This window comes from Proteus sp. HMSC14B05, from assembly GCF_001808035.1.
Classification (GTDB): domain Bacteria; phylum Pseudomonadota; class Gammaproteobacteria; order Enterobacterales; family Enterobacteriaceae; genus Proteus; species Proteus mirabilis.
On the sequence record NZ_KV791969.1, the window covers coordinates 1 to 56,596 of the forward strand.

Here is a 56,596-nt window from a genome sequence, read left to right on the forward strand (position 1 = left end):
TTTAATTTGTCTCATCTGTATATTTCTCCACAAACAACTTCAACATTCCTCGCTGACATTAAATATTCAGCACGTATATTACATTCCGATTGCGTGTATATATCTTCCGTTAAAGGCACAGCAGAACCCTGTATTAGCATGAGCAATACATATCCGATTATTTGCATGGTTATTTACTTTTGAATTAAATCAGCACGAATATATAATGTGTCAGTTGGATGAATTCTATCTGCACACCAAGTTACATCATCACTACGTAAATTAACTGGAAATTCAGGTTTGTTTATCTCCTCTGGCTCGGGGTCAACCTGTAGCCATATTAATTCTGGTGCGGTAGGGCAATTAATACTTTCTGGTAAGTTATTAATTAAGCTCTCGTGTGATGCTTGCCAGCTAATCCACATCAAATCTACATGTTGGTCTGCGTAATTTAATCCGTTATTCGCTGTTTCGAATTTATTATTTATTTCTGCGTCGTCCATGTGAAACTTAATAAACTCTTCAAATTGCTGCCTTGATATATCCATCACTCCAAATCCTCTTTAATTAATTGCTTGCCTTTATCGGTTAATTCAAGCGTTCGACCAGTATCAATTCCGTAGCCTAAATCATCCAAAAACTCGCAAGCATTCTCGCCAGCCGACATAAATAAATGGTCATTATTTGCGTATTGCTGGAAAACTAGAATTAAATGCTTAATGGCTTCGTCACGTTCTTTTTCCAAGCTATCGCGTGATGCTTCCCACACCATCCACATGACAGGGATAATACCTTTCACCCAAGGGTAATCACCTTTACTTATAAACTCTTCAAACTGCTGTCTTGATTTATCCATCACTCCACCTTTTTAAATTCAACAACCCATACCCATTCGTTACTTACCCAGTTATCTTTTCCGTATATATCTATCCATGTTTGAGCGAACCATGAACGCGGTAAATCAGGGAAACCATACTCACGAGATACAGCGTCAATGGAGGCGTGATTTGGTGGCGCACCTTCTTTCATTGCGTCTTGCTGTGATATTTCCTGAACCTGTTGCAACCAAATATCAGTAATTTCAATTTTTCCTTTGATATTACCGTCCTTGTTTGCAATGTTGATAATGTCGCCAATCTCACCGTACGGGCAATCAACATCAACAAATCCATGCCGCCATGCTGCGCATACTTTCTCTGATAGTGTGTAACCATCTTGCCATGCGCTAAGATAGCGTAACCCATCTTCGGTTACTTTTGGTTGTGGCTCAATTGGTCTGCGTGACTGTGTTTTTCTGCCATCTATGACAGCCTTTAGCATTACATCGTTAAACTTGATTCTGTCTTTCATATTCATTCTTCCGTATTGCATCCTTACACTGAGTTCTTAGGTTAACGGGTAGGGGTTAGACGTTACTCACAAACTGCCCAGCTTCATTACGCTTACGTTCGGTGTAACACTTGGGTGTCTCTCTTGATTTAGCTTTCTTATCTATCCATTCATATACTTCATGAGCCTCCCATGCCACGCAACGCACCGACAAATACATACGCTTTGGAAAATCACCTTTCTTCTCTAAAGTGCGAATAGTTGAGCGAGAAAGTCCTGTTAGCTTTAAAACAGCAGGCATACGAATAGGGTTGGTAGGTAATTTAATATTCATATTTAAACTCCTTGCGGAGCTGTATCGCTCCGCTTTAAATAGGATCATTGGTATTCAGGGCGCATATCGTTAAGAGTGATAGAGAAAGATTCGTATAACTCATCACCAAGTTTTCTTTTGCTTGATTTAAGTAGCTTGTCTACTTTTTCAAATGCTTCTGTGGCTTCAGGTGAGCCAGATTCAGGAAGTGAGTTGATAGACGCTTCTAGGGCATTACGTGCATCAATGCGGTGGTATGCCTGTACTGCTTTATTTTTTAATTCAGTAAATAGGTTGATCCCCATTTCATTTTTTAAGTTCTCAATTTCTGCACGAATATTTTTAGCTTCTTCGACAGTTTGAACATCATCAATAGCTAATCTAAAGGTTTCAGCATCGAACTTAGGTATAAACTCGCCTTGAGTCTCTTTTACCGGTTCATCATTGATTGGTTGTTGCTGGTTGGTGATTTCATTAATGCTTACGCGTTCTTTCGGTGGGGTGATGTCTTTAATTGGTCGATCTTCAAGTTCTTCTGGCGTATACACACCAAGAATAACTTCAGGGCAATAAAGACGGGCCCAATATTTTACAGCGAGATACGCGATTTGTTGCTTAGGCATTGTTTTCCAAAGTGGTGAGTTTCTCGTTTGTACATCAGCAAGGTAAACAGGCTCACCCCATGTAATTTCTTCTTCACCTCTTAAAATTGCACCAACTTCAATAAATAAACCCGATTCATCACGTTTATCTTTCATGCCTACAATCTTTTCCCAGTCGCCACCGTATTTGTAATGGAACCGACCTACAACAGCATTTGAACTGGTAATAACTGCATTTACTAATTGGGCTTCATAACCAAGCACACCATTGATGACATGTGTTTTTTGACCGACAACGAAAGGATCCATTCCCCAGCGTGCAGACTGCATTGTGATAGCAAGACAATCAGACGGTTTACCTTGCAGATGTCTTGGCACCGTTGCTGTACCTGATGCCATTAGCTCAGCAAATTTGACAATGCGGTCTAATGATTCAGGATTAAAAAGTAATGATGTGTTATTCATTACTGATTGGTTTCTTTCGAGAGTTGCTACTTCTGACATAATATTTACTCCAAGCGTGCGCCTGATTGTTCAAGCGCAGTTTTATTAAGCGACTTCGTTTTGCAGTTCTTCTAACTTTCTCTGCTCAAAGTCAGTGATACCGATAGTGAGAGTAGTAGTGATAGGCGCTGGCCAATATCCTGTATCCATAGCTTCACGGATATCACGCAGTGTCTTTTTGTACTCAGCGCGACCCAGTTCAAGTAATTCAGGAGAGGCTTCAACGATAGCGACCCAGTGGTAATGCTCGTCTTTGTTAACGAATATCCAGAAGAACTGATCCAGCATTGCCACATCACAATACATAGCTGCACTGATGTGATAATCGCGATTAATGATTTCTTTGCGGATCATGGCTTCAATGGCATCTTGTTTAAATCGACCCAGTGCTACTGATTTGAGGTCAAAACCTAATCTGTTATTTTCTGTTTGAATTTCGATATCAGGACGAACACGAATTTCAAGACCGGTATCTTCATCAATGCCGTAGTAGCTCACTTCTGATACGCGGTTAGGGTGGTTTAATAAACTGGATGCTTCTTTGTGGTTCATAACAGCGTTACGCATGTTATTTGCCATTTCATAGTCAACGGTTTGAACATGAATTTTTGAATCGTCACTAAGCCATTGGCTAATGATTTCATCTTCAAATACAGCATCAGGGTTCACTTCTTTAATAACCTGCATGAGGTCATCTTTTTTGACGGGTTTTCTAATTGGCTCAGGCTTATGTGTTTCTGCCAAATATAATTCAGGGTTGATGTGGAAGTATATCTGATCAAGTAATGCGTCTGTATTACCTGAGGTTTTCAATGGTGTTGGCAAAGTATCGTTATAGGCTTTGATACAGGCTTTCATTGCTGCACCAGTAAATTTCCCATCTTCAGGGATGGTTTTAAATTCATCGGGCAACTGCATGTATATCTGACCTAGCTCTTCGGCTTTTCCGCTGGTGGAAAGTTGCGGTGTCAGAGTGGCATTATGTTCTTCAATAATTGCTTTTAACTCATCTTGTGAGAGCTTTTTAGGCAATTTATTGTTGTATTCGTCAATCCATGACTTCATTGTTTCCGTTGTTGTAAAGGCACCTTCTGGAATAATTGGTTTAACACTGAATTCAGCATCAAACTTTTCAGGTTCCATTGTTAATGTGTGAAATGCACTACCTAAGTCGAAACAACGCTTATTTTCACGCTCAATAACTTTTGTTACATGGCGTAACTCGTAATACATCAAACTAATACGAGCATCTTTTAGCATCGAACTACTGATGCCGTTTGAACTGTGATACACCTCGTTAGGAATATCTGGATAACGACCCGGTTCAAAATAAGCAGGTTGATCATTTTCTTCCTTTGGAATATCTTCCGTCTCCTTGTGTTGACCGTTTTGGTTATCTTTGTTGGCGTGAAAAATCACCTCTTCCTGAGGTGCTTCTTTTTTTTCTACCTCAATTGAGGCGGTTTTTGGGTTTATTAATGAGTTAAAGTGATTAACTCTATGACGAACGCTACGCATATCAGGGTTATCAATAAATGACATAATAGCGTTAATGATTTGCTCTTCACTTAATTCACTGCTGATATTAGGAACCAATGAAAGTGCAAGTAGCGTGATATTAATAAAGTGGTCATATTGCTTAAACTCTTCTTTTTCAATATCACCGTTGATATGAGCTGTTAGCATATCTACTTGTTCGCTATCAGTAATATCTTGGCTAAGTAAAAGAGCTTTTGCAATCAACACATTTAAGTGCTTAGTGTCTGACATTTTGTTTACCTACTAATTTTTCTGTTTGTAATGCGAGCTTTCTTACATAAACCCACTCAATACCGGCTTTAAAATTGTCAAATGACTGTGACTCATTTAAGCCAGATAAGGTAAATACATGCTTACCGTCTTTGATATAAAAGATCATGACTAATCACCAAATTGGTTATGTCTGAGCGCATTAAAAAATCAGTCTCTTTTATCCATATTGTTAAAGAGCAAATTAACCGTATTGGTTAACTTATGCTTTTAATCATAACCATAAATTAACCATTGTCAACCGTAAAAAATAAATAAATCACCAATATGGTTATGTTTGTTTTTATCACTATGAAATTTAATGATTTATTAAGAGTAAAAAGAAGCCAGTATATGACTTCTTTTTAATGGAGAGGGTTAGTCGTGGGAAATAGGCTGGTTTTTATTAATGATAAATTCAATGAAATTTTCAATAGCAGCTTGTTCGCTGGCGGGAAGTTTTGAATAGGCTCTTCTATCATAGTTAATAGTGCCTTTATCATTTTTAGGGATCAGTAGTTCATAGGCTTGGCGGCCCATTGCTTTTGCAATAGCATCAATGCTTTCAGCGGTGGCGCTGGCTTCACAATTGATAATGCGGTTAACTGTTGATTGTGCAAGCCCTGAATCGACAGAAAGCTTAACTCTTGATTTTATTCCATCATTTAACATGAATGTTGTGATGTTATCTGAGAGTATCTTGCCAATTTCAGTCGGAATATATTCTTCTTTTTCTGACTCCGCATGACCTTCTTTTAAGTGGTCTACATCCATCCAATATTTGCTAATTCTAGTCACATATTCAATTTTGCGTGACATTGGATCGGTGAGTTCACGATGACTTTTTAAATCTTTTGGTGATAGGTAACGAGAGATCATACTTGGTGCTACACCTAACGCATCAGCCAGTAATTTTTGTTTGCCGTTATAGTAGCGTTCAATAATATAAATCAGGTTATCTTTTCTAATTTCAGCAATGCTTTTCATTTATCCAAGTCCTTTGGTGCCTATTCTTTATACAAATTTGATTAAGTTATGGTGTATTAAACAAACAAATAACCCTTTTGGTAAAGTACCTAAACGGTTACTATTATTTATTGGTTAATCAAATTGGTGAAGTTATGGAAGTTTTCGACTTTAAAAAATTTTGGAATAGCTTAACGATTAAGCAAAGAGAAGCATTTTCTCAAAGAACGGGGTATAGCCAATTGTATCTATCACATCAGCTACGCTATGCAAAACGCAAACCATCACTAAGTAAACTCAATAAGTTATATGATATTTGTATTGAATTCGGTGCAGATACAACCAGAGAGCAATTAATCAATTTCTTTATTCGATAACAATTCAAAGTCTGTTTATAGATAAGGATCACTTCGGTGGTCCTTAATTTTTATTGATAACCAATAAGTCTTTTTAGGTTGATCTATTTTAAAATAATGGATAATCTTATTGCTAACTAATCATAGAAAAAGAGGTGATGATGAAAATTGTGACTAGAAAGCAAGCCATTGAAAATGGTCTAAGTCGTTTCTATACGGGAAAATTATGTAGACATGGTCATGATTCTGAGCGTTTTACCAGTAATGGTGTTTGTGTTGAATGTTCCGCAATTAATTCATCCAACTACAGAAAAGAAGTCAGCCGATTATTAAAGATGGCTCGTAATAGAAATATTGCTTATGAAGACAATATCAGGGGGTGATATGGCCCGTATCAGGACTATTAAGCCAACATTTTGGACTGATGAGGATATGGCTGAAATATCTGAGTCAGCGTGTTTATTGGCGATAGGGCTATTAAATTACGCTGACGATGAAGGCTATTTCAATGCTAATCCGAAGCTAATAAAAGCGGCTGTTTTTCCAATACGTGAAACCTCCCGTAGTATTCCGGTACTACTACAGGAGCTTTCCAACTGTGGCTATATCAGCTTATTTTCTGCCCAAAATGGGAAGCACTTTGGATTAATAAATAATTTCACAAAACATCAAGTCGTAAACAAGAAAACACCAAGTAAAATCAAAGAGATGAACCTACTACCGTATGACTACGGTAGTGATACGGTAGGACTCCCTTTAGGAAAGGAAGGGAAAGGAAGTATTAAAACAACTCTCTGTAACGCGCGCGAAGGAAATTTGCCTGATGTGGATAATGGCATTTTAAATGACAGAGTTCCTGCTGGTGGTTTTAGCGTTGACGGTAAATTTGTGATGTTTGATGAATGGGAACCTGATAGCGATTTTTTACGTAAATCTGCTTTTTGGGGACATGCGCTAACAGAGCCAGTTAAACCAACTGAACTTGCCGAGTTTATTACGTACTGGAAATCCGAGGGGAAAGCTAAACATCACGAACAATGGGAAATGGCATTGGCAAAAAGTATTAAATTCCAACGTGCTAAAGCGAATAACAGCAATACTGGAGTAAATAATAATGGCAAATCAGAATTTAAATTCGATCCAAACAGTGGCAAATCAAGAGCCGTACAACTCGTGGAACATAAGATCAGAGAAAAGCATGGGCAAGAGTATCTCGACTCTTTGGCTACAAATGACGGAGTTCTATGGGGAGAAATGGACAAACAAAAACGGGACGGAACCCTCATTGATGTGGAAACGAGCACTCAGCGGATTGAATAGCGATCAATTCGATTTGATATTTAAATTCTGTATTGAGCGTTGTAGCAATGGTAATCCGTGGCCACCAGAGTTATCTGATGTTATTTCAATGCTTTCTGACAAGTTGGTAGACGCTAATGCTTTTGGAATTCCATTTGATGAAATGCTGAGAGATTTCAATAAATACCTAGCAAGACGATGCAATTACCATAGTGCTGAGATGTACCCCTTTAGGCATCCGGTGCAGTATTGGATCTTCACTGACCTTAGGCAAAAGGTATATGACCTTAGGCTGACAGAAGCGGAGGTTGAGAAGCGTTTAAATAAAATGATCCGTATGTGGTCTGAGCGAGTACAACGAGGAGAGGTAATACCTGAACCCACGTTAAGACTTGAAGATAAAACCAGACCGAGACCTGCATGGATGGATTTATTAGAAAATGCTGATAAACGTAAACATAAATCGGCATAAGGTTTATTGGATATCAAAATCCTTAGCGTAATAAACACTGGTGAGTTTTATTTGTTGTAGGTATGGATTGGGTATCTGAGTAGTGAAAACAGCGTATAGACGATTTGAGAGCGTTTTAAGTAGGTATGAGTTTAATTAAAAACTCTGTTTTTTTATACTTGAAAACATAACCAAATTGGATGTGTTAACCATAATGATTAATCTATTAAGGGTTATCGTATATGAAATTTATGCAGGATTTAGTTGTTGATATTTTACGTGACAATAAAAAACCATTGTCAGTTAACGAGATAACGGCAATTGCTTCTGATCTCAAGGGAAAGAAGAACCGCTCAACAACCAATTATGCACTGATTAAATTGATTGAAAGCTCTGTTGTAGAACGCAAAGCGGTAGTTGGCATTGGGTATGTCTACAAACTAACGCCTGATTACATGGAGCGCCTACGTGAATTAGATATCAAAAAAGAAGCATCTCTAATGACCAAGAAGCCAGCAAAACCTACGGATAAGCATGTTATCTGTCAGAAAGGCTCACTAACCTACGTCAGAAAGAGCATACCGCCGTTACAGCATGGAAAGATTGCTGATATTCATAACCGTATGAACGCAATGCTTGTGGCGGTACGTGCATGAAACAGCAAATTTATTATATCAACCCTGTACCAAAGCCACGTATGACACAGCGTGACGCATGGAAGAAAAGACCTGTTGTCGTTAAGTACCACGCTTTTTGTGACGAGATGAGAGCTAACCGTTTTACGTTACCTGAAAGCGGTGCTCACTTAACGTTTGTTATCCCTATGCCTAAATCATGGAGCAAGAAGAAACGCATTGAGATGAATGGTAAACCCCACCAGCAACGTCCTGATGTCGATAACCTGATTAAAGCCGTTATGGACGCCATCTTTGATGAAGATTGCAGGGTGTGGAATATCAGTGCGTCAAAGCTTTGGGGTGAACAGGGAAAGATAGGGGTAACATTACCTGAAAATACAGAAAATCATGAACTTATTACCATTCGTTAAGTTCGTGACTGAGTTAATTAATCGTTGAATGAGTTTGGGAAGAAATTATGAGCCAAGAAATTGATGCTATTAGGCTTATTCAATAAATCAAACAATCGTGACATGTCACGCAAGAGGATTTTTAAGATGGATGACGGGGCGGTTTACAAAATTACTGGCACATGGAACGGAAAACCATTTGAAAAGCTAATGCAAGCTGAATGTGAATTAGATGCAGAGGCAACGGTAATCTTCTGGGCTAATTTATGTGGCGCTCATGCAGACAATTTGAGCGTCGAATACCACAGCGCTATTAATTGAGGGTTGAGTGATGAAAGGAACAGAAATTAAAAAATTGATGTGGATTTATTCTGATGAAAGGATGAGACGTAAGCGAAGATATGTGAAAGCTGGAAAACAAGCGGACGATTGGAATCGTAAGTTATATAAGCCATATCGTAGTGAGCGAGTTATGAACCGATTGTTACGATTAAATTCATTGAAACTTGTGAGTTTTTTTAATTGAGGTCGAAATAATGGTATGTGCTGATTGTGGTGGAGAAGTTGTTTGGATTGGGCCTATAACAAATTTATCTCATACGGAATGTAAGCAGTGTGGTGCAATAAATAATTATCTTAACGAACAGGGTGAGGATGATTTGCAAAGCAATGAAATTGCAATGATGAAAATTAAGACCTCAAAACTTACAGGTAGAGCGCTTAACTATGCAGTAGCGTTAGCAGTTGGTGGATATGAATTAATTCCAGTACCTCCTGATATTGATGGAAAAAATGAGGGGATGGTATTAGCTCCAGTTGGATATTTAGAGAGCGGTTATACATTTCCACCTAAAGGCGGGCTACGAATTGATTTTTTCGTTAAGCAATATTCAAGTGATTGGCGTGAATGTGGCAAGCTTATAAATAACTACTGGATTGATTTAATGTTTGAGGAAGTTGACGGGGTTAATTATTGCTATGCATCACCGCCACATTTAATGGGTGATTATGCCACTGCTAATACTGCTCAAGAAGCTATTTGCAGAGCCGTTGTTATGCTTGGGATAGGTAACGAAGTTGAGATACCTGAGGAGTTGATAAATGCTAACTAAGTACATTTTATTCGCTGTATTCTGGTGTGTCGTTGTTACTGTGATTGGAGTGTCACTTAATGGCTAAATCACCCGCTGAACGTAAGGCATTACAACGTAGACGCCAAAAGGAACTTGGCGTAACAAAGATTGAATTGCTGGTGGATAATCAAGAGCTGGAGATGTTACAGCGTAATTGTGTTCTGCGTATGCCTGGTCGTGAACCGTATGATGTTGTTGAATACTTGCAGATGCTTATTCGTAAAGATGATGCGGAGTATAAGAGACAAGCTGATGAGCTATCTAAGCGTAAGTGTGAGCGTTGTGGTGAGCAATTACCCGTTCATCAATGCTGTTTATCTGGTGATGCTAAGTGTTGGGTAACAAAGGGCTGGCATGAAATGATGTTGAAGGTAGAATAAATGGAAAAATATAGCATAGGGAAATACTTATGAGTTGGAGTGAAGTTATTTCTATCGTTGGTAGTTTAGGTTCGGCTGGGGCTATTGTTGCCAGCATTCTTGTATATAAAAAACAAAGGGAAAATGAAAATAATGCTTATAAAAAGCAAAAAGAAAGAGAAATAAGAGCTTTAAAGTTGATATTAAAAAAAGAATGCGAATTAAATTATTCTTCTTTAGAAAAACTAAAAGAAATAATATTAAATTTACATAGCGAAAAAGTGGAATTAACCTTAAGAAAAGGTAACTTTGGATACAATTATACTTTTGATTTTGGCAGAGTCAAAATGAGCGGTCGCATTCCTATTTTTTATATTAATGTTATGACCTCAAGTTTATTGACTGCTGCTAGACTAGATGATGAGTTCTTTTCAAAGATTGAGGTGGCGTTAGATGTAGTATCAGAGCTAAATCATATTACGAATAACATCATAGATTACACTTTAAATAAAGATGAAAAGACAAAAATAGTATTAAGAAAATTAGCTAGTTATACAAGTAATAGAATGGAGTTTTTTTATAATAATTTAAACGAATTATACATTTATTGTTCTGGTGATAGTTTGACAACACAAACAAAAGTGCTATTTAAATAATATGAGATTTGAAGTTTAATTTTTCGATAGCCATAATAACCAAAGAGGTGATGATTATGACTATCAAAAGACCAAGAAAGAAACCTGCACGACAGCCAATGCCTATCAACGACAAGATGGAACGTTTCTGTCAGGAATATATCAAATCCCCCGATAATCAAACTGATGCTGCAATCTCTGCTGGATATGCTTCTGGCAGTGCTTGCAAACGCGCATCACAGCTAATGGCTGATCCCCGCATTCAAGAGCGTATCGCACAACTTATGCAACAGCGCAATAAGCGTACCAAGATGAGTGCTGACAATGTACTCAAGCGCTTGGTTGATATGCTTGATGCGGATATTGCCGATATTCTCAATGAGAAAGGCGATATTAAACCAATATCTGAATGGTCACCTATTTGGCGTAAAAGTGTTGCTGCATTCGATATCATTGATATTGACGGTGATACACGTATTAAAAAAGTAAAGTTACTGGATAAAATTAAGGTACTTGAGCTGATTGGTAAGCATGTTGATATCAATGCCTTTAGAGACAGGGTACAGGTCGATGTAAATGTATCATTGGCTGATAAGTTGGCATCTGCTCGTAAACGTGCTCAGCAAGGGAGCATTGAGTAATGTCAGAAGCTTTACAGAAGTCACCAGAAGAACAACTCATTGAAGATATCGCATCATTTACGCATGATCCATTAGGTTATGCGTATTACGCATTTCCGTGGGGTGAAGCTGGTGGAGAGCTTGAAGAATACAATGGTCCTCGTCAGTGGCAAGCCGAAGCATTAAAGGAAATCGGTGAACATCTACGCAATCCAAAGACTCGCCACCAGCCATTATTACTTGCTCGTGCTTCTGGTCACGGTATCGGTAAATCTGCATTTATTTCAATGATCATCAAGTGGGGTATGGATACCTGCGAAGATTGTAAGGTAGTTGTCACTGCCAACACCGAAAATCAGCTACGTACTAAAACGTGGCCAGAAATAGCGAAGTGGCAACGCCTATCACTAACTAATAATTGGTTTACTTGCACTAAGACAGCTATCTACTCAAACGATCCTAATCATGCTAATGCTTGGTGTGCTGATGCGGTACCGTGGTCAGAGAACAATACAGAGGCATTTGCAGGGCTTCACAACAAAGGCAAGCGTATTATCCTCGTGTTTGATGAAGCGTCTAACATTGCCGATCTGGTATGGGAAGTGGCAGAAGGGGCATTAACGGATGAAGGTACCGAAATCATTTGGATAGCATTTGGTAACCCGACCCGTAACACAGGGCGTTTTCGTGAGTGCTTTCGTAAGTTTAAACATCGTTGGAACACCAAGCAGATTGATAGCCGTACCGTTGAAGGTAGCAACAAAGAGCAGATTAAAAAATGGGAAGAGGACTACGGCGAAGATAGCGACTTCTTTAAAGTCCGTGTTCGTGGTGAGTTCCCGTCAGCATCAGAACTACAGTTTATCCCAACAGGTTTAACGGATGAAGCCATGAAACGCATTGTCACACAAGCTGAAGTTGCTCATGCTCCTGTAATCATTGGTGTTGACCCTGCCTATTCTGGTGTTGATGATGCGGTGATTTATCTACGCCAAGGTTTATTTAGTAAGTGCTTGTGGACGGGCTTTAAAACAACTGACGATGTTGTTATGGCAAAGCGTATTGCTGACTTTGAAGATCAATACAAGGCTGATGCTGTTCATATCGACTTTGGATATGGTACCGGCATTCACTCTATTGGAACAAGTTGGGGGCGCGTGTGGCGTTTAGTTAAGTTTGGTGGTGCATCAACAGATCCACAAATGCTGAACAAACGCGGTGAAATGTATAACAGCGTTAAGACATGGTTAAAAATTGGTGGGGCTATTGATGATCAGGAAACCGCAGATGATTTGTCATGTGGTGAATACAAGGTTCGTGTTATCGATAGCAAGATTGTACTAGAAGATAAAACAGAAATTAAAAAGCGTCTTGGTCGTTCACCGGGTAAAGGTGATGCGCTCGCGCTGACGTTCGCCTATCCAGTCACCAAAATAGATAGAAATTATTCTTCACCTCATTCTGGCGTTAATGTCAGCAATTCAGATTACGATCCATTCGCATAAAAAAAAAGCCCTCTGGAGTAGAGGGCAAACAGTCCTAAGGTAAAGCACGCTGTCGTGGTAACAATACCGAGAAAAATGCAGTGGCATTGCATAACCAAAATGGTAGTTATAATTTTCAATATTGTCAAATAACATGTATTATTAATTTAATATGCAATATTGGTTAATTATAAAGGTGTGTCGATATGTGTAATCCATTTGGCAATACTCCAAAAATTACAACTCCTCCTGCTGTTCAGGCAGCACCTCAAGAACAAGATGCGGCAGTAACGGGTAGTCGTGATGATGAAATGCGTCGTCGCCGTGCAGCCGCAGGTCGTAAGTCTACGTTACTAACAGGTGCGCAAGGTGCGACAAGTTCAGCATCCACCAGCGGTAAAACCTTACTTGGTCAATAAGGGGTGACTATGTCAACGCCATTGAAAGAACAGCTACTGCAACAACTTAATCAGTTGGAAACAGAGCGTAGCTCATTTGAACCGCATTGGCGTGAATTGTCAGATTTCACTCGTCCTCGTAGTACGCGCTTTACTGCATCTGAGGTTAATCGAGGTGATCGCCGTAATAGTAAGATTATTGACCCTACGGCATCTTTAGCTTCATCGGTGCTTTCCAGTGGCATGATGTCAGGCATTACAAGTCCTGCTCGTCCTTGGTTTCGTTTAGCAACACCTGATCCTGATTTAATGGATTATGGCCCTGTAAAACTTTGGCTAGAAACCACAGAGCAGCGTATGAACGAAGTGTTCAATCGTTCTAATCTCTATCAGTCATTACCGTTGATGTATGGTGATTTAGGTACTTTCGGCACTGCTGCAATGGCCGTTGTTGAAGATAGTCAGCGTATTATTCGTACCGTGCATTTTCCTCTTGGTAGTTACTACATTGCGAATAGCCCAAGCCTGAGTGTTGATGTTTGCTATCGCAAATTTACGATGACCGTTCGCCAGTTGGTAATGGAGTTCGGGATTGATAGCGTTAGCGACACTGTTAAATCAATGTGGAATTCAAGACAGTACAGCCAATGGGTTGAAGTGGTTCATGCCGTATATCCAAACCTTGAACGACAAACAGGAAAGTTAGAGGCGAAGCACAAGCCTTTTAAATCCGTTTATCTTGAAGTGGCGGGTGATCACGAGAAAGTGTTACGTGAGTCTGGCTATGATGAATTTCCTATTATGGCGCCACGTTGGGAAGTCAATGGTGAAGATGTTTACGGTTCATCTTGCCCTGGTATGTTGGCGTTAGGTGGTACTAAAGCGCTTCAATTAATGCAAAAGCGTAAAGCGCAGATGATTGATAAGCTGACCAATCCACCTTTACAAGTGCCAGCCTCATTAAAAAACCAACGGGTAAATACCATACCCGGAGGCATTAACTATCTTGATGAGGCAAATCCTACTAATAAAATTCAAACGATTTTTGATGTTCAACCCGTAGCATTGAAAGCACTACTTGAAGATGTTCAAGATACCCGTCAACTGATTGATACCGCTTACTTTGTTGATTTGTTCCGCATGATGCAAATGGTGAATACGCGCTCTATGCCGATCGAAGCCGTTGTTGAAATGCGTGAAGAGAAGCTATTGCAATTAGGGCCTGTTCTGCAACGCCTTGATTCTGAGTTACTCGACAAACTGATTAATCGCACTTTCTCAATCTTAGTAAATAAAAACTTACTTCCCATTGCACCTGATGAAATGCAGGGAATGGATCTAAAGGTTGAGTACATTTCTGTAATGGCTCAGGCACAGAAAGCGATTGGCGTTGGTAGTATCGAACGCTTTGCTGGCTTTGTTGGCAATCTGGCAAAAGTTAAGCCTGAAGCCCTTGATAAGCTTAATGCTGATGATGCCATTGATAATTATGCGTCTGCTATTGGTGTCTCTCCAACTATCGTTGCAACCAATGAGCAAGTACAAGCCATACGTCAACAACGACAAGCACAGCAACAACAAATGGCTCAGATGCAAATGGCGCAGTCCGCTATTGATGGTGCTAAAACCCTCAGTGATACCAATCTTGATAATGATAGTGCCTTGTCCGCTATGGCTGGTGGAGGTGCTCAATGACACATCCATTCGATGCGTATGAAGACGAGAGAATTGCTCGCACTGAATACGATATTCAACAAAAAAATAGGCAAGAGAAAGAGGAACAACAGCTAAAAGAGGTTATGTCCACAGAAGCTGGGCGTGCTGTTATTTGGCGTTTGATTTCTGACTCTGGCGTATTTCGTAGCTCTTTTTCTAATGATCCCTATGCAATGGCATTTAGAGAGGGAGAACGTAACTATGGGTTAAAAGTTTTCAATCAATTACACCAAGTTTGCCCTGAGCTTTATGCGCAAATGGCAAATGAAGCAACTACACCAAGCGTTTAACAACGGGAGAAACAGTCATGAACTTATGGCAGAAATTAATTATGCGTCGTTTGTATAACGAGCAACACAGTGAGGGAGGTGAAGGCGGTGGCGGTACAGCAACGGAACCTACTCAAGAAACATCAGCAACAGATAAAAATGAGCCACCAGCAAACAGTGATGATCCTACTAAAAGCACTGAAAAAAAGAATGGTGAAGAGCAGGGCAAGCCGACTGATAAGAAAAATGATGCCAATAAATCAGATGTAGGTGCGCCTGAAAAGTATGAATTTAAAGCACCAGAAGAAGGGCAAGAGCTTGATAAAGGTGCATTAGAAGTCTTTGAGCCTATTGCTCGTGAGCTGAATTTAAACAACGAACAAGCGCAAAAACTGGTTGATGTTTATGGCTCTAAAATCATGCCTGCTATTCAGAAACAAATCAATGATGGTTGGCAAAAGCAGACTGAGCAATGGGCTGAAACTGTTAAAGCAGATGAAGAATTAGGATCAAATGAGTCTATTGGTGCAGCACAAAAGGCATTAGATACCTATGGTTCTGATGATTTGAAATTGTATTTAACAGAAACAGGGTTAGGTAATCACCCAGAGATTATTCGGGCTTTTGCCAAGATAGGCAAAGCAATGTCAGAGGACGGTCTTGTCACTGGCAACAGTAACGGCAGTAAAAGTGCTGCTGATGTTTTATTTGGATAACAAAGAGGAAATAACATGCCTGCTTTAACTCTCGTTGATTGGGCTAAACGACAAGGCCCTGACAGCAAGCAAGCGAAGATCGTCGAATTGCTGAATCAGTCTAATGAAATTCTTGATGATATGGTTTTCGTTGAAGGTAATTTACCAACGGGTCACCGTACAACCGTTCGTACTGGTTTACCATCTGCGACATGGCGTTTGCTTAATTATGGTGTACCGCCAAGCAAATCAACCACAGCACAGGTTACTGATGCGATTGGTATGCTTGAAACCTATTCTGAAGTTGATAAAGATCTTGCTAACTTGAACGGGCAAAAGAATGAATTTCTATTGTCTGAATCAATTGCATTCTTAGAGTCAATGAACCAGCAAATGGCTGAAACAGTTATTTATGGTGATGCTACGGTTCATCCTCAGCGCTTTACGGGATTAGCTGCACGCTTTAACGATATGAAAGCAAAGAATGCAGTCAATATCATTGATGCTGGTGGTACTGGCAGTAACTTAACTTCTGTGTGGTTAGTGGTATGGGGTGAAAACACGGTTCACGGTATTTTCCCTAAAGGTTCTAAAGCAGGTTTAGAGCAAAACCATTTAGGCGAAGTTACTTTAGAAGATGAGAACAAAGGTAAATACCAAGGCTTTCGTACTCACTTCCAATGGAAAAATGGTATCTCAGTTCGTGACTGGCGTTATGTTGTCCGTATCGCCAATATTGATTTATCCAAAATTGGTAAAGATCCAGAAAAAGCGGACACACTCGATTTGCCAGACTTGTTTATTCAAGCAATTGAGAAGATCCCTAACCTCTCTATGGGGCGTCCTGTTTTTTATTGTAACCAGCAAATTCGTAGCTGGATGCGTCGTCAAATTAAAAACAGCAAAAACGTCAATATTTCCATGGCAGAAGTTGCCGGTAAGAAAGTTGTTTCATTCGATGAAATTCCTGTTCGCCGTGTTGATGCCATCTTAACGACTGAAGATCAGGTGAAATAAGTTATTGCGGTGTCGTTTAACGGCTCCGCTAACTTTCATTTATTTGGAGATAGTCAAAATGATTTTAGATAAAGAAACGCTTTTTTCACTGGATCAGGCGGTTACTGCATCTGCTGTAAGTAAGCAAATTATCGACTTAACGCCAGTGCATGGTGCATTTCGTGATATCGGTATTGGTGAGCCATTAGAGCTGTTTGCACAAGTGACTGAACAGGCTAAAGCATCAGGTGAAGCGACGGTTCAAATTAAGTTAGAAACCGCGACAGACGATAAATTCTCTGATGCTAAATCTATCTTTGAATCTGTGGCAATACCAATTGCTGATTTAAATGCAGGTAAACGTATTGTGGCGAAAGTACCTCAAGGCGTTTTGAAGTACCTGCGTCTGCAATACGTTGTTGCAGAAGGGCCATTAACGGCGGGTAAGTTCACTGCGGGCATTAACCTAACTGTTGATGCTCATCCTATTTACGATGCTGTAACTCAATAAGGTGTGACATGTCACGATATAAGGTTTTAAAAAAATCATTTATCGCTGGGCGTCTACTTGAAATCGGTGAAGAGGTTGAGTACGACGGTATAGCTGGCGATAACTTAGCGTTAATTGGTGGCGCTGATGCTCGACTTAATACTCATAGTGTGGCTGATGGGGCTGGTGATAATACTGGTGAAGGCGTAAGTAATATTGCTGTAAGCGGTTCAGGTGTGGCGATTGACTCAAGCCTTGATGCGCTTCGTGAGCAATATACCCAGCTATTTGGTAAAGCACCTCATCACAATATGGGCGCAGATAAAATGCGCACCGCAATAGATGAAAAGCGGAAAGAACTTGGGGTTTAACCCCCGATGATAAAGGGGGCGAAAGCCCCTTTTTTATTTTCTACCTGAGCCGAGAGATATCCAATGAAACTAACCAATCTAAAAACCAGCACAGAAACTTATGAAAATGCCAAAGGTGAAAAAGAAACTCGTGAAGAATATCCATATGGGCTACGTATTTCACTTGAAAACGACACAATAGAAAAATTAGGCGTTTCTATTCCTGATGTTGGTGAAAGTATTGAGCTGTCTGCTGTTGCCAAAATACTGTCTAAATCTATTAATGAACGTGAAGGTAAGAAGTCAGTATATGTAGAGTTACAAATAACCGATCTGGCTCTAGGTGCAGGCGACACAAAATCAACGGCAGATGTTCTTTTTGATGGGGGTGAATAATGGCCTCAGAAATTGAAATTTGCAATATTGCATTAAGTCGCATTGGTAATAGTCGTTCAATTAATAGCATGACTGAAGCCAGCAAAGAAGCCGTTCAATGCAACCTTCATTATGCGCAATGCCGTGATAGTGTATTGGCCGATTTTCCTTGGAACTTTGCAACTAAAAAGGTGGCATTAGCCAATACAAATAATCCTCCACCTAATTGGGCGTATGCCTATCGCTATCCTAATGATTGCCTAAAAGCCATTGGTATTGTCGAACCTCATCAAAAGTACCGTAGACCAGATACAGCAATCCATTTTCATGTTGGTTCAGATGAAAACGGTACTGGTAGATTAATTTTTACTGATCACCCTAGTGCATGGCTTGAGTATGTTGCACGTATTACTGACGTCAATATGTTTGATACGTTATTTAAAGATGCGCTTGCATGGCGTTTAGCGGCTGAATTAGCTCGTCCATTGGCATCAAATGCGGGTATTGGTGGTGAGGCATTACAAATTTACCAAGGTGTTATTAAAAGTGCGGCCGCACATTCATTAAGTGAGTCAGCAGAGCCAACTGATTATATGGATGAATTCACACAAGCGAGGTTGTCATAATGCCATTTAGTCTTATTCAACCTAGTTTTTCAGGCGGTGAAATTGCACCAAGCCTATATGGTCGTGTTGATCTTGCGAAGTATTCAACTGCACTGCGCAAGTGCCATAACTTTATTGTTCGTCAATATGGTGGTGTTGAGAATAGACCAGGCACACGATTTATTGCTGAAACAAAGTATCAAAATAAGAAGTCTCGCCTTATTCCTTTCCAATTCAGCACCGTACAAACCTACGCGTTAGAGTTTGGTGATCGTTATATTCGCGTATTTAAAGATGGTGGGCAGGTTCTCTATGCTGATGGTGAACATAAAGGCGAAGTGTTTGAATTATCTACACCTTATAAAGAAGCTGATTTGTTTGATTTGAAGTATACGCAATCAGCCGATGTTATGACGATTGTTCATACTGATTATCCACCAATGGAGTTACAGCGTTACGATCATGATGATTGGAAGTTAGTCTCCGTTGAAACCAAGAACGGCCCCTTTGAAGATATCAATACCGATAAGGCAATGAAAGTTTATGCTAGTGCAAGCACGGGGCAAATTACGTTAACGTCTACGCATGATATTTTTGGTACCGAGCAAATAGGTAAGCAGTTCTATTTAGAGCAACGTGATATTGATGCGGTTCCTGTATGGGAAACAGATAAAACAACCAACCTCAATGATCAACGCCGTGCTGACAGTAACTACTATCGTGCCAATAGTGGCGGTAAAACAGGAACACTAAGACCGTCTCATACTGAAGGAATGAGCTGGGATGGTTGGGGTGGTGATACAGGGATCCAGTGGGAATATTTGCATAGTGGTTTTGGTATCGTAAAAATTGAAACTGTTAGTGAAGATGGCAAAACAGCCACAGGAAAGGTGATCTCTTATATTCCATCCAATGCCGTTGGTGAAGATAATGCAAGCCATAAATGGGCGCGTGCAGTGTGGAATGATGTTGATGGTTATCCAAGCACCGTTGTTTATTATCAACAACGTTTATTCTTTGCCGGCTCTCGTGCCTACCCACAAACGATATGGGCCAGTCGTAGCGGTGACTATAAAGACTTTGGGCGCAACAATCCTATTCAAGATGATGATCGCATTATCTACACGTATGCAGGTCGTCAAGTTAATGAAATTCGCCATTTGATTGATGTCGGTTCGCTGGTGGCATTGACCTCTGGTGGTGAATATCAAATCACAGGTGATCAGAACAAAGTGCTTACACCTTCCAGTTTTTCAATGTCATCACAAGGTGCTAACGGTTCAAGTGATTTACCGCCAATCTCTGTTGCGAATATTGCGCTTTATATACAAGAGAAAGGTAGTGCTGTGCGTGATTTATCGTATTCATTTGATGTTGATGGGTATCAAGGCACTGACTTAACTATGTTGGCAAATCACCTATTTCAACGTCACCGCATTGTTGATTGGTCATTTACTACGGTTCCATATTCTATTGCATGGTGCATACGTGACGATGGGTTAATGCTGGCTTTAACCTATTTAAGAGAACAACAAGTATTTGCATGGGCACCACAATCGACAGAAGGGAAATTTGAGTCAACGTGTTCGATCAGTGAAGGCAATGAAGATTCAGCCTATTTTATTGTTCAGCGTACAGTAAACGGTAAACAGGTTCGGTATGTAGAGCGCTTAGCTAGCCGTTTATTTACTCGTACAGAAGATGCTTTCTTTGTGGATTCAGGCTTAAGTTATGACGGTAGAAATACTGATATATCAAAAACAGCAACTATCACTGGTGGAGCGGGTGAGTGGAACTATCAAGAAAACTATCAATTAGTGATTTCAGGCAATCCGGTCTTTAGTGCTTCTGATATTGGTAGTGCCGTCAATATTCCTTATTTTGAAGATAATGAACATAAAGAGCTTCGCTGTAAGATTGTTCAATATGTATCTGCAAATCAAGTGGTTATTTCTGCTAATCGCAACATTCCACCAGCATTACAAAATACTCCCACTACTGAATGGAGCATAGCCCGCTATCGCTTTGCTGGCTTAAATCATCTTGAAGGTAAGACAGTTAATATTCTTTCCGATGCTAATGTTTCACCGCAGGCCATTGTCACCAATGGTGCAGTGGAAATTGATACGCCATCAGCCGTAGTACATATCGGATTACCTATTACCAGCGAATTAGAAACGCTTGATATCCATATCAATGGGCAAGAAACATTACTTGATAAGAAGAAGCTTATTAAGGTTGCCAGCTTAATTGTAAATAGTAGTCGGGGTATTTGGGCTGGTACTGAAAAAGAACGGCTATATGAGTATCCTCAACGTCAATTCGAGTTTTACGACAATCCTGTTGATGATGCCACAGGCATTGTTGAAATTAATTTAGATGCAGATTGGAGCAAAAACGGACGTGTCTTTATTAGACAGGTTGATCCGTTACCGTTAGCGGTGCTCTCTGTTATTCCGCGTATTGATGCTGGTGGTTTCTGATATGAAAAAACATCATGTACAAATTATTCCTGCTACTCATGAACATATTGTTCGTTTATTACCACATGTAAGACAAGCTGATGTTGATGAGTTCTACGCTATGTCAATGCAAACACCTGAGCAGGTATTACGACATGGATTATCTGTTTCTACTAAAGCCTATGCCGGCATTATTAATGATGAGGTGGTGACTATTTTTGGTGTTGCTTCTGGCTCATTACTTACTGGTTTAGGTATCCCTTGGCTAGTGGGGACTGATTTATTAGAGCAACACCAGAAAACCTTTCTACGACGCTGTAAACCCATCTTAAAACAGATGTTAGGGCAATACCCAACACTGATGAATTATGTCGATGAACGTAATCATATTGCTAAGGCGTGGCTCCATTGGTTGGGGTTTCAGATTGAAGAAGCAAAGCCAACAGGTTTACTTCAGTTACCTTTCCATCGTTTTACATTGAGGGCTAAATAATGTGTGAACCAACAACATTAGCGGCAGCAGTAATTGGTACTTCTGCATTGCAAGCATACGGACAATATACCGATGGTAAATTTCAAGCATCAGTGGCTAATCAAAACGCCAAAATTAATGAAGATGCTGCACTTGATGCAATTAATAAAGGCAATGCTCAGGCACAAGAACAGCGTAGACGTACTCGCCAATTAGTGGGCACACAGGCGGCAACAATGTCAGCCAGTGGCATTGATTTAAGTACTGCGGGTGCTTTAGATATTTTGGGCGATACTGCCGCAATGGGTGAGCTTGATGCGTTAACTATGGTTAATAACGCTTCTCGTGAAGCGTATGGCTATCGTATGCAAGCTGAGAATGATCGCCTTAATGCAAAAATGGCAAGACGCTCAGGCAATATGGGTGCAATGACAACGTTATTAACAGCCCCTATTCAAGCTTATGGCGCGTATCAGTTGGCTGGTGGTACATGGAGTCCGTTCGGTGGTGGCTCAGGTGCTGCGAAAGCCGGCAAAACATTCGCTAAAGCACCAAAAGGATTTTAATTATGCCAAAGGTTCCTACATACGATAATAGAACGGTTATGCCTGAGCAGTTACCGAATAATGGGTTTTCTGTTCAATCATCACCTAATGCTTTTGGCGCTGGCATTGGTCGTGTTGGTGAGCAATATGTTGGTTTGTTTGCAGAAGCAAAACAAAGGGCTAATGTTGCACTGGCGCAAGATGCCGCATTACAGCTACGACAAAAAGCCAATGAACTGATGACCGATCCGCAAAATGGATTACTTTCACAGCAAGGTAAGAATGCGATTGGTAAAGCGTTTGAGTATGAGCAGTCATTTCGTGATTATGCTGGTGAAATATCATCAACATTACCTGACGATATTGTTCGACAAAGCTTTATGCAACAAGCGCAAGAAATGGGGGTTCAGTTTGCATCACAAGCTAATCGTCATGAGATGGGGCAAATCAAAGCTTATGAACAAGATCAGTTTCAATCAACGCTAACATTAAATGCAGAGTCTGCCGCATCAATGTACGGTGATAATCAGGCTTATATCTCTGCACATAAACAAGTGTTTCAGCAAATAGAAGAGTTTGGATTATCACACGGTTGGGGTGAAGAGCAGATCCTCGCCAAGAAACAAGAATTCAAAGTGGCAACTGCTCGTAAAGCGATTGAAAATCAACTCGGTGCTGATTATATGGGGTTCTTAGAACGAAATGGAGAACCTTCAAGCCTTGGTGGTGCTACCAGAAATAATGCGTTCTATGGTGGTACTGTTGGTAAAGTTAAAGGAATGACCCAACAGGGTAATATTAATTTACTCAATAGGCCAACAGTTAAAAACGAAGACGGCTCAATTAGTACAGTAAGAACGATTTCTATTGGTACCGATGATGGTGAAGTGCTGATACCTACCGTAAGTGACGATGGCAAGCTGTTATCTGATGATGAAGCTATTGCGTTATACGAGCAAACAGGTAAGCACTTAGGGATTTTTGATAACCCTGAAGATGCTACTGCTTACGCTGATAATCTGCATAAACAGCAAGAGAATATGTATACACCTAGTAACGGTGATACAAGAGGTGTTAGAAACAACAACCCTGGTAATATTCGTATATCTAGCAATAAATGGGTAGGGCAAACCGGTGATGATGGTGCATTTGCTAAGTTTGCCACACCTGAGCACGGCATTAGAGCATTAGGTAAAAATCTACTTTCTTATGCTCGACAAGGTTTTGTTACACCAGAGCAGATCATTAATCGCTGGGCACCACCAGAAGATAATAATGATACTCAGGCATACATTGAGTATGTATCTGATTACCTTGGTGTTGCACCTAATCAACCATTAGATTTAACGAATTTAGATACCTTAACGCATTTATCGACAGCGATAATGTATAAAGAGAATGGGCGTAACCGTGTTAATTACACTGATGAGCAGATAGCAACAGGCATACAGTCAGCACTTGGTTTTGTTGAGTTACAAGCGACATCAGAAGCACCAAAACTATTAACCGGATCTGCCGCTTTCGATGCCTTAGATGAAGCTGACCAAGCAAAATATTTACGACAAGCAGAACAGCTACGTAAGCAAAAACAAGGTGAGTTACAGCAACAACTCGGTACTCGTGTAGCGGACTCTTACGCAGCATGGGAAAGAGGGCTTGAAGCACCTAATGCGCCTACTCATGATGAATTAATCTCTGCGTTTGGCTATGACAAAGGTTCTGCTATGTCTGCCGATATGCAAGAAGCCAAGCGTTATGCTGGTTTTATGTCAGCAGCTAAAGAGATGTCTCCACAAGCACAGCAGGCTTTGTTATCTCAAATCAGACCTCAAACGGGTGAAGCAAACTACGAAAGCAAAATTCAACGTTGGGAGAAATTTGGTAAGTTCGTTGAAGGTAATATCAAGGAACAAGATAAACAGTTTGCAGCTAACCGATTACAGCTTTCCATTCAAAATAATTTTCCACTTGATCCTAATGATAAGAATAATCAGCAGGCAGCAGATGATTACTTTGAAAAACATATTCAGCAGAGCTTTAATTTACGTGATGATAATAGCTTAAATGCCGTTGCCGAACTTACAGCAAGGACAGGGATTATCCCATCACAAGTTAAGTCTGTATTGAATATGGGGGCAACATCTAAAGATCCTGAAGTTGTTCTTCCTATCGCGAAAATGTATGGGCAGATATTTGATAACAATCCGGCATCAGCAACTGATATTCCATCAAGCACAATGGCATATTACTCAAAAGTATATAGTTTAAGTCGTGCGGGTATGCCTGATGATAAAGCGGTAGAAACTGCATTTAAGACGACATTTGAACAAGATGAACGCACTAAACAAATGATCGCTTCTCAAATCAGGGATAAAGGATATATCAAGGATAGAGATAAAGCAGCGCAATCTAATATCAATGATTTTTACCCTTGGTATAAACCATTTTCTTCACCAAGCGTTAGTAAGCCTGGTACTCAAAATGGCGCTTACTTACGTGACTATCAAACACTGTATGACGCTAACTTTGCTGAAACAGGCGGTGATGCAGAACTAGCCAAGAAAATGACTAACGCTCAAATTAAAAGAACGTGGGCGGTATCTAATATCAATGGCAGTGAAGAAGTTATGCGTTATGCACCAGAAGCCGTATACGGTATTAATGAATCAGGTGCTGGAAACTGGATCGCGGGTCAATGGGAAGAAGAGAAAAAGCAATTAATGTCTAAATCATTTGGTGGCGCTTCTTCTGATACTGATATTGTTATTGTCTCTGATGCAGTGACCCCCAGAGACTACAGTTACGGCATAATGATAAAACAAACCGGTAGTGATGATATCCCTATTTATCGTCCATACACGGGAGATAACGGCTTGCCTATTCGCTTTAAACCAGAACAGTCATCATCACCAATGTATAAAGAGGTAATGGAAAAACGCCAACAAAGCGTTAAGGAAGCTCAGGATAAAAGGGAACGAGAAGAAGCATTGGATAAATCACGCTCAGAATTTGATGAACGTCGTCAAAATATCCGTGAGCAATATAAAAAAGCTCACAATGAGCGAGTAAATAAATTCAATAATTATTTTTCTTGGGATAAAAACTGATGCCTATTTACGAACAACAACCTGATGATATTTTATCTGCGGATATTAATGCTGTTCAGCAACCTGGACCTACTTATGGTGATAATGTTTCACCATCTTGGTATGACCCTATTAATCCGCTTGATGATAGACGGCAAACTAAAGAATTACGTGATGCAGCGTTTCGTATCGATAACTCAGTGGGTAGCTTGATTGCTACTGCACCTTTTAATCAATTTGAAGATGTAGAAGGCTATAACCCATTTGAAGATGAATTAACGCTTTCAGGCTATGAAGACTATGCCGATGCCTTTATTCATTCAAACTCTCCTCAAGAAACTGCCGCAATAAAACAACGTATTGATCGTGAGCGTAACGATAAGCAAATGTTAGCAGATGCTGGCGGTGCTGGTGTTGTGAGTAGTATTGCTATGGGGGTTATTGATCCAATTAATGTTGCTGCAATGATGATACCAGGGGGAGCCATTGTAAAAGGTGGCAGTGTGGCCACAACCGCAGGTAAGTTTGCATTGGCAAATACCGCTGGTGGCGTAGCTTCTGAAATGGCATTACATAGTACCCAAGAAACACGAACATTAACTGAAAGTGCAATTAACATTACACTTGATGCCATGATCGGTGGAACCTTAGGCTCAGCCGCACAGTTAGTAAAAAACCGTGGTGAATTGGTAACAAAAGTAAGAAATGATTTAATTGGAGAACAACAATCAGGGCAACAAAATATTCCAAATAATATTCCTGATAATTCTAGTGTTGGTGCAATGGAAGTACCTAACACCACATTAGAACAAGAAACCTTAAAAGGGCCATCATTTATTAATCGTACGATGAATGTTAGCCCTGTTGGCCGTGTTGCTCAATCCCCCTCTAAAACAGCGCGACAAATTAACCAACAACTCACAGAAAATAACTTTACCTTTGCTAAAAATGAAGAAGGTATTGCGACATTTACCGCTGTTGAAACAAAAGTGAGAGGTTATGAAACTCTCGTTTATAAACAAGTAGAATCAACGAAAGACCACTTTAAACAATATCGTCAATCTGGTGGCCGTGATATGAATTATTACCAATTTAGTGAAGCTGTTGGCGATGCTATGCGCAATGGTGATACTCATGCAATACCACAAGTGGCAGAGGCAGCACGTTCTATTAGACCTATTGTCGAAGCAACCAAAGATAGAATGGTTGAATTAGGGATCTTACGTGAAGGTGTAAAGGTGACAACAGCACAAAGCTACTTCCCTCGTATTTATAAATTCGACAAAATTTTAAATGATCGTACTGAATTTAAGAAAATCATTGCTGACTGGTTAGAAGAAATTAATCAAACCTCGATAAATAAAGCCAAAGGTAGCCTTGATCGTGCTGAAATCGGTATTGATAAAGCACGCAATGCATCACCACAAGCTGAACGTTTAGGGCTTGAGATTAAAGAGGCTGAGAGTTGGTCGGGTAAAAAGTCTTTGTTGATGGATGATATTAATAAATATCAAAAAATTATTAATGAAAAGAATGCGGTAGAAGTTGAGTTAAATTCACTATCTAACCTTGCTAAGCTAAATAAAACGCAAACAAGAAGACAAGCAACATTACAAAGAAAATTACAGCGTATTAATGATGCTGAGAATAAATTACCTGCATTACAACGTAGCGTTGATATTCTTGATAACCCTCGCAAGTTTAGAAATGAACATCGTCGTTTAACACGAACAGCAAATTCATTAACTCGCCATGACAGAATTAGACAGTCCGCATTGAATCGCATGACACCTTTAGAGCGTGAAGAGTTAGATGCTGCAGCAGATGATATCGTTAATAAAATTATCGGGGCACCGTCAGGCATTGTACCCAGTGAACTGATCCCCGATGGGTTAGTTAAACGTGCTGGTTTTACAAAAGATAGAACACTTAACATTCCTGATGAACGCATTAAAGACTATCTCGAATCAGATGTTAACTATGTGATGGAAAACTATATTCGCCAAGTTGCGCCTGAAATTGAACTCACGGCTAAATTTGGCCGTGTTGATATGGATAATCAAATCAAAGCGATTACAGAGGAATATAACCAACTTATTGCTGATGCAACCACACCTAAAGAACGCAGTCGATTAGAAGCACGAAGAGAGGCGGATTTACGTGATATTCGCGCGATGCGTGACCGTTTATTAGGTACTTATGGAGCACCTAAAGATCCAGCAAGTCTATTTGTGCGAGCTGGCCGTGTTGCTCGTCACGTTAACTTTTTACGTTTATTGGGGGGTATGACAATATCATCGTTACCTGATATGGCTCGTCCGATTATGCAACACGGTTTACGTAGTGCGTTAAAACCATTGGGTAAGATGCTAACTGATATCAGTGCTATGCGCATTGCTAAGGCCGATTTGCGTGAAATGGGTATTGGCCTTGAATATGCATTATCCAGTCGTTCTAAAGTGATTGCTGACCTTAGCGATCCCTATAGCAGACGTAGCTATTTAGAGCGTGGTTTACAGTGGTCATCACAGAAATTTGGTAACTTCACATTAATGAACCAATATACAGACACGATGAAAATGTGGTCTGGGCTTATTACTCAATCTAAGGTACTGAAAGCAGCAAACACTTTAGATGCTGGTGGTTCGTTAAGTAAACGAGAAATAAAGAAACTGGCTCATATTGGTATTGATGAATCAATGCTAAAGCGTATAGCAGAGCAGTTTAAGCGACACGGTGAAGACTTAGACGGCATGTTAACAGGGCACAGCCATTTGTGGGATGATCGTGTTGTGCGTGAAACTTTCCAAGCGGCAGTATTAAAAGATGTAAGAACTACAGTTATAACACCAGGTATTGGTGATACACCATTAATGATGAGTAGCGAACTAGGTAAGATTGTAATGCAGTTTAAAACCTTCTTCTTTGCTACTCACAATAGAGCGTTAGTATCAGGCATACAATCAGGTGATGCATCATTTTACTATGGGGCATTACTTCAGGTAGCACTTGGATCCCTAGTCTATATTCTCAAGGCTAAAATGGCAGGGCGTGATATTAATACTGAACCGGCTAACTTAGTAAAGGAGGGTTTAGACTGGTCAGGAATGATGGGCTGGTTGGGTGAGCCTAACAACGTATTGGAAAACCTTAGCGGTGGTACTTATGGTATGAGTGCCATGTTTGGTGGGCCACCAGCATCACGTTATCAAAGTCGTAATGGAATTGGTGCATTATTAGGCCCTACGTTTGATCTCGGTGGTGATATTAAAAATATCACATCAGGTGTATTAAACGGTGAGTTTGATGATAGAGAAGTACGATCTGTACGCAAACTATTACCTTTCCAAAACTTGTTTTATTTGTCACCATTATTGAATCAGGTTGAGGAGCAGATGAAGTAGGGGGAGCTATGTCTATTTTACGAGTGTTAGCAATCATCGGTAATACAATCATGTTAGTAGGATATACTTACTTGTTTATTGCTAAGGATCTTTCAGGTGCTTTATTAGCTGTATATATTCCATTAGCTCTTGTTCCGTTGATTTCGCTTATGTATTTGTATAAAACGCGATTTTATAAGTTTTCAGAGTTAGACCAAATAAAAGCAAAAGAAAAACAAGGAAGCTTTTTAAGCTTATGGATACAAAGAAAAAAACTTGAAGAGCAAGTAAAAATAAATAATCTTAAAAAAGATTAAAATAGCACCGCTTAAGCGGTGCATTGTTCTCATTTCTTTAATTCAGCTAAAATACATTCCACCAACGGTATTATATTTTTATTGCCTCTCATCTTTTGAACTATAAAGTTTCTCATTGCTATCAGTTCTACAAGTGGAGCTGATACATCATGACCATCGCTTTCCATCTTTGTTAAAAGTGCTTCAAGGTTTGATTTTGTAATTAACTTTTCAATCCCTTTATCGGTATTCACTACATCTGGATAGTTAGCTGGTGCAGGGTATTCATACTTCTTTTCCATGGCTAAAGTCCTCACTAATGAAAATAATTACGTAAACTATAATAATGTAAATGCATTAAAATGTTCATCTAAATGGTTAATTTAATCTTTTATTTGATAACCATTATTGCAAATATGGATATATTTTGTAGTTAAACGTATCATATCCTCATTAACACCAGAGGAGATGAGCAATGACGGTATCTACTGAGCTAAGCCATGAAGAGTATGTAGGTAATGGCGTAACAACGGATTTTGATTTTCGTTTCCGTATCTTTGAAGGCAAGCATTTGATTGTTGTGGTTGCTGACAGTGACGGCAATGAAAAAACATTAAAGAATGGTACTGATTACACTATTGTTGGTGCAGGTTCCTATCATGGCGGTAAGGTGGTTTTAAATAAACCTTTAGCCCAAGGCTGGAAGATATTATTAGAACGCGATTTACCTGTTGTACAAGAAACTGACTTACGTAATCAGGGTAAATTTTTTGCAGAAGTACATGAAGATGCCTTTGATTATCTAACGATGTTAATTCAAAAAGCATTGGGTACTTTCTCTTTAAGCTTACGTAAGCCTACCTATCTATCGAATTACTATGATGCCAAGGACAATCGTATTGCTAATTTAGCATCGCCTAAAGTAGGTACTGATGCAGCTAATAAAGACTATGTTGATAACAGTATTAAGTATATTGATAGTAAGACATTAAGGGTTAATGATAAGGATATACCATCATTGCCAAATGCAGATGATAGAGCTGGAAAAGTTTTAACGTTTGATAAAGATGGATACCCAATAGCTGTTGCTCCAGCTTCAGGAAGTGCTATTGATGTGATAAACCAAATAAAAAATGGTGACGGTTCGTTAATTGGAGTAGGAAACGGAGAAACACTAAAAGATAAATTATCAAAAATACATTCCGTCGTTACACCAGAAATGTTCATTAAAGATGACGACGTAACTCATAACAGAGCATTTGAAGAAATGTTTATTTTTGCTAAAGATATGGGGGTTAATGTTGAAGGATCTGGAACTTACATATTAGAATCAACAGATGATGGGATCGATATAACAGTCGACACAGACTTATCTAAAGCAAAAATAATTTGTACTACTAAGGAAGATGTTCCTCAATGGAAACAGAAAACAAGAATATTTTCTGCACATCAAAATGATAAAGATATTACTTCTTTATTCCACGGTTCAAATATTAATAAAGGTGAAAAATCACTTCCAATATTAGGTTTATCAGGTCATATCACAATTCTATCAGAAGACGTTGTCATGTTGCGATATGATGGAGATACGCCTGAACCACAGAAAAAAGCAGAAACAAATCAAATATTTTCAAATGGTATGTTGAAGTATGAGCAGTATTATAACTTCTCTGATAATAAAAAAGTCTATTATAAACCTCACATGCCTGAGCTGAATATAAAAATAGGTAGCATTGTCCTAGATGGGGCTTTTATACGTTCTATTTTTTCTTGTTATCGAAACAATACTAATCTATCAATTAATAAAATATCATCAATTAATGTAGGGCACGCACAAGCTTACGTAGAACAAGAGTCGTGTTCTAATTTTTCTTATAATAATGCTATTTATGATTTGGATTACAATCCTGAAAATCTAGGTGGATACGCCTTAACTTACAAATACACTACTAATACTAGAATTAGTAAAGTAACAGATATTCACGGATGGGCTGGAACAGATGGAAATTATGCTCGTGATATTAAAGCTTTTGATTGCGACCTATTAGATGTTGGTGGTCATTTTAGTATGTCTGATATTACGATTGATTCTTGTAAAATAAGAAGTCAATGCAGAGCTCAGGGGTGGGGGGTGTTTGAAATTTTAAACAGTAAACATATCCTCCCTAATGGGAAAATAACAAAATTTACTATCGGTACGAGGTACGATTATGCAAATAGTTGGGATGGAATTATCAGGGTTTATAATCTTGATGTTGTTCTTGGTGACTTCACTACGGGTTACATGATTGTATCAGCACAGGAACCAAAGAATGATCATCATTTTATGGGTAAATGCCCTGATATATACATTGATGGTGTAACAATAAACCTTGATAATATTAAAAGCGCGATAGGAATGGAGATAAGAGGAATTGATTTAGGTGTTAGCAGAAGGGAAAATTTAGAAAAATATCAAATATTACCGTCTTTTCATGAGATAAGGCGCGTAAAAATGATTAGTCAACGAGTGTTTAACAGGATTGATTTCAGAGTTGTTTATAATAATAGGGACTATAGTCTTATTGAAAATGAAGAATTTAAAAAAATCTCCAATAATAATAGATTTTATTCATTAAACGTAAGTGATGTTGATATATACAAAGCTGGTTCATCTGATTATGACGGATATTTTGGTGTTCATACATTTGGATTCACAGAAAATGTTATAATGAGACAAGATATAAAAATTGAAAAATCAAATAACTGTATACCAGTAATTAAATCAGCTAACGATATTTCAGTTAAAATGGCTAATATGATGTTTAATTATATTGCTGTTGACGGAAGAATAAATAAAAAACTAGAATCATCAAATGAAATTTTTATATATAATTCAATTGTATATAACCCTGAAATTATTAATCCATCAGGTTATAGGGCTTGTGTTATTTCAATTTTTAATTCAAAGTTTGATTGGTTATCAAAGTCACCATTTTCTACTTTAAGAAATGAAATAGATTTTAACAATAACATGGGAAGTGATTTTGTACTAGGAAAGGGGGGAGTTATTATCATTATTAATGGTTGTTTTGGTAGATTAGAATCTCTTGATATGACATACAATGAAAGATTTAAAAAATACATATCTGAAAATTATAAAGATACCAGATATTATGTATAAATATTTAAGAGCCAGTTACAATTATATAACTGGCTTTTTTATCTATTTATTTATTTTTTTTAAAATTTCAATTCCAACATAATCAGCCCCATAAATAGAGAAATGTTTATTATCTGAATAAATAGGGCGATTATTATCATCGACTACCTTACATAGCCCGTTTTCACATAATATTTCATCTAGATCTATGTATATTATGTTTAGTTTTTTAGTTATATCTATAATATTGTAATTATATTCGTTTTTAATCTCTTTTTCTGGGGTTGTGCAAGATGATAGATTTGGTAAATGTTTATATATGGGTAGTTCGTTATTATTAAGACATTCAAACACATTCTTTATTGGTTTTTGAGCCAAACCAATAACATAAATTTTGTTAGATATTTTTTTTATACTGTTTAAATATTCAAAAATATAATTTCGATTAAATGTTTTTATATCACCATCATTACTATGTATCCTTAAATAAGGACTCCAATCTTGAGCAAATATAATATTTGCATCAGGATGTTTTAATACAGAATCTTTTAATGAAATAAATCTTTTTATGCAAGCATTTTTTATTTTATCTGTATAAGTATAATGATATCCATCCATAGAGAAGCATCCATCCTCAAATACACCTATAAAACCGATGCCTCTATTTTTCATAAAATTTGCATACTGCCTAGCCAAACTATCTCCAACCAATATCACTTCTACATTTTTGTCGCTGTTATATCTTCGAGCAATACCTCCTCTATCAATCCCAACTCCACCATAGTATTTTTGGTGAAAGTTAACAACCTCCTCTCTTGCTTCAATTCTATCTGATATGCCATTTTTACTAATATAGAATGATGATAATAAAGCTAGTAAGTATATAGATAATGATTTATAACCATAATTTCTTTTCTTTTCAATTAATTGAAAGTTAATAAACGCAATTAATAAAGTAAAAATAAAGTACGAATATATAGAAATATCGATATTTATTTTTTTCAAAAATACAATTAAAGGCCAGTGAACAAGGTAAATTGAGTAAGACCAAAGTCCTATTTTTTGAAATATAATATTTGATAATAATGTTTTGTTACTGTTAGATAAAATACAAAGATATGCTCCAAAAACAGGTAACATAGCATTGTAACTAGGCCATGCGTCAGCATCTGAAAAAATAAAGAACGAAATTATAATTAAAATTAAGCCTAATACTTCAATAGCTCTTTTTTTGTTATCTGTTGTTTTTAATGGAAATAAAAAAGCAACACCACCTAATAGCATTTCCCATGCTCTAGTGTAAATCATGAAATAAGATAAAGTTTTATCTTTGGATGAAAAATAAACACAAAAAATAAAACTAAAAATAGCTAATAATAAAACAACTTTCTTTAAGTTTTTTATTGAAATTATTTTAGATAATGCTACCAATGCTATTGGATAAAGTATATAGAATTGCCATTCTACGGACAGCGACCACGTATGAAGAAATAGCTTACTAAAAGAATCAACGTCAAAATATCCAGATTCATTGGCATATGTAATATTTGATATAAAAAGTAAGCTTGATAACCCATGCTCTCCAGCTAATTTATAGGTGGTGGGTTCTAAAAATAAGTAACCCATCGCCAATGTAATCGATATGATAGTGACCAAAGCGGGAACAATTCTTTTAGCTCTTGCTTTTAAAAAGTTCCAGATATAGAAGTTATTATTCTCTAATCCCCTAAAAATTATTGATGTCATTAAAAAGCCAGATATGACAAAAAATACATCAACTCCAGCAAAACCACTGGGTACTAACTCTTTATTAAAATGGAAGAACATAACAGATAAAACTGCAATGGCTCTTAAACCATTAATGTCAGCTCTAAATTTTTTACTTTGCATATTAAATTATTATTTATTTTACCAATAGAATGGCTGAATTTTATCATTAAAAGTAAAGATTGTTCAGTATTTCTATTGTTATGTTTTTGTTTTTCTTTTTTGCATTTTTGGTTGTTCTGTTGGTTATGTAGTATCATGATTATTCATTAATCACTGGTACTACACTCATGCAAGAAGATGTCTACACAAAAGCTGGGATCGGCACTACTGCTTTTCTTGGTTACTTCGCAGGGCTTCCAGCAGAAGTTGTTATGGGTTCACTGTTGGGAGCCATCTTCTTTACTACTGCTGCTACTGAATATAGCTTTAAACGTAGATCGGTATTAGCCTTTCTAAGCTTCGTTTGTGGTCTTATATTCTTTAGCCCTGCAGCAACTATCTTTATTTCTGTTACTGGTCTTTTCGGTGTGAAACCGGAGCAATACGAAATCGAACATATCGATGCCGTAGGTGCTTTTGTTTCCGCTTTGCTTGTGGTTAAGTTAAGCGTAAAAGCATATGGAAGGGCTGATATACCGAAACAAGGAGGGCAACAATGAAATGCGAAACATTGCTCACTATTGTTAATGCCATCATCTGTACCGTCATATTTCTACGTGTGTTCTATTTTAAACGTGACGGCAGACAACACTGTAAAAAAGGTGGATGGTTAGCTTTCCTCATTCTTGCTTACTCTTCAAGCGTACCTATTCGCGCTTATTTCGATCCTAATTATCACGCTGATATCTACAACATCTTTGCCAATATCCTGATCTGCACAACGTTGCTGGTCAGTAAAGGCAATGTCATCAAGTTTATAAAGGGGTGAATATGTCATTAGTCGATAAACAGAATACGTTTACAGGTATGGTTGCAAAGTTGATCACCTTTGCTCAGCAGAAGGGATATAAACTAACGTTTGGTGAGGCTTATCGTACCGAAGAACAAGCTAAATTAAATGCAAAGAAAGGATCGGGTATTAGCAACAGTCTACATACTCAACGTTTAGCAGTCGATTTCAACCTATTCGATACTAACGGAAAATACCTTACAGCCACCAGCGACTATAAAGAACTGGGTGAGTATTGGGAATCATTGGGTGGAAGTTGGGGTGGGCGTTTTAAAAATCGTCCTGACGGTAATCATTTTTCATTAGAGCACAATGGGGTTCGTTAATGAATAAAACCGTCATAGCGTTAATTGCTTTGGCTGTTTCCTTTACCGCTGGCTTTGTTGCTGGCGGTATTTATTTTGATAACCAAGCAATGAGTAAACAGATTGCAGGTAATCAATTAGATGAAAAGGATGTGGCCACAAATATTGAACTGCGTAAACACGCAGACAATGAACAGCAAAATAGGTTGGAGATATATCATGACGCACAACAGCATGATACGATACGCACAGATGCTTTGCTTGATCGTGTTCTTAATCACTTTGACAGGGTGCAGCTCTCAACCGATACCACGAAAACAGAAGTTGCAAGTGCCGATAACACCAATACCTGCCGAGTTGAGAAAGCTAAAGCCAGTGAACTTTCTCGACAACTACGAGAAACACTTGAACGATATGGGCGTGAAGCTCAGCGTGCAGATGAAAATACCAGAACACTCAACCTTTGCATTTCAGAGTTGGAAGCAAAGGAAAAACTTCTCAATTCTTACCGATGAAAAAGTAGACAGATTTCATAATGACGGTATCGGTGACGGTGTTAGTGATATCTAATTTAAATATAATTTATATTTATTAGTGAGTTAAATTACTAGAATATAATTGAGTGGGAATAAAATAACGTTTATCAGCAATAGTTGATAAAGGTTAAAAAACCAAGAGCCATCAGTAAGTTACTGGTGGCTTTTTTGTTTTCTATGGTTAGTAATGGTTGACAAGAACCGAAAAAAATGACGGTATAGGAGACGGTATCAAAAAATAAATTATAAAATTAAGACACTAAAGTAGTTATGTTGCTATTGTTAGCTCTAGTCATCATCATAATTGGCAACATTATTAAATTTAAGAGTTGTAAGGAAATACCGAGTAACATCATCATGCATAATCAGATATTAAAAAAACTGCCACAAATAGAGCAAATGCATCAAATAAAACTACTTTATGTTGCTGAAAGTGGAAGCCGTGCTTGGGGCTTCGCATCAACGGATAGTGACTATGATGTACGAGGTATTTTTATACGGCCTCGCAATGCATATCTTTCAATTGATAAACCTAAAGAAACATTTGAGTGGATAGAAAATAATTGGTTTGATGTAGGAGCTTGGGATATTACGAAAGCATTGCATCTATTACGTAAGTCAAATGCTATCTTATTTGAGTGGTTACAATCACCTATTGTTTATCAACAATATGCTGGTATCCAAAAAGAATTATTTGAGTTGGCACAATTATATTATCAACCCCAAATCATTGTTCATCATTATAGAGGGATCGCAAAAGCCGTTAGTAGACATCATTTTGAAGAGAGTCATGCAAGTAAAGCGATAGATGAGCCCATAAAATTAAAAAAATATTTCTATCTCTTACGTTCACTTTTAGCTGCTTATTGGACAGTAAAAACGGGGAATATCCCACCGATGGAGCTTAATCAGTTAATAAATATATTAACCACAGATGAGCAAATAATTATTCGAGAGTTAGTGAGCTTTAAAGCAGATAAAGATGAACACTTTACTTGGCTACCAACCGATAATATGCAAAAACTGATCACTTTTTTATGGCAAGAAACAGCAACTCAATTAGCGAAACGCACCGTACCAGATAGTGAAATATTAAATAATTGGTTTAGGAAAATACTTGATGAAACTGACCATTGACAATATAAAGCCTTACCTTTTATTTGAAACAATTTCAGGTAGTCGTTCACAAAATTTGGCAACAGATAGTTCAGATACTGATATTAAAGGTGTTTTTTATCTACCTAAAGAGATGTTTTATTGCTCTGATTATGTGCCACAAGTAAGTAATAAAACTAATGATATCGTTTATTATGAATTAGGGCGATTTGTTGAATTACTGTGTGCGTCTAATCCTAATATTTTAGAATTATTAAATGCACCAGAGCATGTTGTTATTTATCGTCATCCATTATTTATGCAATTTAACCCAGAATGGTTTTTATCAAAGGAATGCGTACAGACTTTTGTGCATTATGCTCAAGGGCAAATAAAAAAAGCGCAAGGGTTAAATAAGAAGATCATGGATCCTATAGATAAAGAGTTAAAAACAATCCTTGATTTCTGTTATATCATTGAAGATGGAAAAAGCCTATTACTGAATAATTGGCTTAAAAAACGTTGTTGGGAGCAGCAAAATATTGGGTTGGTTAAAATCAATCATGCACAAAATCTTTATGCAGTTTTTTATGATCCAAATAGTGATTATCAAGGCGTAATAAAAAAAGATAATGCCACCGATGTTTTACTAAGCAGTGTCTCTGAAACAGCTATATTACAAGCCTATCTTAGTTTTAATAAAGACGGCTACAGTACCTATTGCAAGCAGTATCATGCTTATTGGCAATGGGTTGAAGAGCGTAATGAAGCCCGCTATCAGCAAAATATTGAACATGGACGAAGTTACGATAGTAAAAATATGATGCACACTTTTAGGTTGCTTTATATTGCATTAGGAATTGCCACTGAAAAAAAAGTCAAAGTTTGGTGTGATAACAGGGATGAATTGTTAGAAATTAAATCTGGGGCTTTAAGTTATGAAACATTATTTGAGCGAAGTAAAATATTAATAGAAAAAATTGAGCAAGCTTTTCAACAAAGTCAATTACCAGAAAAAATCAATCCTCAATTAATTAAACAAGTATTAGTGAATATTCGTAAAGAATTATATCAATAATAGAATACTATTATCCCTTACAAGGTTGTAAGGGATAAACTATTAGTTATAAATAATAAAATAAAAGTTATTTACAATCTAACATTAGGCATAAGTAATTAACTTACTAGAAGATAATCTGGATAAGCATCGGTTAATTTCATATAAATACGCTTATTTTGCGCATTTTTTCTGAAATCTTGTTTTAAACAGATCCGAGTTGCATTTTTTAACTCTGCGGGAAGATTATCACTTTCTGTAGGCGTAATAATGGAAAAACGCACTTTCTTTTTAGACCGACTTAAATTATAAGGTAAACCTAAAATACGTCTTGCGACTCTGTTTGTTTTCACAACTCACTCCTTTTTTACATGTAATATAGAGAAAGCTTGTTAATTATAACAGAAAATAACTAGGGTAAGATATCGGTTAAATTTATTCTTTAGGATAATAACCTATAAAAACCAGTTTGTTGTTGTTTTATTTTTTCCTTTGCTCATTAGCGTATTATTGTTCATTTCCTTGACTTATAAAAATTCAATAATAATTTATTGTTTATATTTTTTCTGTGAATATAAAGATGATCTCAAAAAGAAAAGTTTTTAAAAATGATTTAGCAGTTAAATAGTAATTAATCTTAATATTTTACTTTGTTTATTTGTCTCATTATTGAGATTATAAGTATTGTTTTATTTACAATATTCTATCATTTTTATCACAAATAAGATGAAATAGCATGATAATGCAATGAAATAATCATTAATTTAGGCTTTGATGTATCCATTCTAGATAACCATGAAACCCATTTTCTATAGGGACAATAATGACTTCTGGTGTATCGTAAGGGTGCATTTTTACTAGTGTATCAATCAAAATCTGTTGTTTTGAACTCTCGCTTTTGATCATCATAAGTACCTCATTATCTTCAACAATTTCATTATTCCAATGATAGATAGATTTGATATTAGGAAGGACGTTAATACAAGCTGCAAGCTTCGCCTGTATAAGATGGTGAGCTATTTCATGGGCGACAGTTTCATTAGGGGCTGTTGAATAAGCGATAATCATATTTTTCCTCTGTATTAATGAGTCTATGGTTAATTTGTTATAGGGTAATTAACTTTAATATCATCAAAATAAAACTTTTTAAAACTTAACGCTAAGATTTCTCTTTTTAACCGAATAAAAACATATTTTCAAAAAAAACTTTCTCGATATGAGATAATTACGGCATTATTAAGTGGATTTTACATATTTTGAGTTTCTTTTTGTAAAGAAAAACACCCATTTGCCGATATTAGTAGTTGTTAAATGAAATGTATCTAATTGTGTTATAAGAACATATTCAATAAAAATTGTTATTACCTTCTGCAATATCGTAAATATAAAATAAATTAATTATTAATAAGATTTATAAAAAATAGTGGGGTTTAAAATGGATAATAATTCGCTAAAAAATGCGAGTTTATTTGATAATGATCCCGTTCTTTATGCTGCATGGCTTTACTATCAGGACGGACTCAGTCAAAGTGAAGTTGCAAATATTATGAGCGTTTCTCGAGTGACTGTTGTGAAGTATTTACATCTCGCGAGAGAAAAAGGTTTCGTTAATATAAGCTTGGATTCATCAGTATTTTCTACGATTGATTATTCAATCAGAATAAAAGCAAAATTTAATCTTAATAATGTGCTTATTTTACCTGATGAAGAAAAGAATAAATCGCAACAAACATCAAATATGAATCGAGAAAGATTAGCTAAAGCAGGGGCTATGTATCTTTCTCAGATAATCAGCAATGATGATATTTTAGGCGTAGCTTGGGGAAGAACAATCCATAAACTAGGGCACTATCTCCCCACTAAAACACTAGAAAATGTCACTGTGTTACAAATGATTGGGGCTGTAGCCCCACAACCTGATTTTACTACTGCGGAATCTGCCGCTTTGATCGCCAATAAGTTTTCAGGTTGCAGTATTAATTTGCATGTACCGGCTGTAGTGTCAAATGCACGTTTGGCAATGGAACTACAAGCAGAACCCATAATACGGCGTAATTTCTCTGCTTTAAATCAATGTAATAAAGCTTTGTTTGTTGTGGGTAATACTCAAGATGACAACCCTTTGATTACAACAGGCGTACTCACCACAAATGAGATGGCACAATATCGCGATTTAGGTGCTGTTGGTGTCATTTGTGGTCGATTCTATGATGCACAAGGTAATCCTCTGCTTTCTGATATCGACCTTAGAATTATGGGAATTAGTCTTGCACAGTTAAGACAGATCCCACAGCGTATTTTTATTGCTGGAGGCGTTGAAAATGTTGCTGCAACCATAGGCGCAATAAAAGGGGGATATGCTACAGATATTGTCATCGATGAAGTGACGGCATTAGCATTATTGGAGTTGAGTATTTAATAGTGAGATCCTCGTTTAAACGAGGATTTGTTATTAATATCGCTGTTATTTTTCATCTAGATCGCTTATCAAAATATGAGTGATTATGTATTTTTATTCTAGCGACAGAGTGATAAAAATATCTTAATAAATAAATTAGAGATGAAAAGTAAAATGCTAGCTTGCTAGCACTTTGCTGTTTTTTTCTTACTAAGATCTTGCCTTAATTTCTCATATCTATCATTATATAAAAAATTATATAACGATATTGTGTTTGAGGATGTTATGAAACGCCAAGTTTTGGTAGGTTTAGGTTTTGCGCTAGGATTATTTTGCCATAACAGCTTTGCTGTAGAGCTTCATCTTTATGCTGGCGCAGGATTAAAACAGCCTGTAGAGCAAGTAGTTGGTCTATTTGAAAAAGAAACCGGTAATACAGTGACTATCGAATATGGCGGTTCTGGCCAAATTCTTACACGCTTTAATCTCACTCAACAAGGTGATCTGTTTTTTCCTGGCTCTCAAGAGTATGTAGAGAAGTTAGCGAAACAAAATCAGGTGGTTAGCCAATATCCTATTGTGCGTCATATTCCTGTTATTGCTGTCAGAAAAGATAAAATCGGTGAGATCAAAACTATTACAGATCTTGCAAATAGTTCATTGAAATTAGGTATGGGAGATGCAAAAGCAATTGCATTAGGTAAAAGCGGTGAACAATTAATCGAAGCGTCAGGCCAAGGTGAGCAGTTACGAAATAAAGTGGTTGTTCGTACAGCAACCATTAAACAGTTACTTATGTATTTATTAAATGGTGAGGTTGATGCTGCCATTATTGGTTACGCTGATGCAATGAAAAACCAAGATAAATTAGTTTTATTACCCATACCTGAAGGAAGCCCCGAAGAAATTGCGACACTAGCGGTGTTAAAAACCTCAACAAACCCCACACAAGCACAACAATTGGCTGATTATTTTTCTCGTCCCGAAGGAATAAAGGCTTTTACTGATTATGGTTTTCTACCTGTTATTTCAAAACCATAGATTTTTCTCACATTATTTGTATTTTTGCCACCGGCTCACAGGTGGCTTTTTTCATTTTTACAATAAATGTCATTAGTAGATTAAGAGAAGGCTTCACTGTGTATCGTTGGGCACTAATACCACTTTTATTATTATTATTTTTGATATTGGGATCACTTATTGCATTAATTTGCCAATTCTCTTATCACGAACTCACCATGGTTATTACTGATGCTGAATTTCATTTTGCCGTATTGATGTCACTGAGCACCGCGTTAACATCATTGTGTTTAGCCGTGCTCTTAGCTGTACCTGCAGCTTGGGTGATGGCAAGATCGTCATTTAAAGGACAGCGTTTTATTGATGCGTTACTCGATTTACCCTTAGTCACGCCTCCTTTGGTAATAGGTATTGGATTATTATTATTGTTAGGTCATCAAGGACCTTTAACAGGGGTTTTCCCTCAATTATCTCGTGCCCTTTTTTCTCCCTTGGGGATTATTATTGCTCAAACATATGTTGCAAGTGCAATCATTATGCGTAATAGCCTTGCGGCGTTTAAAGCTATTGATCCTGCTTATATTCAAACCGCACAGAATTTAGGATTAACACCAACAAAAACGCTTATTTTGGTTGAGATCCCACTTTGTTGGTCTGTATTAATCAGTGGTTGTATTGTGGCTTTTTCTCGAGCATTAGGGGAGTTTGGGGCAACATTAATGTTGGCAGGGGCCACACGATTAAAAACAGAAACCTTACCAATGGCAATCTATTTAAATATAGCGAGTGGTGATTTCTCGCTTGCGATAGGTTGCGCTTTAGTACTGATAGCAATTGCAATTACTCTATTGTTTGCTTTACACCGTTTACAGCGTGATAGGAAATTAGCATGTTAACCATTCACTCGTTAACTACCGGTATTTTAACCGAGGTTTCATTACACCTAGAGCAAGGGTGTTGTTTAGGGATCAGTGGCTCATCAGGTAGCGGCAAAACAACGTTACTCAATGCTATTGCGGGTTATACCGGCTATACAGGGGATATTGTTTTAGCTAACCAAAATATGAATAAATTACCTGTTTGGCAGCGCCCCTGTCGTTATTTAAATCAGCGTCTTTATTTATTCCCTTTTCTCACTGTAAAGCAAAATTTATGGCTGGCACAATATGCGGCTAAGCAAAAGCGCAGTAAAGAAAAAGAGATAGCGTTACTTGAACAGATGGGAATTGCTCATTTAGCAACACGTTATCCATCTCAAATATCAGGGGGAGAGCAGCAACGAGTTGCATTAGCAAGAGCACTCATTAGCCAACCCAAACTGTTATTAATGGATGAACCCTTTTCAAGTTTGGATTGGGAAACACGTTATCAGCTGTGGGAGCTTATTATCTCATTAAAAAAACAGCAGATAACGATGATAATAGTCACTCATGAGCCTCGTGAATTGCAAGCATTAGCAGATAAAACGCTGTTATTATCTAATGGGAAAATTGTGCAAGAAAGTAAAAACTAAAATAAAAATATGCAGATGATCACCAAGCCATCACAGACCAGTGAATAACGCGTCCCATAATTTTAACGGAGTCAATTTCTGCAAATTCATCAGGAAATTCATCTTTATTGTAGCTACGAATAATTAATTTTCCGCCTGGCTGACGGTAGAGCAATTTTATTCTAAATAATGAATCTTGTTCGATAGCATAAATACCGCCATCCACAATCCGCGTATTACCTGTATCAACGGTCACTGTTGAACCATTTGGAATAACTGGAGACATACTATCACCATAGACGGAAAAACAGATCACATTTTGTGGTGAAGCGCCATAGCGGCGTAGTGTGCTTTTGGAGAATCTCAATTTATAACCATTATGATCTTCGTTAGTACAGCAGCCATCACCAGCGGCAAGTTCAATACTTTTAAAATAACGGATCTCGACTTCATCAGCATTGAGAGGGGTATCGTTATCCCATTCACTGACTGAATGCCATTCATCTTGGGGAGGTATTTCAGAAGCGGGTGTTTGTTTATTATCCCCTTCGAGCAACCACGATAATTCACAATTTAACGCTTTTGCTAATTCAGGTAAAAAACGAGGGCGTTTGGTTTTGCCACTCTCAAGCTGTTCAATTGATTGTTGCGTTGTACCAGCCAAGGTAGCAAGCTCAGATTGTGTTAAACCTAACGCAATACGTTTGTCTTTGGTGCGTTTTGCAATAGACATGAGTGACTCCTAATACGTGTCCTTACATATTTTAAGTATAAAGAGTATACCGTAACTAGAAAACAAATTAAATTGTATTTTGTGGGGTGTTCAACGAAAAAGGGTGATTATTTTAATTGAAAGACATCATCGGCACTATTTGGCGGTGTTAGGTATGGATTTTCATCGGTCACTTCGGGATCACGTAATACTTCACCACAAAAAATATAGAGATCGGGTCTTTTCTTTTTGAGATAGTTTAAGCGAATAGTACATTCATCTTTGGTATAAATGGTTTCTGTTACTGGAACCGCATCACAAGAATCATGCCCGCATGGACTGACTAATAAAACATAACCGACCAGCATGAGCTGTGAAGTAAACATAGCATACCCTTTTAACTATTCATGTTTGGTCATTGAAATCAGATGGCTAGATTACCTATTCATGATCCAAAATGCAGTTTCTATTTATCTTAAATTGACTTAATGGTGTAAAAAGGCGCATTGTGTCACAAAATTTCTAGTCTTTATTTGTATTTTACACCGAAATGTTATAAGTCTACTTAGAAAATCGTGTTGTCATATCATGATTAAATATTAAAAAACAAATAGATTTGTTTTATTGAGATAAACGTTATTGTAATTTTGTATCACTATCGTAACTGATTTTGCAACATACTGTATTTGTGTGTTTTAAAATAAGCTTTGTCAATGATATGGCATTTTACCTATTTCGCTAACAGATAACTATTTTTATTGAATCTGTTAATGGCGACAGCGTGATGCGTTGCCGATCCTCTTTTTTCGAGATTAAAATACAAAAATAGAACATAAAAAAGTTTTATATGGTAATAATGTTTCTGCTTACTTTTAGATTCATTATATATTCAATATTTTTTTATAAATATAGATAGAAATATTTTACTCGATTGTTGGGAGGATTTTTTCAAATATTTTTTACTAGGATTATTCTATATTAAAAAAAATTTATGACGAAACCTATTAATGTCACGTATAATTCCGCGATAGAAAAGTTATTTTTCTATTGTACAAACATAGTTTATAAATAAATTAGTGTGTTGTATGAGATGGTTTTCCTTTTTATATAAGATGCTTATTGTATTAAATTAAATATTTATGGTGATGGTGAATTTATGTTAAAGAAAATGATGGGATTTATGTTTCTTGCGGTGGCAATGATGACATTATCTGCATGTGGTGATAAACAAGACGAAGCAGGAAAAGCCGCGGTTGAATTTATTGAAGCTGTCGCTTCCGGTGATGGTGATAAGGCTGTGTCATTAATGTATTTTGGTGATTTAGAAAAAGATCCAATGGCAGAGCAAATTACCGGCAAATTTAAAATGATCGTTGCCGAAGCGGGCAAAAAAATTAAAGAGCAAGGTGGCTTGGGTAAGGTTGAAGTAGCAAAAGTTGAATACAGCGAAGATAAAAATAAAGCCGTTGTCACACTCAAAACAGTGTTGAAAAATGGTGAAGAAAAAACAGAAAATCAAAATATGATCAAAGTTGATGGCAAATGGAAAGTTGAAGTTAAGTGATAATACGCTTTACTCTTGCATTAACTTTATACTTAGCGAGCACATTGACTGTGCTCGCTTTGCCTCATCAGTTAAAAAGTGGTGATCTGGTTTTTCGCGATGGTGATGAAGTTATTAGCGACATAATAAAGCAAGTTGATAACAGCGGGTTCAGCCACGTAGGAATGTTGTGGATAACTGAGCAAGGTATACAGGTTGTTCACTCAACACCCAGTGAGCATGCTGATAGTAAAGATGGTGTTACTATCGATAGTTTGGATTTCTTTATCAGTCGTGCTAAGCCTAATTCTGTACGCTTTTACCAAGTGCGTGGAAGCGAACAAGCACGACAACAAGCGTTAGAAGCTGTTTTAAATCGAGTAGGGGAAAACTTCAGTATTCAGCAAGATAAAGGTGTTTATTGTACAGAGTTGGTGGCTGATGCATGGCTAAAAGCAGGGGTTTCTATTTCAACGGGCACACGTACATTACATATGCCGTTTATTTCTGAAAGAGCACTTATTTTTCCTGATAATATTATCCATTCCGAAAATGTTATTTTGATTGAATAAAATAAGGATAAAAGCCTTCTTCCCAAAGAATAAGTATAAATAAACCGCAAAATTTGGAAAGAAGGTTATCTTAACGGTATGGACGACAGTGAACGGCTTTAACCTTTTCCACCTTGAAATGAAGGATAAAGTGTCATACCGCCATCAATGAAAATAGTTTGTCCAGTAATATAAGTAGATTGCTCCGATGCTAACCAAGCAGCAACATTAGCCACTGCTTCAGGCTCTGCGGCATATTTCATTGGGATCATCTCTTCTAATTCTTTGCGTAACGCATCATCTTGCATTTTTTCTTTATTTATTGGGGTATTAATAGCACCAGGGCCAATGGCGTTAATACGAATACCATAGTGTGCATATTCAAGAGCCAGTGATTGCGTTAACATTCTCACGCCACCTTTACTGGCAGCGTAACTAGCAAAAGTCGGCCATGGGATCACTTCATGAACAGAAGACATATTAATAATATTGCCTTTGATTTTATTCTCAACGAAATATTTCAATGCGGAGCGAGCCGTTAGAAAATAACTGGTTAAATTTATATCAATAATTTTACGCCAATCTTCTAAATTCACTGCATGGGAAGGGGTTTGTGTCTCAATTCCCGCATTATTGATCAGAAGATCGAGCTGACCAAAGTGGTCAATCGCTTTATAAATAAAGTTATGAGCAATTTTTTCATCACTAATGTCACCGCCAAAAATAATCGCTTTACCTTTACCATGTTTATTTAAGCTATCGGCTAATGCTTGAGCTTCATTTTCATCAGAGTGATAGTTGATAACAACGTTCATTCCTTCTTGAGCTAATCTCGTCACTACTGCTGCACCAATTCCTCGTGACGAACCTGTTACTACAGCAACTTTTCCTTGAAGATCGTGATACATACTACCTCCCATGTGCAATATCGTTATGTAAACAGCGACTGAGGATTAAGATATTTATCATTATTTAAGTATAAATACCTATAGAGTGACATTATTAGCGTTGTCACCCTACTTAAGGATAGATGAACAATCATCATGGAGTGTTAAATAACGAAAAAAATTGAGAGAAAATGAATAATAAATATAAACATTTTTTTCTAGTGCTATCTTGATAATACAGGTAGTATGTTAAAAATTATTTCTTTTGTTATTTTTGAGTTATTAGGTTGTGGTTATGTAATACGCATTAAGGCACTGAAGATAAATAGTGCAAATACAGATAAATATACTCACTGAATTTTAATATAAATTTAGTAGGGTTCCTGTTACTTAATGAGTATAACACAATGAATAATCAATCAAAAAAATATGACAGAACATATCACTATCCTTTTTCACCAGGCACAACAAGCGATGATCGTATTAATGCCAATTGGTGGCAAGATATCTGCAAAATAAAGCATCTTATTCATACTGAAAAATTAGATGGTGAAAATAATTGCTTAAATCGAATGGGGGTTTTTGCTCGCTCTCATGCGACTCCGACACAATCTGCGTGGACAGTACAACTACGCCAGCGTTGGCAATCCATCAGAAATGATTTAGGTAATTTAGATATTTTTGGTGAAAATCTTTATGCCATTCATTCTATTGAATACCAACACTTGGAAGAGTATTTCTATGTTTTTGCCATACGTTGTCAGGATAAATGGCTAAGTTGGGAAGAAGTGCAATTTTATGCCACTTTATTTGATTTACCCACCGTACCGGAAATCTCGCTACCAAAATCGGAAAATAAAATAGAGTTTGAAAAGAATATTGTTTTACACGCACAAAAGCATAGCTCTTTTCAATCACGAGATGTGTTAACCAAGAAACCAAGTGCGATGGAAGGCATTGTCACACGAGATGCTCAAGCATTTTCATTAGATGAATTTTCACATCGGGTGTTTAAATATGTGAGAAAAGATCATGTTAAAACAGATGTGCATTGGAAACGTAATTGGAAAAGAGCGCCACTGATTTGGGAAAAAACACAGGAGTCTCATGATGCTTCATAAAAAATTACATAGCGAAATGTCATGGGAACAACTTGGTGAGTACTATGATGAAATTAGTGATATGTCCGGTGTTCGACAAGATCCGATCCACCATGCTGAAGGTGATGTAGCTATTCATACACAACAGGTGATCCACGCTATAAAATCACTCCCTGAATACCAAGAGCTGTCAGAAAGAGAGCAACAAATTCTATGGATTGCAGCACTTTTACATGATGTAGAAAAACGTTCAACTACCCGTGAAGAGAATGGGCGAATTATTTCGCCAGGCCATGCTCGTAAAGGAGAATTAACGACAAGACGTTTTTTATATGAAAAAGTGCCGGTTAGCTTTATTGATAGAGAACAGATTGCGGCATTAGTACGCTATCACGGATTACCTTTATGGTTAATGGATAAACCCGATCCTAAAAAAGCCTTATTAGCGGCTTCGTTAAGAGTAGATTGCTATTTATTGGCATTGCTGGCTAAGGCGGATGTTCTGGGACGAAGCTGTGAAGATAAGCCCGCTTTATTGGATAAAATAGCGTTATTTACACTTTACTGTGAAGAATTAAATTGTTGGAGAACACCCGCACGATTTATTTCTGATGGCGCTCGATTTCACTATTTTCATAGTGAAAATAATGTCGATCCTCACTATGAACCTTATCCAGAGCAAGGAAGTGAAGTTATTGTGCTTTGTGGGCTACCGGGAATGGGCAAAGATAGTTATATTCGCCAATATTGTGCAGATATGCCTGTAGTAAGTTTAGATGCATTACGTCAGCAGCATAATATAAAACCAGATGATCGTGATGCGAATGGATGGATTGCACAACTTGCCAAAGAGCAAGCGAGAATATATTTAAGAGAGCATAAGCCTTTTGTTTGGAATGCAACAAATATTACTAAACAAATGCGTAATCAACTTATTGCTCTGTTTTATCGTTATCAAGCTAAAGTGACATTGGTATATATTGAAGTCCCTTATTTGCAATGGAAAAAACAAAACAGCGCAAGAAAGGAAGCGGTTCCCGATAAAGTGATGGAAAGAATGTTGAGCAAACTGGAAGTCCCAACACCAGAAGAAGCGCTTAACGTGATTTATTGGGTTGATGGGGAAGCTCAAAATTTGATTTAAGGCTAGTTATATTAAGATCATACAACTAAGAAAAGGGCTATTTTACTTACCATAAAATAGCCCTTAATTATTTATAACAGGTGAAACAACGTATTATGATTACTTCTTAACGTGATGAATAATATCAAAATAAACAGTATTATCCCCTTCAGTTGGGTAAATACGATAGGTATACTCATCATTATTGATGGTGATATTTTCTACATCACGAGTAAATAGTGTTTTTCCTTGTGCATCTTTGGCAACTAATGTACGCGTTTTTCCATCATTAGACATTGACCAATCCCCTTGCATTTTTTGTTTACCTTCAGGGGTAAACATAATAAAAGTGCCATTAGGATAATATTCTGCTAGGCCAAAATAATTACTGACTTGTGGATTATTAGCGTCAACTTTATTGCCTTTCTCGTCAATGGCTTGCGTGGTAACCCAAACTTTTTCTACCATGACTTTTTCATAATCATTGAGATCTTTTTGTGCTTGAGTTACGCCCTGAACTTGTTGTGTTGTGCTGGTGCTTTCAGCGGCAAAAAGAGAAGCACTAACACTTAATAATGAAATAGCAATAAGTGATTTTATTTTCATAGGTATATCCTTATGTCTTTACGTTGTGTATTTATCAGATTATTGGTGCTCAATTTATATTTATAATCTTAGACACTAAGTTTAAACATCGCTAGAAAATAAATGTGTCGGAATATGTCTGATAAATAGGTTGTTTTACAATCTATTTAGGTATTAGATATTTTAGAACACATTGTTGCTGATTTTATCTTCTTGAATTTTGTGATTTTTAGTTTTTATATCTAAGTTTTTATTTTTTATTGGAGTTATATTTTGTATCAGTGAGTTGCTGTTAGTGCTTTAGTATTCTCAGCTATTTACAAAATAAGCCAAAGATTGACGAGTAAAAAAATAAATCAATAAATAAAGCAAGATTTTTACTTACTTTGCCTACTTAAAATAGGTTATTTATACTTAGTTTGTTCAATGACTGTTGTTATTAATGTTATCTACCTCACAAAATGAGACAATAAAAACTGCTTCTATTTTAATCATTATGTCTGTATTTCTAATTATAAGTTGACATGATTAATTTACATTATCATTGGCTATACATTTTAATGGTAAGAAGAATTGTACTAATTTATGAACTATAAAAATGGAAGATTAATTTATTTTAAGCTTTGCTCGATTCACTAAAATAGTTGATTATTTAAACATAGTGATGATTATTTTTATTTTTGATTATTCTAGTAACTCTAACTTATTATAAAATAAGGTTTTTATTTTTTATTGTTTTTTAAGTTAATTATTTAAGTTTTAAAAAGCAAATAATTAATATTAGATTGTTTTATAATCAATATAGTGTTTGTTATTTTATTATTTGATTTTATTTGTGTTTTAATGAGAGGGGAGATGGCTTCTATATATTAAGTAATCTTATTACTATCATTATTTATTTCTGCTTTTTTTTGTTTTTTATTTTTGTGTTTCTGCTTTTTTTTGCTTTTAATAAATAACATATGATTGTAATCACAATCCCATAACAACTAATAAATTAAAGTTGTTGCCATAGAGGTAACATTAAATGAAAGCAGAGCGTCATAAAAAAATTGTTAATCTGATCAAAGGTCATGGTGCAGTAAAAGTTTCTGTTTTAGCAAAAGAGCTTAGTGTTACCAAAGAAACCATACGATCAGATTTAAATACATTGGTTGAGAAAGGAATAATTAAAAGATGCCATGGTGGGGCCTTTATTGAATTTGAAACATTAGACAAAGTTGCCAAAAAAGAAATCATACAATTTTTAGAATGTAATGATCAAATTGATAAAATTAATTTAGCGGGGCAGCCGGCAGTAAATAAAGTATGTGTATTAGGTTCATTTAATGTTGATATGATTAGTTATTTGCCCAGACTGCCAGAAACCGGGGAATCTTTATTGGCGAATAAATTTATCTTCTCACCAGGAGGTAAAGGATGTAATCAAGCATTAGCGGCAAGTTATGCTGATGCACAGGTGCATTTTATCACCAAAATCGGTACCGATCAGTTTAGTGATTATGCAGTAAATTTTATATCGTCATCAAGAATAAAAACATCAACGATATATCAAACTGAAAATCATCAAACTGGAACAGCATCAATCTTTGTGTCAGAAGAGAGTGGTGAAAATATTATTTCTATTTATTCAGGGGCTAATATGGATATTTCTTCTGATGAGGTAAAAATACAAAAAGATAAAATTATAGATGCCGATATAATTTTATTGCAATTAGAAACTAATATTGAAGCATTAAAGGAAATTATTTCAATCGGGAATGAAAATAATATTCCCATTATTTTAAATCCTGCACCTTACAATAAAGTTATTGATAAGCTATTGCCAATGTTAGATATATTAACACCTAATGAAACAGAAGCCAGCTTATTATCAGGTATTGAAGTTGTTGATTTAGTATCTGCTAAAAATGCAGCCAATGCTATTTATCAAAAAGGTGTTAATAAAGTTGTCATTACTTTAGGTAGTAAAGGTTCATTAGCTTATGACGGTTATAAATATATTTACTCACCAGCTTATCCTGCGGTGGTAAAAAATACAGCGGGCGCTGGTGATGCTTTTAATGGTGCACTAGCAGCCTCATTAGCAAAAGGAAAGCAGTTTTCTTACGCGTTACGCTATGCATCAGCTTTTGCATCACTAGCTGTTGAGACGAGTAATGCTTCAGAAATGCCTGAAGATATTAATGTCATGCATCGCATCAATCAAACAACATATTCACAGATTGTCACTCAATCCCCTGAATAAATAATCTTTTTGAAAGAGGAAAAAAAATGAAAATCTTATTTATTGGTGAGTCATGGCACATTCATATGATCCACTCAAAAGGCTACGACAGTTTCACTTCTAGTAAATATGAGGAAGGTGCCACTTTTTTATTAAATTGTTTAAGGGAAAAAGGGGTAGCAGTTGATTATATGCCTGCACATACCGTTCAGGTCGCATTTCCTCAGACTGATGAAGAATTAGCAAAATATGATGTCATCGTGATCAGTGATATTGGTGCTAATACTTTCCTCTTGCAAAACGATACTTTCTACAACATGAAAGTACTTCCAAATGCATTAGGGCTGATTAAACAGTTTGTTGCTAATGGTGGTGGCTTATTAATGATTGGCGGCTATCTATCATTTATGGGTATTGAAGCGAAAGCAAACTATAAAAATACCTTATTGGCACAAGTGTTACCTGTTGAAATGTTAGAGGGTGACGATCGTGTGGAAGCCCCAGAAGGAGTATTCGCAACTCCAGTTAATGCAGAGCATGCCACGATAAAAGGTTTTAGTGAATGGCCGATGTTCCTTGGTTATAACAAAGTGTTCGCTAAACATAACACTGAAACGGTTTTGAATATTGGCGAAGATCCACTACTGGTGTTTGGTCAATTTGAAAAAGGAAAAACAGCTTGTTTTATGAGTGACTGTTCACCGCATTGGGGGAGCAAAGAGTTTTTAGCATGGCCACATTATGCTGATATGTGGGTCAATATTCTAAAGCAAATCGCACGTTAGTTCTTAATAACAATAGCAGTAAGAAAAGTAAAAAAGCGCGGAGATACACTCTGCGCTAATAACAAAATAACCGATTACTTGAAAAATAAAAAAGAAATCACTCATAGTCAATAATCCAAAAGGAACATCTTATGAGTACAAAAAATTTATCAACACCCTTGCTGATGGTAGCAACTGTGTTAGCAGGGATGCTATCACCAATGCAGTCTGCGGTGAATGGGCAACTGGGACATGTATTAAAAGACGGTAATGCTAGTGCAGTTATCTCTTTTGCCAGTGGTTTAGTGGTCATGTTTTTTATCATTATGTCCAAAAAACAATATCGCCAGCAATTTGCTTCTATTCCGACATTAATTAAAACACGTAAAATTCCATTATGGAATTGGTTTGCTGGCCTCTGTGGCGCAATGGTGGTTTTTTCTGAAGGAGCATCAGCCAGTGCATTAGGAATAGCTACATTCCAAACAGCATTAATTTCAGCACTGTTATTATCAGGTTTATTATGTGACCGCTTTGGTATAGGTGTGGATGAGAAGAAATACTTCACCCCATATCGTGTATTAGGTGCCGTATTAGCTGTTGTTGCTACTCTTTTTGTCGTTTCTCCGCAGTGGCATTCAACCTCTTTTATTTACTTAGCTATTCTACCTTTTTTAGCGGGTTTATTAGCGGGATGGCAACCAGCAGGTAATTCAAAAGTGGCTGAAGCAACAGGTTCGATGATGGTTTCTATTACTTGGAACTTTATTGTTGGATTTACTGTTTTAACGATTGCGTTAGTAGTACGTATGGCGTTAGGGCATATAACACTGGAGCTTCCTGCTACATGGTGGATGTATTTAGGTGGGCCTTTAGGGTTAATGTCTATTGCATTAATGGCTATTTTAGTACGAGGCTTAGGGTTGCTGATGTTAGGTGTTGCATCAACTGCGGGCCAATTACTGGGTTCGGTATTAATTGACCTCTTATTACCTTCGTTAGGAAATACTGTTTATTTAGTCACAATCATCGGTACGTTATTTGCCTTAGTCGGAGCCATTGTTACTACCATTCCTGAGTTTAAAGCGACTAAATCAGTAAAAAGAGCAGGGGCATAATCATGAAAGGTTATATTCAAACGGTAACGGGTCCGGTTAAAAAAGCGGATATGGGGCTGACACTACCTCACGAACATTTATTTAATGATTTATCTGGCGTTGTTGATGAACCTTTTTATGAATTCTCACACGTTTTAGTAGATAAAAAAGTCAGTGCAGATATTCAGTGGGGACTAAAATACGATCCATATTGTTGTTGCGATAATATGGATAAAAAACCCATTGAAGACGTTATTTTTGAATTAAATAATTTTAAAGAGCTTGGGGGCAAAACGATTGTTGATGCTACAGGTTCATCGTCAATTGGTCGTGATATTAGAAAATTAAAACAAGTTGCAGAATTAACGGGGATTAATGTCGTTGCTTCTTCCGGCCTTTATATTGAGAAATTTGAAGGAAAACGCCTAGCTGATGATATTGATGCGATGGCAAAAATGATCGATGATGAATTAAATATCGGCATTGACGGTACAGATATTCGTGCTGGTATGATTGGCGAAATTGGTGTATCTCCTTTCTTTACAGATGGTGAAAAAAATAGTTTACGTGCCGCTGCACTGGCTCAAAATAATAACCCTTATGCCTCAATGAATATTCATATGCCAGGTTGGCAACGCCGTGGTGATGAAGTATTAGATATTCTTTTAACAGAAATGGGGTGTGATCCAGCCAAAATATCGTTAGCCCATTCAGATCCTTCTGGTAAAGATATCGATTATCAATGCAAAATGCTTGATCGAGGTGTTTGGCTTGAATTTGACATGATAGGTCTTGATATTTCTTTCCCTAAAGAAGGCGCGGCACCCAGTGTGATGGATACGGTTGAAGCTGTCGCAACCTTAATAGAAAGAGGTTATGGTAACCAAATTGTATTAAGTCATGATGTGTTTTTAAAACAGATGTGGGCAAAAAATGGCGGAAATGGTTGGGGGTTTGTGCCTAACGTTTTTCTTTCATTATTAGCACAGCGTGGCATTGATAAGACGATAATAGATAAGCTGTGTATTGATAATCCAGCTAATCTATTAGCATGAATTAATTATAACTATAAATACCCCTTGAATACATTTTGCGACACGTAAGCCCGTGTCGCTTTTTTAGTTGTTATTCTCGTGTTAGCGTAAATGATAGTTTTCGATATAACGTAATGAGTGTGTGGAGCCATTAATCACTAACGAGTGTGTACGCAAATAATCGCTTTGTTCAGTGACACCGGATAATAGGTCACCGGCAGTAATTGCGGTTGCTGCAAACATAACATCCTGATGGCGCACCAATATTTCAAGTGGCAATGTAATATTAACATCAGTTCCCATGTTATGGCATCGAGAGATTTCTTGTGCTGCAATTTCTCTATTTGTTGCATTATTACCTTTAGCAATATCGCGGGTAATAAGGCGTGCTTGCATATCACCACCTAAAGCTTTAGCAATAGCGGCACTAATTACACCTTCTGGCGCACCACCAATCCCGTACATAACATCAATAGGATTATTAGGCATTGTGGCATATAAAGAAGCAAGCACATCGCCATCCGGCAAAGTGATGACATTAATACCTCTATTACGCAAATCAATGATAATATCGTGATGGCGCGGTTTATCTAAAATCGCTAGTGTTAACTGGCTTAATGATTTATTTAATGTTTGTGCAATAGCATCAAGGTTATATTCAAGGCAATGGTTAAGGTCGATCACACCTGCTGCTTTTTTACCGACAACCAGTTTTTCCATGTACATATCGGGTGCTTGTAAAAAACTACCTTCAAAACCTGCAGCTAAAATAGCCAAAGAATTATTTTCACCGGTAGCGACCATGCGAGTTCCATCGATAGGATCAACGGCAATTTCTATTTTTTCACCTTGGCCGTTGCCTACTGGTTCGCCAATATAGAGCATAGGTGCTTCATCAATTTCACCTTCACCAATAACAATTTGGCCATTGATATTAAGGCTATTAAGGCGCTCTCGCATGGCGGCAACTGCGGCAGCATCTGCCGCATTTTTATCTTGTTTACCTACCCATGGCATAGCCGCAATAGCAGCAGCTTCTGTGACTGATGCGATAGAATTAGTTAATTCATCATTTAATTTCATAGGGTTAATATACTTTGCAAGGTCTGTTATATTGAATAGTAGCCTTTGATGATACCCTTTTTTCAAATTTAAGTGTTAGGCTTAAATCAATTGTTTTCGCCTTCTTTTACGCTTAAAAACAAATAGAAAAAATAAAGGGTTATCGTATATTTGATAATACTATTATAACGATATTTTGTTATTAATAAGTGGTTTTTTCGTTATAACTGATTAATTAAAAAAGATAATTAGAAATAATAGCACAGTCTGCATACTGAACGCATTTCTTCTATAATAGATAAATAAATGTCAATGATTAGCAAATGGATGGAAAATAATGAATGTAATTGATGCAGTAAAAAACCGTCGTGCAACAAAACAGTTTGATGCTGATTTCAAAATACCACAAGAAGAGAAAAAAGCCTTACTTGAAGATGCGTTACAATATACGCCAAGTGCATTTAATCTGCAGCATTGGCGTCTTTTGGTTGTTGATGATGTTAAGCAACGTCAAGCATTAAGAAAAGTGGGTTGGGATCAGCCTCAAATAACAGACTCTGCTATGCTGATTGTTTTATGTGCAGATCTCAATGTTTGGGAGAGTGAAGTTAAAACAATTTGGCAAGATGCTACCCCGGAAGTCAGAGATATTATGTGCAGTGCTGTTGATAGTTATTATCGTAATAAACCACAAGTACAACGGGATGAGATTATGCGTAGTGCGGGTTTGTTTGCTCAAACACTGATGTTATTAGCACAAGAGCGCGGTTTTGATTCTTGTCCTATGGATGGGTTTGATTTTGCAGAGGTAGCAAAAACAATTAACTTGCCTGATCACTATGCTATCTGTTTAATGATTGCCATTGGTAAAGGTAAAGGAAAACCTTTTCCACGATTAGGTAAATTATCTTTTGATAAAGCGGTGACATTTGATCATTTTTAAAGTACTAAAGTGCTTCTTATATTTTATATAGGAAGTACTTTATTCCTATAATTAATGATTATTATATGTTATTAGCTTTGTTTTATATTTTTTATAAATGTGTGTAATTTAAATACATTATTAATTAATGCGATAAAAATAATAATTTCTTTATAATATCATTGTGGCGTGAATAAAAAATAAAAATATGGAAATTCCAACGATATTATAATAGCATTTGT

Annotated in this window: 64 protein-coding genes; 47 read left to right on the plus strand and 17 right to left on the minus strand. The window is 37.1% G+C overall.

Going from position 1 to position 56,596, the window contains the following annotated elements:
* Positions 1-173: 173 nt before the first annotated feature.
* The 8 genes from HMPREF3129_RS02375 to HMPREF3129_RS02405 all read right to left on the minus strand — a co-directional run bounded on the left by HMPREF3129_RS02375 (position 174) and on the right by HMPREF3129_RS02405 (position 5,502).
* Entirely contained in the window at positions 174-527 is a 354-nt protein-coding gene (locus HMPREF3129_RS02375) for a phiTE_015 family protein (RefSeq protein WP_070486709.1), read from the minus strand.
* A complete protein-coding gene (locus tag HMPREF3129_RS02380) occupies positions 527-835 on the minus strand; it encodes a phiTE_015 family protein (RefSeq protein ID WP_070486712.1) in 309 nt (102 codons plus the stop codon). The genes HMPREF3129_RS02375 and HMPREF3129_RS02380 overlap by 1 nt, the downstream gene beginning before the upstream one ends.
* Complete coding sequence (locus HMPREF3129_RS02385) at positions 835-1,329, minus strand: ASCH domain-containing protein (protein WP_070486714.1); 495 nt, start codon at positions 1,327-1,329, stop codon at positions 835-837. The genes HMPREF3129_RS02380 and HMPREF3129_RS02385 overlap by 1 nt, the downstream gene beginning before the upstream one ends.
* A 55-nt stretch (positions 1,330-1,384) precedes the next feature.
* Positions 1,385-1,642, minus strand: a complete 258-nt coding sequence (locus HMPREF3129_RS02390; protein WP_049203698.1) for a helix-turn-helix transcriptional regulator — start codon at positions 1,640-1,642, stop codon at positions 1,385-1,387.
* Between the two features lie 44 nt (positions 1,643-1,686).
* Positions 1,687-2,727 carry a RecT family recombinase gene (locus tag HMPREF3129_RS02395; protein ID WP_070486716.1) on the minus strand — a complete coding sequence of 347 codons (1,041 nt, stop codon included), beginning with the start codon at positions 2,725-2,727 and terminating at the stop codon, positions 1,687-1,689.
* A 45-nt stretch (positions 2,728-2,772) separates the two neighbouring features.
* Entirely contained in the window at positions 2,773-4,497 is a 1,725-nt protein-coding gene (locus HMPREF3129_RS02400) for a PD-(D/E)XK nuclease-like domain-containing protein (protein ID WP_070486718.1), read from the minus strand.
* On the minus strand, positions 4,484-4,645 hold the full coding sequence (locus HMPREF3129_RS18620) for a hypothetical protein (protein WP_175437863.1): 162 nt from the start codon (positions 4,643-4,645) through the stop codon (positions 4,484-4,486). Before HMPREF3129_RS18620 ends, HMPREF3129_RS02400 begins: the two co-directional genes overlap by 14 nt.
* Positions 4,646-4,893: 248 nt before the next feature.
* Positions 4,894-5,502: a hypothetical protein gene (locus tag HMPREF3129_RS02405; protein ID WP_004243373.1), complete on the minus strand. Its 609-nt coding sequence runs from the start codon at positions 5,500-5,502 to the stop codon at positions 4,894-4,896.
* Between the two features lie 134 nt (positions 5,503-5,636).
* Here HMPREF3129_RS02405 and HMPREF3129_RS02410 point away from each other — a divergent pair, with 134 nt between their 5' ends.
* The 27 genes from HMPREF3129_RS02410 to HMPREF3129_RS02545 all read left to right on the plus strand — a co-directional run bounded on the left by HMPREF3129_RS02410 (position 5,637) and on the right by HMPREF3129_RS02545 (position 29,004).
* Positions 5,637-5,858, plus strand: coding sequence for a hypothetical protein (locus tag HMPREF3129_RS02410; protein WP_223231915.1), 222 nt, complete (start codon positions 5,637-5,639; stop codon positions 5,856-5,858).
* Positions 5,859-5,998: 140 nt separating this feature from the next.
* Positions 5,999-6,220: a hypothetical protein gene (locus HMPREF3129_RS02415; protein ID WP_004250866.1), complete on the plus strand. Its 222-nt coding sequence runs from the start codon at positions 5,999-6,001 to the stop codon at positions 6,218-6,220.
* A gap of 1 nt (position 6,221) precedes the next feature.
* Positions 6,222-7,157, plus strand: a complete 936-nt coding sequence (locus HMPREF3129_RS02420; protein WP_070486722.1) for a DnaT-like ssDNA-binding domain-containing protein — start codon at positions 6,222-6,224, stop codon at positions 7,155-7,157.
* Positions 7,126-7,608, plus strand: coding sequence for a replication protein P (locus HMPREF3129_RS02425; protein WP_070486724.1), 483 nt, complete (start codon positions 7,126-7,128; stop codon positions 7,606-7,608). Before HMPREF3129_RS02420 ends, HMPREF3129_RS02425 begins: the two co-directional genes overlap by 32 nt.
* A gap of 221 nt (positions 7,609-7,829) precedes the next feature.
* On the plus strand, positions 7,830-8,243 hold the full coding sequence (locus HMPREF3129_RS02430) for a hypothetical protein (protein WP_070486726.1): 414 nt from the start codon (positions 7,830-7,832) through the stop codon (positions 8,241-8,243).
* Positions 8,240-8,635 (plus strand): RusA family crossover junction endodeoxyribonuclease, encoded by a 396-nt coding sequence (locus HMPREF3129_RS02435; RefSeq protein WP_049203709.1) that lies wholly within the window; start codon positions 8,240-8,242, stop codon positions 8,633-8,635. The genes HMPREF3129_RS02430 and HMPREF3129_RS02435 overlap by 4 nt, the downstream gene beginning before the upstream one ends.
* Before the next feature lie 126 nt (positions 8,636-8,761).
* Positions 8,762-8,935, plus strand: coding sequence for a hypothetical protein (locus HMPREF3129_RS18625; protein WP_175437864.1), 174 nt, complete (start codon positions 8,762-8,764; stop codon positions 8,933-8,935).
* A 215-nt stretch (positions 8,936-9,150) separates the two neighbouring features.
* Positions 9,151-9,726 (plus strand): hypothetical protein, encoded by a 576-nt coding sequence (locus HMPREF3129_RS02450; RefSeq protein WP_070486732.1) that lies wholly within the window; start codon positions 9,151-9,153, stop codon positions 9,724-9,726.
* Between the two features lie 59 nt (positions 9,727-9,785).
* Positions 9,786-10,127: a hypothetical protein gene (locus HMPREF3129_RS02455; RefSeq protein ID WP_070486734.1), complete on the plus strand. Its 342-nt coding sequence runs from the start codon at positions 9,786-9,788 to the stop codon at positions 10,125-10,127.
* A 29-nt stretch (positions 10,128-10,156) separates the two neighbouring features.
* Positions 10,157-10,762, plus strand: a complete 606-nt coding sequence (locus HMPREF3129_RS02460; protein WP_070486735.1) for a hypothetical protein — start codon at positions 10,157-10,159, stop codon at positions 10,760-10,762.
* Between the two features lie 56 nt (positions 10,763-10,818).
* A complete protein-coding gene (locus HMPREF3129_RS02465; protein WP_083297153.1) occupies positions 10,819-11,382 on the plus strand; it encodes a terminase small subunit in 564 nt (187 codons plus the stop codon).
* A complete protein-coding gene (locus HMPREF3129_RS02470; protein WP_070486737.1) occupies positions 11,382-12,866 on the plus strand; it encodes a terminase in 1,485 nt (494 codons plus the stop codon). The genes HMPREF3129_RS02465 and HMPREF3129_RS02470 overlap by 1 nt, the downstream gene beginning before the upstream one ends.
* Before the next feature lie 185 nt (positions 12,867-13,051).
* Complete coding sequence (locus HMPREF3129_RS02475) at positions 13,052-13,264, plus strand: hypothetical protein (protein WP_004243356.1); 213 nt, start codon at positions 13,052-13,054, stop codon at positions 13,262-13,264.
* A gap of 9 nt (positions 13,265-13,273) precedes the next feature.
* Complete coding sequence (locus HMPREF3129_RS02480; RefSeq protein WP_070486738.1) at positions 13,274-14,938, plus strand: portal protein; 1,665 nt, start codon at positions 13,274-13,276, stop codon at positions 14,936-14,938.
* A complete protein-coding gene (locus HMPREF3129_RS02485; protein WP_004243354.1) occupies positions 14,935-15,249 on the plus strand; it encodes a Bbp19 family protein in 315 nt (104 codons plus the stop codon). The genes HMPREF3129_RS02480 and HMPREF3129_RS02485 overlap by 4 nt, the downstream gene beginning before the upstream one ends.
* Before the next feature lie 17 nt (positions 15,250-15,266).
* Entirely contained in the window at positions 15,267-15,944 is a 678-nt protein-coding gene (locus tag HMPREF3129_RS02490) for a peptidase (RefSeq protein ID WP_070486740.1), read from the plus strand.
* 15 nt (positions 15,945-15,959) lie between these two features.
* Positions 15,960-16,940: a major capsid protein gene (locus HMPREF3129_RS02495; protein WP_004243350.1), complete on the plus strand. Its 981-nt coding sequence runs from the start codon at positions 15,960-15,962 to the stop codon at positions 16,938-16,940.
* A 58-nt stretch (positions 16,941-16,998) separates the two neighbouring features.
* Positions 16,999-17,430 (plus strand): Bbp16 family capsid cement protein, encoded by a 432-nt coding sequence (locus HMPREF3129_RS02500; RefSeq protein ID WP_020945808.1) that lies wholly within the window; start codon positions 16,999-17,001, stop codon positions 17,428-17,430.
* Positions 17,431-17,438: 8 nt separating this feature from the next.
* On the plus strand, positions 17,439-17,780 hold the full coding sequence (locus HMPREF3129_RS02505) for a hypothetical protein (RefSeq protein WP_036936189.1): 342 nt from the start codon (positions 17,439-17,441) through the stop codon (positions 17,778-17,780).
* Between the two features lie 63 nt (positions 17,781-17,843).
* Positions 17,844-18,155 (plus strand): capsid staple protein, encoded by a 312-nt coding sequence (gene gp10, locus HMPREF3129_RS02510; RefSeq protein ID WP_020945806.1) that lies wholly within the window; start codon positions 17,844-17,846, stop codon positions 18,153-18,155.
* Complete coding sequence (locus HMPREF3129_RS02515) at positions 18,155-18,760, plus strand: phage connector family protein (RefSeq protein WP_070486742.1); 606 nt, start codon at positions 18,155-18,157, stop codon at positions 18,758-18,760. Before gp10 ends, HMPREF3129_RS02515 begins: the two co-directional genes overlap by 1 nt.
* A complete protein-coding gene (locus HMPREF3129_RS02520) occupies positions 18,760-21,222 on the plus strand; it encodes a phage tail protein (protein WP_070486744.1) in 2,463 nt (820 codons plus the stop codon). The genes HMPREF3129_RS02515 and HMPREF3129_RS02520 overlap by 1 nt, the downstream gene beginning before the upstream one ends.
* Before the next feature lies 1 nt (position 21,223).
* Positions 21,224-21,694 carry a hypothetical protein gene (locus HMPREF3129_RS02525; RefSeq protein WP_237611942.1) on the plus strand — a complete coding sequence of 157 codons (471 nt, stop codon included), beginning with the start codon at positions 21,224-21,226 and terminating at the stop codon, positions 21,692-21,694.
* A complete protein-coding gene (locus HMPREF3129_RS02530) occupies positions 21,694-22,239 on the plus strand; it encodes a hypothetical protein (protein WP_070486749.1) in 546 nt (181 codons plus the stop codon). Before HMPREF3129_RS02525 ends, HMPREF3129_RS02530 begins: the two co-directional genes overlap by 1 nt.
* Before the next feature lie 2 nt (positions 22,240-22,241).
* Entirely contained in the window at positions 22,242-25,325 is a 3,084-nt protein-coding gene (locus HMPREF3129_RS02535) for a hypothetical protein (RefSeq protein ID WP_070486752.1), read from the plus strand.
* On the plus strand, positions 25,325-28,708 hold the full coding sequence (locus HMPREF3129_RS02540; protein ID WP_070486754.1) for a hypothetical protein: 3,384 nt from the start codon (positions 25,325-25,327) through the stop codon (positions 28,706-28,708). The genes HMPREF3129_RS02535 and HMPREF3129_RS02540 overlap by 1 nt, the downstream gene beginning before the upstream one ends.
* Positions 28,709-28,716: 8 nt before the next feature.
* Positions 28,717-29,004 carry a hypothetical protein gene (locus HMPREF3129_RS02545; protein WP_070486756.1) on the plus strand — a complete coding sequence of 96 codons (288 nt, stop codon included), beginning with the start codon at positions 28,717-28,719 and terminating at the stop codon, positions 29,002-29,004.
* 29 nt (positions 29,005-29,033) lie between these two features.
* Here the strand turns inward: HMPREF3129_RS02545 and HMPREF3129_RS02550 are convergent, their stop codons facing one another.
* Positions 29,034-29,285, minus strand: a complete 252-nt coding sequence (locus tag HMPREF3129_RS02550) for a hypothetical protein (RefSeq protein WP_070486757.1) — start codon at positions 29,283-29,285, stop codon at positions 29,034-29,036.
* A gap of 173 nt (positions 29,286-29,458) precedes the next feature.
* Here HMPREF3129_RS02550 and HMPREF3129_RS02555 point away from each other — a divergent pair, with 173 nt between their 5' ends.
* On the plus strand, positions 29,459-32,146 hold the full coding sequence (locus HMPREF3129_RS02555) for a hypothetical protein (RefSeq protein WP_070486758.1): 2,688 nt from the start codon (positions 29,459-29,461) through the stop codon (positions 32,144-32,146).
* Between the two features lie 42 nt (positions 32,147-32,188).
* Here HMPREF3129_RS02555 and HMPREF3129_RS02560 read toward each other — a convergent pair whose 3' ends face one another.
* Entirely contained in the window at positions 32,189-34,015 is a 1,827-nt protein-coding gene (locus HMPREF3129_RS02560) for an acyltransferase family protein (protein ID WP_070486760.1), read from the minus strand.
* A gap of 167 nt (positions 34,016-34,182) precedes the next feature.
* On the opposite strand from HMPREF3129_RS02560, the gene HMPREF3129_RS02565 reads away from it, so the two are divergent.
* The 6 genes from HMPREF3129_RS02565 (at position 34,183) to HMPREF3129_RS02590 (ending at position 37,858) form a co-directional block, all read left to right on the plus strand.
* Complete coding sequence (locus tag HMPREF3129_RS02565) at positions 34,183-34,554, plus strand: putative holin (protein WP_020945795.1); 372 nt, start codon at positions 34,183-34,185, stop codon at positions 34,552-34,554.
* Entirely contained in the window at positions 34,551-34,823 is a 273-nt protein-coding gene (locus tag HMPREF3129_RS02570; RefSeq protein ID WP_004243326.1) for a phage holin family protein, read from the plus strand. Before HMPREF3129_RS02565 ends, HMPREF3129_RS02570 begins: the two co-directional genes overlap by 4 nt.
* Positions 34,824-34,825: 2 nt before the next feature.
* A complete protein-coding gene (locus HMPREF3129_RS02575) occupies positions 34,826-35,170 on the plus strand; it encodes a M15 family metallopeptidase (protein ID WP_070486762.1) in 345 nt (114 codons plus the stop codon).
* Positions 35,170-35,664, plus strand: a complete 495-nt coding sequence (locus HMPREF3129_RS02580; protein ID WP_070486764.1) for a hypothetical protein — start codon at positions 35,170-35,172, stop codon at positions 35,662-35,664. Before HMPREF3129_RS02575 ends, HMPREF3129_RS02580 begins: the two co-directional genes overlap by 1 nt.
* Before the next feature lie 378 nt (positions 35,665-36,042).
* The gene (locus HMPREF3129_RS02585) at positions 36,043-36,822 is read left to right on the plus strand and encodes a nucleotidyltransferase domain-containing protein (protein WP_004250905.1); all 780 of its coding nucleotides are present in this window, start codon (positions 36,043-36,045) and stop codon (positions 36,820-36,822) included.
* Positions 36,806-37,858 (plus strand): DNA polymerase beta superfamily protein, encoded by a 1,053-nt coding sequence (locus tag HMPREF3129_RS02590; protein WP_004243319.1) that lies wholly within the window; start codon positions 36,806-36,808, stop codon positions 37,856-37,858. Before HMPREF3129_RS02585 ends, HMPREF3129_RS02590 begins: the two co-directional genes overlap by 17 nt.
* A 98-nt stretch (positions 37,859-37,956) precedes the next feature.
* Here HMPREF3129_RS02590 and sra read toward each other — a convergent pair whose 3' ends face one another.
* Positions 37,957-38,190, minus strand: coding sequence for a stationary-phase-induced ribosome-associated protein (sra, locus tag HMPREF3129_RS02595; protein ID WP_004243316.1), 234 nt, complete (start codon positions 38,188-38,190; stop codon positions 37,957-37,959).
* A 406-nt stretch (positions 38,191-38,596) separates the two neighbouring features.
* Positions 38,597-38,905 (minus strand): divalent-cation tolerance protein CutA, encoded by a 309-nt coding sequence (gene cutA / locus HMPREF3129_RS02600; RefSeq protein ID WP_004243315.1) that lies wholly within the window; start codon positions 38,903-38,905, stop codon positions 38,597-38,599.
* Between the two features lie 367 nt (positions 38,906-39,272).
* On the opposite strand from cutA, the gene HMPREF3129_RS02605 reads away from it, so the two are divergent.
* From HMPREF3129_RS02605 to HMPREF3129_RS02620, 4 genes are all read left to right on the plus strand, one after another.
* Positions 39,273-40,256, plus strand: coding sequence for a sugar-binding transcriptional regulator (locus HMPREF3129_RS02605; protein WP_004243314.1), 984 nt, complete (start codon positions 39,273-39,275; stop codon positions 40,254-40,256).
* Positions 40,257-40,520: 264 nt separating this feature from the next.
* Complete coding sequence (gene modA, locus HMPREF3129_RS02610) at positions 40,521-41,276, plus strand: molybdate ABC transporter substrate-binding protein (protein WP_004250908.1); 756 nt, start codon at positions 40,521-40,523, stop codon at positions 41,274-41,276.
* A 98-nt stretch (positions 41,277-41,374) separates the two neighbouring features.
* Positions 41,375-42,151, plus strand: a complete 777-nt coding sequence (locus tag HMPREF3129_RS02615; protein WP_036907889.1) for an ABC transporter permease — start codon at positions 41,375-41,377, stop codon at positions 42,149-42,151.
* Positions 42,145-42,768: an ABC transporter ATP-binding protein gene (locus HMPREF3129_RS02620; RefSeq protein ID WP_012368025.1), complete on the plus strand. Its 624-nt coding sequence runs from the start codon at positions 42,145-42,147 to the stop codon at positions 42,766-42,768. Before HMPREF3129_RS02615 ends, HMPREF3129_RS02620 begins: the two co-directional genes overlap by 7 nt.
* A gap of 19 nt (positions 42,769-42,787) precedes the next feature.
* Here the strand turns inward: HMPREF3129_RS02620 and HMPREF3129_RS02625 are convergent, their stop codons facing one another.
* The gene (locus HMPREF3129_RS02625; RefSeq protein WP_036905601.1) at positions 42,788-43,480 is read right to left on the minus strand and encodes an XRE family transcriptional regulator; all 693 of its coding nucleotides are present in this window, start codon (positions 43,478-43,480) and stop codon (positions 42,788-42,790) included.
* Between the two features lie 107 nt (positions 43,481-43,587).
* Complete coding sequence (locus HMPREF3129_RS02630; RefSeq protein ID WP_004243308.1) at positions 43,588-43,845, minus strand: hypothetical protein; 258 nt, start codon at positions 43,843-43,845, stop codon at positions 43,588-43,590.
* A gap of 770 nt (positions 43,846-44,615) precedes the next feature.
* Here HMPREF3129_RS02630 and HMPREF3129_RS02635 point away from each other — a divergent pair.
* Together HMPREF3129_RS02635 and HMPREF3129_RS02640 are read left to right on the plus strand one after the other, a co-directional pair.
* Positions 44,616-45,023 (plus strand): DUF4878 domain-containing protein, encoded by a 408-nt coding sequence (locus HMPREF3129_RS02635; protein WP_004243305.1) that lies wholly within the window; start codon positions 44,616-44,618, stop codon positions 45,021-45,023.
* Entirely contained in the window at positions 45,020-45,574 is a 555-nt protein-coding gene (locus HMPREF3129_RS02640; protein ID WP_036918473.1) for a YiiX/YebB-like N1pC/P60 family cysteine hydrolase, read from the plus strand. The genes HMPREF3129_RS02635 and HMPREF3129_RS02640 overlap by 4 nt, the downstream gene beginning before the upstream one ends.
* 98 nt (positions 45,575-45,672) lie before the next feature.
* Here HMPREF3129_RS02640 and HMPREF3129_RS02645 read toward each other — a convergent pair whose 3' ends face one another.
* Positions 45,673-46,461, minus strand: a complete 789-nt coding sequence (locus HMPREF3129_RS02645) for a glucose 1-dehydrogenase (protein WP_004248258.1) — start codon at positions 46,459-46,461, stop codon at positions 45,673-45,675.
* A gap of 386 nt (positions 46,462-46,847) precedes the next feature.
* Between HMPREF3129_RS02645 and HMPREF3129_RS02650 the strand changes: the two genes are divergently transcribed.
* Together HMPREF3129_RS02650 and HMPREF3129_RS02655 are read left to right on the plus strand one after the other, a co-directional pair.
* Positions 46,848-47,561, plus strand: a complete 714-nt coding sequence (locus tag HMPREF3129_RS02650; RefSeq protein ID WP_036918471.1) for an RNA ligase family protein — start codon at positions 46,848-46,850, stop codon at positions 47,559-47,561.
* Positions 47,548-48,684, plus strand: coding sequence for an AAA family ATPase (locus HMPREF3129_RS02655; protein ID WP_036918470.1), 1,137 nt, complete (start codon positions 47,548-47,550; stop codon positions 48,682-48,684). Before HMPREF3129_RS02650 ends, HMPREF3129_RS02655 begins: the two co-directional genes overlap by 14 nt.
* A gap of 99 nt (positions 48,685-48,783) precedes the next feature.
* On the opposite strand, the gene HMPREF3129_RS02660 is transcribed toward HMPREF3129_RS02655, so the two are convergent.
* Positions 48,784-49,269: a DUF4822 domain-containing protein gene (locus tag HMPREF3129_RS02660; protein ID WP_004243298.1), complete on the minus strand. Its 486-nt coding sequence runs from the start codon at positions 49,267-49,269 to the stop codon at positions 48,784-48,786.
* 1,006 nt (positions 49,270-50,275) lie between these two features.
* Between HMPREF3129_RS02660 and HMPREF3129_RS02665 the strand changes: the two genes are divergently transcribed.
* The 4 genes from HMPREF3129_RS02665 (at position 50,276) to HMPREF3129_RS02680 (ending at position 54,391) form a co-directional block, all read left to right on the plus strand.
* On the plus strand, positions 50,276-51,496 hold the full coding sequence (locus HMPREF3129_RS02665; protein ID WP_036918468.1) for a PfkB family carbohydrate kinase: 1,221 nt from the start codon (positions 50,276-50,278) through the stop codon (positions 51,494-51,496).
* 26 nt (positions 51,497-51,522) lie between these two features.
* Entirely contained in the window at positions 51,523-52,260 is a 738-nt protein-coding gene (locus tag HMPREF3129_RS02670; RefSeq protein ID WP_004243294.1) for a glutamine amidotransferase, read from the plus strand.
* Positions 52,261-52,391: 131 nt separating this feature from the next.
* Positions 52,392-53,357 (plus strand): DMT family transporter, encoded by a 966-nt coding sequence (locus HMPREF3129_RS02675; RefSeq protein ID WP_004243293.1) that lies wholly within the window; start codon positions 52,392-52,394, stop codon positions 53,355-53,357.
* Positions 53,358-53,359: 2 nt separating this feature from the next.
* Positions 53,360-54,391: a methylphosphonate esterase gene (locus tag HMPREF3129_RS02680; protein WP_004243291.1), complete on the plus strand. Its 1,032-nt coding sequence runs from the start codon at positions 53,360-53,362 to the stop codon at positions 54,389-54,391.
* An 81-nt stretch (positions 54,392-54,472) separates the two neighbouring features.
* On the opposite strand, the gene glpX is transcribed toward HMPREF3129_RS02680, so the two are convergent.
* A complete protein-coding gene (gene glpX / locus HMPREF3129_RS02685; RefSeq protein WP_004248255.1) occupies positions 54,473-55,453 on the minus strand; it encodes a class II fructose-bisphosphatase in 981 nt (326 codons plus the stop codon).
* Positions 55,454-55,769: 316 nt separating this feature from the next.
* Between glpX and HMPREF3129_RS02690 the strand changes: the two genes are divergently transcribed.
* A complete protein-coding gene (locus tag HMPREF3129_RS02690) occupies positions 55,770-56,375 on the plus strand; it encodes a nitroreductase family protein (protein ID WP_017827564.1) in 606 nt (201 codons plus the stop codon).
* Positions 56,376-56,596 lie beyond the last annotated feature (221 nt).

Coding starts and splice junctions, on each gene's coding strand:
- HMPREF3129_RS02385 (WP_070486714.1), bottom strand. CDS start 1,329: ATGAAAGACAGAATCAAGTTTAACGATGTAATGCTAAAGGCTGTCATA.
- cutA (WP_004243315.1), bottom strand. CDS start 38,905: ATGATTATCGCTTATTCAACAGCCCCTAATGAAACTGTCGCCCATGAA.
- HMPREF3129_RS02570 (WP_004243326.1), top strand. CDS start 34,551: ATGAAATGCGAAACATTGCTCACTATTGTTAATGCCATCATCTGTACC.
- HMPREF3129_RS02580 (WP_070486764.1), top strand. CDS start 35,170: ATGAATAAAACCGTCATAGCGTTAATTGCTTTGGCTGTTTCCTTTACC.
- HMPREF3129_RS02620 (WP_012368025.1), top strand. CDS start 42,145: ATGTTAACCATTCACTCGTTAACTACCGGTATTTTAACCGAGGTTTCA.
- HMPREF3129_RS02650 (WP_036918471.1), top strand. CDS start 46,848: ATGAATAATCAATCAAAAAAATATGACAGAACATATCACTATCCTTTT.
- HMPREF3129_RS02515 (WP_070486742.1), top strand. CDS start 18,155: ATGGCCTCAGAAATTGAAATTTGCAATATTGCATTAAGTCGCATTGGT.
- HMPREF3129_RS02605 (WP_004243314.1), top strand. CDS start 39,273: ATGGATAATAATTCGCTAAAAAATGCGAGTTTATTTGATAATGATCCC.
- HMPREF3129_RS02675 (WP_004243293.1), top strand. CDS start 52,392: ATGAGTACAAAAAATTTATCAACACCCTTGCTGATGGTAGCAACTGTG.
- HMPREF3129_RS02425 (WP_070486724.1), top strand. CDS start 7,126: ATGTGGAAACGAGCACTCAGCGGATTGAATAGCGATCAATTCGATTTG.
- HMPREF3129_RS02565 (WP_020945795.1), top strand. CDS start 34,183: ATGCAAGAAGATGTCTACACAAAAGCTGGGATCGGCACTACTGCTTTT.
- HMPREF3129_RS02475 (WP_004243356.1), top strand. CDS start 13,052: ATGTGTAATCCATTTGGCAATACTCCAAAAATTACAACTCCTCCTGCT.
- HMPREF3129_RS02455 (WP_070486734.1), top strand. CDS start 9,786: ATGGCTAAATCACCCGCTGAACGTAAGGCATTACAACGTAGACGCCAA.
- HMPREF3129_RS02555 (WP_070486758.1), top strand. CDS start 29,459: ATGACGGTATCTACTGAGCTAAGCCATGAAGAGTATGTAGGTAATGGC.
- HMPREF3129_RS18620 (WP_175437863.1), bottom strand. CDS start 4,645: ATGATCTTTTATATCAAAGACGGTAAGCATGTATTTACCTTATCTGGC.
- HMPREF3129_RS02430 (WP_070486726.1), top strand. CDS start 7,830: ATGAAATTTATGCAGGATTTAGTTGTTGATATTTTACGTGACAATAAA.
- HMPREF3129_RS02405 (WP_004243373.1), bottom strand. CDS start 5,502: ATGAAAAGCATTGCTGAAATTAGAAAAGATAACCTGATTTATATTATT.
- HMPREF3129_RS02495 (WP_004243350.1), top strand. CDS start 15,960: ATGCCTGCTTTAACTCTCGTTGATTGGGCTAAACGACAAGGCCCTGAC.
- HMPREF3129_RS02575 (WP_070486762.1), top strand. CDS start 34,826: ATGTCATTAGTCGATAAACAGAATACGTTTACAGGTATGGTTGCAAAG.
- HMPREF3129_RS02465 (WP_083297153.1), top strand. CDS start 10,819: ATGACTATCAAAAGACCAAGAAAGAAACCTGCACGACAGCCAATGCCT.
- HMPREF3129_RS02435 (WP_049203709.1), top strand. CDS start 8,240: ATGAAACAGCAAATTTATTATATCAACCCTGTACCAAAGCCACGTATG.
- HMPREF3129_RS18625 (WP_175437864.1), top strand. CDS start 8,762: ATGGATGACGGGGCGGTTTACAAAATTACTGGCACATGGAACGGAAAA.
- HMPREF3129_RS02520 (WP_070486744.1), top strand. CDS start 18,760: ATGCCATTTAGTCTTATTCAACCTAGTTTTTCAGGCGGTGAAATTGCA.
- HMPREF3129_RS02500 (WP_020945808.1), top strand. CDS start 16,999: ATGATTTTAGATAAAGAAACGCTTTTTTCACTGGATCAGGCGGTTACT.
- HMPREF3129_RS02585 (WP_004250905.1), top strand. CDS start 36,043: ATGCATAATCAGATATTAAAAAAACTGCCACAAATAGAGCAAATGCAT.
- HMPREF3129_RS02485 (WP_004243354.1), top strand. CDS start 14,935: ATGACACATCCATTCGATGCGTATGAAGACGAGAGAATTGCTCGCACT.
- HMPREF3129_RS02645 (WP_004248258.1), bottom strand. CDS start 46,461: ATGTATCACGATCTTCAAGGAAAAGTTGCTGTAGTAACAGGTTCGTCA.
- HMPREF3129_RS02395 (WP_070486716.1), bottom strand. CDS start 2,727: ATGTCAGAAGTAGCAACTCTCGAAAGAAACCAATCAGTAATGAATAAC.
- HMPREF3129_RS02420 (WP_070486722.1), top strand. CDS start 6,222: ATGGCCCGTATCAGGACTATTAAGCCAACATTTTGGACTGATGAGGAT.
- HMPREF3129_RS02525 (WP_237611942.1), top strand. CDS start 21,224: ATGAAAAAACATCATGTACAAATTATTCCTGCTACTCATGAACATATT.
- HMPREF3129_RS02530 (WP_070486749.1), top strand. CDS start 21,694: ATGTGTGAACCAACAACATTAGCGGCAGCAGTAATTGGTACTTCTGCA.
- HMPREF3129_RS02590 (WP_004243319.1), top strand. CDS start 36,806: ATGAAACTGACCATTGACAATATAAAGCCTTACCTTTTATTTGAAACA.
- HMPREF3129_RS02660 (WP_004243298.1), bottom strand. CDS start 49,269: ATGAAAATAAAATCACTTATTGCTATTTCATTATTAAGTGTTAGTGCT.
- HMPREF3129_RS02460 (WP_070486735.1), top strand. CDS start 10,157: ATGAGTTGGAGTGAAGTTATTTCTATCGTTGGTAGTTTAGGTTCGGCT.
- HMPREF3129_RS02410 (WP_223231915.1), top strand. CDS start 5,637: ATGGAAGTTTTCGACTTTAAAAAATTTTGGAATAGCTTAACGATTAAG.
- HMPREF3129_RS02450 (WP_070486732.1), top strand. CDS start 9,151: ATGGTATGTGCTGATTGTGGTGGAGAAGTTGTTTGGATTGGGCCTATA.
- HMPREF3129_RS02680 (WP_004243291.1), top strand. CDS start 53,360: ATGAAAGGTTATATTCAAACGGTAACGGGTCCGGTTAAAAAAGCGGAT.
- HMPREF3129_RS02400 (WP_070486718.1), bottom strand. CDS start 4,497: ATGTCAGACACTAAGCACTTAAATGTGTTGATTGCAAAAGCTCTTTTA.
- HMPREF3129_RS02535 (WP_070486752.1), top strand. CDS start 22,242: ATGCCAAAGGTTCCTACATACGATAATAGAACGGTTATGCCTGAGCAG.
- HMPREF3129_RS02690 (WP_017827564.1), top strand. CDS start 55,770: ATGAATGTAATTGATGCAGTAAAAAACCGTCGTGCAACAAAACAGTTT.
- HMPREF3129_RS02625 (WP_036905601.1), bottom strand. CDS start 43,480: ATGTCTATTGCAAAACGCACCAAAGACAAACGTATTGCGTTAGGTTTA.
- HMPREF3129_RS02550 (WP_070486757.1), bottom strand. CDS start 29,285: ATGGAAAAGAAGTATGAATACCCTGCACCAGCTAACTATCCAGATGTA.
- HMPREF3129_RS02545 (WP_070486756.1), top strand. CDS start 28,717: ATGTCTATTTTACGAGTGTTAGCAATCATCGGTAATACAATCATGTTA.
- HMPREF3129_RS02380 (WP_070486712.1), bottom strand. CDS start 835: ATGGATAAATCAAGACAGCAGTTTGAAGAGTTTATAAGTAAAGGTGAT.
- HMPREF3129_RS02670 (WP_004243294.1), top strand. CDS start 51,523: ATGAAAATCTTATTTATTGGTGAGTCATGGCACATTCATATGATCCAC.
- HMPREF3129_RS02375 (WP_070486709.1), bottom strand. CDS start 527: ATGGATATATCAAGGCAGCAATTTGAAGAGTTTATTAAGTTTCACATG.
- HMPREF3129_RS02540 (WP_070486754.1), top strand. CDS start 25,325: ATGCCTATTTACGAACAACAACCTGATGATATTTTATCTGCGGATATT.
- HMPREF3129_RS02635 (WP_004243305.1), top strand. CDS start 44,616: ATGTTAAAGAAAATGATGGGATTTATGTTTCTTGCGGTGGCAATGATG.
- glpX (WP_004248255.1), bottom strand. CDS start 55,453: ATGAAATTAAATGATGAATTAACTAATTCTATCGCATCAGTCACAGAA.
- HMPREF3129_RS02490 (WP_070486740.1), top strand. CDS start 15,267: ATGAACTTATGGCAGAAATTAATTATGCGTCGTTTGTATAACGAGCAA.
- gp10 (WP_020945806.1), top strand. CDS start 17,844: ATGAAACTAACCAATCTAAAAACCAGCACAGAAACTTATGAAAATGCC.
- HMPREF3129_RS02390 (WP_049203698.1), bottom strand. CDS start 1,642: ATGAATATTAAATTACCTACCAACCCTATTCGTATGCCTGCTGTTTTA.
- modA (WP_004250908.1), top strand. CDS start 40,521: ATGAAACGCCAAGTTTTGGTAGGTTTAGGTTTTGCGCTAGGATTATTT.
- HMPREF3129_RS02560 (WP_070486760.1), bottom strand. CDS start 34,015: ATGCAAAGTAAAAAATTTAGAGCTGACATTAATGGTTTAAGAGCCATT.
- HMPREF3129_RS02415 (WP_004250866.1), top strand. CDS start 5,999: ATGAAAATTGTGACTAGAAAGCAAGCCATTGAAAATGGTCTAAGTCGT.
- HMPREF3129_RS02665 (WP_036918468.1), top strand. CDS start 50,276: ATGAAAGCAGAGCGTCATAAAAAAATTGTTAATCTGATCAAAGGTCAT.
- HMPREF3129_RS02630 (WP_004243308.1), bottom strand. CDS start 43,845: ATGTTTACTTCACAGCTCATGCTGGTCGGTTATGTTTTATTAGTCAGT.
- HMPREF3129_RS02470 (WP_070486737.1), top strand. CDS start 11,382: ATGTCAGAAGCTTTACAGAAGTCACCAGAAGAACAACTCATTGAAGAT.
- HMPREF3129_RS02505 (WP_036936189.1), top strand. CDS start 17,439: ATGTCACGATATAAGGTTTTAAAAAAATCATTTATCGCTGGGCGTCTA.
- HMPREF3129_RS02655 (WP_036918470.1), top strand. CDS start 47,548: ATGATGCTTCATAAAAAATTACATAGCGAAATGTCATGGGAACAACTT.
- HMPREF3129_RS02480 (WP_070486738.1), top strand. CDS start 13,274: ATGTCAACGCCATTGAAAGAACAGCTACTGCAACAACTTAATCAGTTG.